We start from the raw sequence: 57671 nt of genomic DNA, 5'->3' as shown, positions 1-57671 counted from the left end.
TCCACTCGCCGGACAGCAGCGGATCGATGATGCCGATCCCCAGGTCCTGCTCGGTCTGATGCCGGACCAGGTCCCGCATGAGCACCGCCGTGACGGCCGAGCGGAGCTGGGACAGCGGCGGGTGGGTCGGCTCGTACGTCGCGGCCGAGGTACGCAGGAACACCGCCATGCCGAGCACGTTCGCCCCGCTGACGACCTGCGTGACGCGCAGCCACACGTCCCGTTCGCCGAGGGCGTCGATCCGGACCGGGCTCTGCGGCACCGCCTGCTCGTGCTCGTCCAGGGCGATGGCCCCGAGGGCGGCCCGGGCGACGTCACCGGCCACGCCGGCCCAGGTGTCGGCGTCGTACCGCTCGGGGGCCGGGCTGGTGCCGCTGTAGACCACCCGCGCGTCGCCGTCGAGGATGGTCATGGATTCGCTGGTCATGGACTGGACGAGGTCGTACACCGCGGCGGAGCTCTCGCCCCGGATCAGGGCCTCCAGCACCGACGCCTGCATGGCCTGGCCGCGGGCCATGGTGTTCACCGCGGCCTGGGCGGCGGCGGCCTGGCGCGCGTTGCGCACGGCCAGGGACGCCAGCTCGGCCACCGTCCGCAGGAACGGCAGCTGGTGCGGGTCCCCGGTCAGGTGGTGGTCGCTCTGGACGCACAGCACCATCGGCCGTCCGTCGACGTCCTGCGCGGCCAGCGGCAGCACCACGCCGCACACGTAGCCCCGGTGCCGGGCGTCAGCCGCGTACGCCGCGTACCGCTGCTGCTGCTGGGCGTCGGCGATGACGACCGGCTCACCGCTGGTGACCGCGTCCAACGCGGGAATGCCGTCCAGGGTCCAGCGGGTCTGCCGGCCGGCGGCGCTGTACTCCAGCTTGTCCCGCCGCGCGACCACCTCGGCCTGGTTGGCGGCGACGTCCACCACGTCGATCCAGCAGATCTGCCACAGCGTCAGGTCGCAGACGGCGTCGACCACGGTCTGCAGCACGCTGTCCAGCTTGAGGTCGGAGTTGACGCTGACCGTCATCCGGCGCAGGCTCTGCAACAGCTCCACCGTGTCGGTGCCGCCATCCGCGCTCCTCGAAGCCACCGCATCCTCCTGAGTCACACAGACCAGACATCCCGGTCGATCGTGATGGCAATCGGACTGCGTCTGGCCTCGATCCACCGGCTGTCCCTGGCGAACTCTAGCCAACTCTGTTCCTGGTGTGCCGCGTCGCGCCAGTGCACCACGTAGCGCAGCTCGCCGCCCTCGGGTCGGATCCGGGTCCACGGCCCGATCACCTCCGCGCCGAGATCCGTCAACACCGGTACGGCGGCGGCGCGCAGCCGTGCCACCAGCCGGTCGAGGTCGGCTGCCGCGCACCGGTAGGTGCGGAACTCCGCGATCACCGGTAGCTCCGGACCACCGTGCCGTTCACCATGACGGTGTCCACCCCGATCGTGGAGATCGCCTCCGGCGCGGTGTCCCGCGGATCCGAGGCGAGCACCACCAGGTCGGCCCGCTTGCCCGGCTCGATCGAGCCCCGGTCGGCCAGACCCATCGCGGCGGCGGCGGAGGAGGTGTGCATCGCCAGCGCCTCCAGCACCGTGATCCGCTGGTCGGGGTTGACCTCCTGCCCCACGCAGGATCGGCGGGTGACCGCGCACTGCACGCCGAACAGCGGGTTGAACTGGAGCAGCTCGGAGCCGGCGCCGTCCGAGCTCGAACAGATCCGCCAGCCCCGGTCGATCAGGTCACGGAAGCGGAACATGGCCGGCCGGGCGTAGCCGCCCATCGACTCGGGGATGAAGCTGCCCATCGTGTAGATGAACCCGGCCTGCGGGACGGGTATGGCACCGGCGCGGTGCCAGTGGTCCAGGGTCGCGTCGTCGGTGAGGACGTTCCCGGCGTGTTCCAGGCGGACCGGCAGCTGCCCGTTCCCGGCGCCGCCGCGCGCCTGGATCGCCGCCTGGCACAGTTCACGCTGGGCGCGTTCGCCGTTGACGTGCGCGGTCAGCTGCAGGCCGAGGTCGTCGGTGGTCCGGACCAGGTCGGCGAGGTCCTCGACCGTGTACGCGATCCGGCCGGACTGGGGCACCCCGTCCCGTAGCTGCGCGTACGGCCGCAGGACGGCGGCTCCGGCGGCGGAGAACCCGCCGTCGACGAAGATCTTGATGCCCCGGTACCGGAAGGCCGGGTTGGCCGGGTCGTCGAGTCGGCCGGCGCGACGCTTAGCGAACAGTTCGTCCAGGGAGAGCGTGCCGGGTGCCCACACGAAGGCGTCCACCGATGCCGGCAGGCGGTCGGTGCCCGCCAGCTCCGACAGTCGCCGTACGCCGGTCATGCTGTTGGTGATCTCGCCGGCCGTGGTCACCCCGTACCGGGTCAGGTGCTGCTCGGCGGTCTCCTCGACGGCCTCGGACAGCTCGGCGTCGGTCATCGCCGGGATCGGCAGGGCGTAGAACAGTTCGTGCAGCTCGCCGGTGGGTCGTCCGGCGGCGTCCCGGCCGATGTACGCGTCACCGGTCTCCGGCAGGCTGTCCACGTCGACCAGCGACAGCGCGTACGTGTTGACCACGGTCACGTGCGCGCCGAAGCGCACCGCCACCGGGAAGGCGGTGCTGACCCGGTCGAGGTCCTCGCGGGTGGGCAGGCGCTGCTCGGCGAAGCGCCGGCCGGCGAACAGGCCGCCCTGGCCGACCAGCCACCCACCCCGCTGCTCACGCAGGTGGGCGTGGGTGCGGAGCTTTTCGACCAACTCCTCGATGCTTCCGCAGGGTGGGGTGTGGCAGTCCACCGCGCCCCACATCGCGGTCGCCGCCATCTCGACGTGCACGTGCGGGTCGACGAAGCCGGGCAGGACCGGCCGGTCGCCGACGTCGGTCACGGCCAGGTCGGCCGGCAGCGGGGCGCCGGCCGGCAGGACCTGGCTGATCCGGCCGTCGCGGACGACGACGGACCCGGCCGCGACGCGGGACGTGGCGTCCATGGTCAGGATCCGCCGGGACGAGATGATCATGCTGCCGGGTGCGATGCTCACCGTGCGGACTCCTGTGCGGGTAGGGGACGCAGGACCGTCCTGGTTTCGAGGAACTCATCGATCCCCTCGACGCCGTTCTCCCGGCCGAAGCCGGAGTGCTTCACGCCGCCGAAGGCGGCCTTGGGGTGTGAGACGCTGCCCCGGTTGACCGCCACCATGCCGACGTCGAGGCCGGCCGCGACCAGCTCGGTCTGGGCGGCGTCGCCGAAGACGTAGGACGCGAGCCCGTACTCGGTGGAGTTCGCCAGGGCCAGGGCCGCGCCGAGATCGTCGTCCGGATAGCTGACCACCGGCAGCACCGGGCCGAAGAGCTCCTCGACGCAGACCCCCGCGCCGGGGTCGGGCGCCAACACGACGGTCGCGGGGACGCTGGCGCCGGGCGTGCCGGGCTCGACGCCGCCGGTGACCACGGTGCCGCCGTGCGGCGCCTCGACCAGCCGCCGCAGCCGGTCGGCGGCTGCCTCGCTGATCACCGGACCGAGTCGGGCCGACTCCGTCCACGGGTCGGCGACGGCGGTGCCGGTGGCGGCGGCGCGGAAGAGTTCGAAGGCGTCGGCCGCGGCGGACTCGGGCACCAGCACCCGGTTGGGTGCGGTGCAGGCCTGCCCGTTGTTGTAGAGCTTGGCCTGCCAGATGGTGGTGACGGCCGCCTCGAGGTCGGCGCCCGGGCAGATGACCGCCGGCGCGTTGCCGCCCAGTTCCAGGCCCACCCGCTGGAAGTGCGTGGTGCTGGCCCGCAGGACCTTGCGGCCCACTGCGGTCGACCCGGTGAACGAGATCTTGCGTAGCCGTGGGTCGCCGGTCAGCCCGGCCAGGATCTCGGCGGACCGGTGCGACGGTACGACCGAACCGACCCCCGTGGGCAGACCCGCCCGGCACAGCGCGTCCACCAGGTACATCGCGGTCAGCGGGGTGCGCTCGGACGGCTTGAGGACGAAGGTGCAGCCGGCCAGCAGCGCGGACACCACCTTGCGGCTGGCCATGCTGAGCGGGAAGTTCCACGGCGTGATGAGCAGCGCCGGCCCGACCGGTGCCCGAAGGGTGGTGACCCGTACGGTCCGGTCGCCGTCCTCGCGTGCCCCGACGGCCGTCGGGGCGCAGGCCAGCAGCTCGTCCACCACGGCACCGGCGACCGCCACCTCGAGCCGGGCGTCGGTGATGGTCTTGCCGCTCTCCAGCACGATCAGCCGGGCCAGCGCCTCGGCCTCGGCGTCGAGGAAGGCCCGGTAGCCGCGCACCACACTCGCCCGGTCGGCCAGGGCGGTCCGCGCCCAGTCGGGCTGCGCGGCGGCTGCCGCGTCCAGGGCGCGCAGGGCGTGCTCCGGGGAGGCGACCGCGACCGGCCAGGTGGCCGCCCCCGCCGGGCCGGTGATCTCGGCGAGGTCGTCCCGGTCGACGTCGACCAGCTCGGAGCCGAGGATCAGCCGGCTGAGCAGGTGCTCGGGCAGGTGCGAATGGAGCCGCATCAGACCGCCGCCCCGGCCTCGGCCAGCGATGCGGCGATCTCCCCGAACAGCTCGATCGACCGCAGGGTCAGGTCCTGCGGGGCACCGAAGGTCAGGTTCAGGTTGAGGATGTCGACCCCGGCGTCGCGGTAGAACCGCAGCTTCTCCCGTACCTGGTCAGGGGTGCCCACCAGCAGGACCCGGCGCAGGTCGTCCAGGCTCGGTTCGTCCGGGCCGGTCACCGGCCGGACCACCCCGCGCGGGTCGGCGTTCTGGGTGAAGTCGTGCAGCTGCCGGTGGATGCGCCAGCCCTCGAGGATCTCCCGGAGCCGGTGCTCGACCTCGGCCTCGTCGTCGACGACGAAGGCGTACCGGGTCAGGCCGAGCTGGGTCTGGCCGGTCAGGCCCGCCTTCGCCTGCCCGCGCTTGAAGGCCTCGACGACCTTCGACGCGTGGGCGTCGTCCCAGATGAACAGTGAGTTGAGAACGTGGTAGCCCCGAGCGGCGGCGTCCTCGACGGCTGCGGGGGCCTGGGCGCCGAGCCAGATCGGCGGGTGGGGGAGCTGGCGGGGGCGCGGCCAGACGTACGCGTCCTCGAAGTCGACGTACTCGCCCTTGAACGTGGTGCCGGTCTCGTCGTTGAGCCAGAGCGCGCGCACCGAGTCCAGCACCTCGATGAAGCGGGGCAGGCTGCTGGCGAAGTCGATGCCGAAGACGTCGAACTCGTACTTGTACGCACCACGCGCCACCCCGAAGTCCAGCCGCCCGTCGACGAGGTGGTCGGTTGCCGCGACCTCGGCGGCGAGCTGGATCGGCGCGTGGTACGGCAGCACCACCACCGCCGTGCCCACCCGGCACTTGACGTGCTGGGCGATGGCGGCGGCCTGGATCAGCGCCGAGGGGGCCGGCATGAACTGGACCAGATGGTGCTCCGGGACCCAGATGCGGGAGAAGCCGGCACGGTCCGCCGCGACGGCGTACGCCAGCATCCGGTCGTAGATTCCCGAATACTGCTCGTCGTTGTTTGCCTGGTACGAAAGGAAGAGTCCGAGGTCCATGCTGGTCCGATCTCTAGTAGCTTTCCTGTGAGCCTAGAAGCGTCAGGAGGGCTTCTCTTCGGGCCAAACTTCGGAAGATGAAGCCATCTGCTCATGCGCTCTCTACGATGCGGAGCGCTCGTACTCCCCGGCGTGGTCGTCGGTCCACGGGGATTCGTGCTCGATCTTGGCGATGCGGCCGGCGCCCAGGTTCAGGAAGATGCCGAAGCGGTCGCTGACCCGTTCGTCGAAGTACCGGCGGAGGATCACCTCCATCGACGAGTGGGACAGGTCGGCCCACGGGATGTCGCCCTCGGCGAACAGGCGCAGGTCCGGCGTCTGCCGGGGCAGGACGCTCGGCCGGGCCCGGTAGACGTGGCAGGTCTCCGACTTGCTGAGGTCGATCGCCGAGTAGAGGAACTCCGGCTCGATGACCTGACCCATCAGGGCGCGGGACGTACCGATCAGGGCCTCGGACATGGTCGGACCGGCCTGCAGCGGCCCCACCGGCAGGCGCCACGTGCTGGTGGCCCTGTCCCGGGACAGCAGGATCCGGGACTCGTACTCGACGAGCCAACCGACGAGGATCTGCCGGCCCGGCCGCGTCGCGCCCAGTGGTGTGTCGACGCCGTCGGGGGCGGTGCCGCCGTTGGTGGTGAAGAAGGAGCCGTCGCAGTAGCCGAGCGGCCCGCTCGGTCCGAGTGTGCACTCCTGCACCGCGCCGACGAGCATGACATGGTCGCCGATGTCGACCCGGGTGTGCACGGAACAGACGAGGGTGGCGGCCGATCCGGACATCAGGATCGCGCCGGGGTGCTCCTCCAGGGTGGCGAGCCCGGTGAACTTGTCGTCGAGCGGCGTGGCGAACCGGACCGCGAGATCCCGTTGGTGCTCGCCGAGGATGCTGACGCCGAACGTCCGGCAGCCCGAGAAAGCGGAGAAACTGCCGGCCCTCCGGTCGATGCAGAGTGAGATTAGCGGCGGGGTCAGCGAAACCGACGTGAACGAGTTCGCGGTCATGCCCCACGGCCGCCCGTCGGCGTCGCGGGTGGTGACGACCGTGACGCCGGTGGGGAAGCGGCCCATGGTGCGCCGGAAGAGTAGGGGGTCGTTCACGAGTCTTCTCCTTCGGCCGGTGGCCAGTGCGGGTGTCCGTCGGCCAGCTCGGTGCCCACTCCGAAGAGCACCGTCAGGTGCGCCATGGGCATGTCCCGGCCGGCGCCGTGGTAGTGCAGGAGGCCGGCAGGTACGACAACGACGTCGCCGACCTCCACCCGGAGGTTCCGGCCCGGCCGGCCGACGTGCCCCTGTCCCTCGGTGACGATCAGGATCTGGTCGCCGGCATGGGTGTGCAGCCGGGTCCGGGCACCGGGATCGAAACGTACGAGGGCCGATCGGACCGGCGTCGTCTGCATCGCCGTGACGGATGCGGCGATCTGGCCGACGTCGCAGGAGACGACCCGGCCACCTTCGAAGATCTCGTTGCCGCTCGGACGCAGATCCGCGGTGACGCGGCGGAAGACCGCCAGATCCCGGCCCACGTCGTCGACCGTCGATCCCACCATCCCCAGCCTCCCCTGCCTGTCGCCGCCGTCAGCGGGCGAGCACCCACGTTAGGAGGTAAAGAAGGTCGAGGCTTCATAGGAACCGTACGGATCCCGCCCCACTCCATCCGCTCTTATAGAGGGCAGGTCAGGGACCCTGTAGGCGATTCCGGACAGAGATGCACATCGGTCCCTGAGTTCCTGCGGATGCTAGGAATGTGGGCTTGATGTGTCCTGTCTTACAGCGGGGTGTAGGCCCCTCTCCCTCACCTAAACTCGCCCCCTATCAACAGCCGCGACACGCCGGGCGACACGCCGGGCGGCACGCCGGGCAAGCGATGAGGCGGGAGCGTATGGAGCAGAGGCAGGCGGTCGTCACCCTCAAGGGGATCCGCAAGTCGTACGGGTCGTTCGTCGCCCTGAAGAACGTATCCCTGTCGGTCGACGCGGGCGAGACCGTGTGCATCATCGGCCCCAGCGGATCCGGCAAGTCCACGCTGCTGCGCTGCTGCAACCTGCTCGAACTGCCCGACGCCGGGACACTCGACGTCGGCGGGACGGGGTACTTCCCACTGGCGCCGAGGGCAAAGGCCCGCTCCGAGTCGCTCCGCAGGCTGCGCACCCGTACGGCGATGGTGTTCCAGAGCTTCGAGCTGTTCCCGCATCTGTCCGCCATCGACAATGTCGCGCTGGCCCCGATCCAGGTCCGGGGGATGAGCCGGGCGACGGCCAACGAGACCGCCCGGTCGCTGCTCGAACGGGTCGGCCTGCGCGACTTCACCTCGGCCCGGCCCTCGACGCTCTCTGGTGGTCAGGCGCAGCGGGTCTCGATCGCCCGTGCGCTGGCCATGGAACCGGAGGTGCTGCTCTTCGACGAACCCACCTCGGCGTTGGATCCAGAGATGGTGGGCGAGGTGCTGGAGATCATGCGCGAGTTGGCGCTGTCCGGGGCGACCATGCTGGTCGTCACGCACGAGATGCGCTTCGCCCGCGAGGTGGCAACCCGGGTGGTGGTCATGGACCACGGACAGATCGTCGAGACCGGCACCCCGGACGACGTCTTCGAACGCCCACGACACGTTCGGACCCAGCGGTTCCTCCAGGCGTTGTCGCGCTCGGGCTATGCGGTCTGACGGATGTCGTTCCAGAAATTTCGACCGGCACCACACCAGGGAGATGACGAATCGATGAGAATCACAAACAGTGTGGCCCGCCGCGCGCGGCGGCTGGGCGCCGTGGTCGCGCTCGCCGGGTTGCTGGCGGTGTCGGCCTGCGGCGGATCCGACGACGAGGCCGGCGCGAGCGACCTGCCGTTCGACGTGATCAAACCCGGCCACCTCACGGTCACCTACTCCGAGAGCTACCTGCCGAAGATCGCCTCCGGCGAGAAGGGCACGCTTGAGGGGTACGAAGGCTTTCTGCTCACCAAGGTCGCCGAGAAGTACGGTCTGAAGCTGGCCCCGATGCCCACCGAGTTCGCCTCGCAGATCCTGTCCGTCCGGCAGAACCGGGCGGACGTCGGCACCGGGATCTACTACACCGAGGAGCGGGCCAAGCAGGTCTTCTACACCCGGCCGAACATCACCGACCGGCTCGGTGCGCTGACCCTCAAGACCACGGCGTACGAGAACGTGGACAGCCTCAAGGGCAAGCCGATCGCCTCGGTGAACGGCTTCTCATACAACGAGTACCTCTTCACCTACTACGGGAAGGACAACGTCAAGCTCTTCCCGTCGTACGCCGAGGCGTCCCAGGCGGTGCTGGGTGGCCAGGTGGTGGCCTTCATGGGCTCGACCGGGACGGCACCCGGGATCATCAAGACGCACCCGGAGCTGAACCTGCACACCTTCGCCGACGGTGACTTCTCGCTGCCCGCGAACGTGTCGAAGTCCGCCACCTACGAGTACGTCAACTGCGACAACCCCGGCCTGGCCGACGCGATCGACCAGGTCTACCAGGAACTGGTCGACTCCGGGGAGTGGCAGAAGCAGCTCGAGCAGTGGGGTGTCGGCGGTGCCGAGTACGTGCCCCCGGCCGAGCGTCCGACCCAGCACTGCTCCTGACGGCTGACTGGCTCCGCTGATGGCTGAATGGCTCGACTTCCTGCTGGAAGGTCTGTGGACAACCCTCCACCTGGTCGCACTGAGCACGGTGCTGACCATTGTCGTCGCCGTACCGCTCGCCGTGGCGCGGATCAGCCCGCGCCGGTGGGTCCGCTGGCTGTCCGGGACCTTCGTCGAGGTGTTCCGCAGCATCCCACTGCCGGTGCTCCTGGCGGCGCTGTACTTCGGGTTCGGCCCCACCCTCTCGGGGCTCGGTCTGGACGCCTTCAAGCTGGCGGTGATCGCCATCGTCCTCAACGAGGCGGCGTACGTCGCCGAGGTCCTCAAGGGCCTGCTGCAGTCCGTACCCATCGGACAGTGGCAGGCGGCGGCGAGCCTCGGGATGCGGCGCTGGCAGGCACTGCGCCTGGTGGTCCTGCCCCGGATCCGGCGGCCGTCCGTGCCGCACGCCGTCAATGGATTCATTTACATCGTCAAGGGCAGCGCATTGGCCTCCATCATCACCGTTCCCGAGCTGACGCTGCACGCGAACCAGCTCATGATCGAAACGTTCCGTCCGCTCGAGGTGTACGCGCTCGTCGGCGTCATCTACCTCGCCATCAACATTCCGGTGTCTTACCTCGCGCGGCTCGCCGAGGGCGGCTCGGGCCAGCGGCGGAGGCGGTCGCGAGCGGACCGGGCACGACCCGCCGCCGGGCCGGTCGCGACAGGGGTGGGTGGCTGATGGACCTGTACGTTCGCCTCGTCACCGAGGCGCTGCCGGTGACGATCGTCGTGAGCGCAGCGGCCTGGCTGCTGGGGACCGTCCTCGGCACCGGGCTCGGGTTGGCCGGCCTCAGCCGGCGTCGCTGGCTGCGGGAGACACAGTTCTTCGTCAGCACCGTTTTGCGTAGCCTGCCGGAGCTGCTGGCGATCTACCTGCTGTTCTACGGCATCACCGCGCACGGGGTCGAGTTGACCCCGTTCACGGCGACCGTCCTCGCGCTGGGCGTCACCCAGGCCGGCTTCTGGGCCGAGTCCGTCCGGGCGGGCGTCCAGGTGGTGGGCCCGCGCCAGTTCGAGGCGGCCTACTCGCTCGGGTTGACAGCCAGCCAGACGTACCGGAAGGTGATCTTCCCTCAGTTGGTGTCGGCGCTGACCTCGCCCAGCCTGAACATGTTCGTCGCGCTGACCAAGCTGACCGCGATCGCCGCCGCGGTGGGCCTGCCCGAACTGCTGCACACCGGCCGCTCGGTGATGGACCGCACGTACGACGTGCTGCCGGTGGTAGTCGCGCTGGCCGTCACTTACTTGATGCTCACCGTCCCGTTGACCTTCTTGGTCAAGGCGGCCGAGGACCGGTGGCGCAGGCGTACGGCCCGGCAGACCATGCCGCTGTTCTCTTAGCGGGTGCCCGGATGCCCCCGCCCCGGGCGAGGGCATCGCAGGGCCTTTGCTTGCGGTCCGGCCTCCGTTAGGCCTCGGCGCTTCGTTAAAGGCTGTCCAAGGAGTGGACCGAAAACGAAGAAGTGCCTTCTGATCTGGGAAAATAGGGCTTGTCGAGAGTCCTGTTAACCCGTCACAGAAGGCACTTGCTGGGTGAAGGTTACCGCAACACGTCCCAAGATCATGGTGGCCGGGGGTGGGCGGGGCGTGGTCGGTCACGCCGGCGCCCGCCTGCTCGCCGACCTCGCTGACGCGACCGGGTTGACCAGCGCATTCAGTCTGGCCCTGGCGGGGCTGCGGCAGCGGCAGCGCGGACACGACCCGGGCCGGGTCGCCGTCGATCTGGCGGCTGGGGCTCCGTTGGTTGCTCCACGCATCGTCCCGTGGCCCCGGCCGCTGGTCAGGCGTCGGACTGCCGGCAGCCACGTTACGAAGAGACCTACCCAACAGAACAGGTGGCCGTGTCCCTATCAGCGGTCCGCCGACGCCACCCGACCCGGCGACAACACCCCCCGGATCATGCGTACGACAGGGGCAGGAAGTCATACCGGGCCGGGCGACCGAGGAGTCCCCGGCTGGGGACGATCAAAAAGGTAACGGGGCACCAGGCGATTACGCAGATCCAGTCTCTGCTCTGCCCATCGATCCGTCTCGGCGCGCCCCCGCACCCGTTTCGGGCCCAGCGCGGTGAACCTCCGCTCGTTGAACGCGTGGATCACGTCCCGGATGATCCGCTGCAACCGCTGCCCTTCGGCCATCACCACCTGCCGGACGTGTGCGTCCGGCAGGTGGTGAGCGGACGAGTCGGGTTCGGCTGGTGCGTGTCGTCGTTTCAGTCGTTCTCGGGGAACCCCATGCTCAGCGGGCCACGTGTCGAGGTGACCCACCGTGAGGTGACCGCCTTCTGACGGGTGAAGAACGCGAACCCTTCCGGACCGTAGGCGGGAGCATCACCGAGAAGTGAGTCCTTCCAACCGCCGAAGGCGAAGTAGGCGACGGGTACGGGAACCGGGACGTTCACCCCGACCATTCCCACCTGAACCTCGCGTTCGAAGCGTCGGGCGGCGCGGCCGTCGTTGGTGAAGATGGCCGTTCCGTTTCCGAACTGGCTGGAGTTGATGAGACGCAGACCTTCGTCGAGGTCCTTCACGCGGACCACCGCGAGCACGGGGCCGAAGATCTCGTCCTCGTACGCCTTCGAGGTCGTCGGAACCCGGTCCAGGAGCGTGGGGCCGAGCCAGAAACCGTTCTCGTGGCCGTCCACCCGGCAGTGGCGACCGTCCAGCAGCACGTCGGCGCCGTCGCGTTCGGCGATGTCGATATAGCTGGCCACCCGGTCCCGGTGTTGGCTGGTGATCAGCGGGCCCATGTCGGGGTCGGTGCGGCCGTCGCCGACGCGTAGCCTCGCGGCCCGCTCCTGGATCCGCGTGTTCAGCTCGTCGGCGATCGACTCCTCGGCAAGGACGACCGAGATGGCCATGCATCTTTCTCCGGCCGATCCGAATCCACCGGACACCGCCTGGTCCGCGGCTGCGTCGAGGTCGGCGTCAGCAAGCACGAGCATGTGGTTCTTTGCGCCACCGAAGGCCTGGACGCGCTTGCCGACCCGGGCCGCGGACTCGTAGATCGAACGCGCTACCGGCGTCGACCCGACGAACGATACCGCCTGTACGTCTGGGTGGTCCAGCAGGGTTTCGACAGCGACGCGGTCGCCCTGGAGTACGTTGAACACCCCGTCGGGGAGCCCGGCGGCTTTCCAGAGCTCGGCCAGCCAGATCGCAGCCGACGGCACCCGCTCACTCGGCTTGAGTACCACCGTGTTGCCGACGGCGATCGCGATGGGGGTGAACCACAGGGGTACCATCGCCGGGAAGTTGAACGGGCTGATCACGGCAACCACACCGAGTGGTTGCCGCACGGAATGCACATCGACGCCGGTGGACACGTTCTGTGCGTAACGTCCGCTGGTCAGGTATGGGAACGCTGTCGCGAGGTCGACGACCTCAAGTCCGCGCTGCACCTCGGCCGCCGCGTCGGACACGGCCTTGCCGTGCTCACCGGTGATGATCCGCGCGAGTTCCTCCTTACGGCTGTTCAGCAGCTCGCGGAACCGGAAGACCACCGTCTGCCGTCTGGCGGCCGAGAGCTGAGACCATTCCTCGAAGGCGCGCCTGGCCGCCTCGACCGCGGCGGCGGTCTCGGTGGCGTCGGCCAGAACCACCTCTTTCGCAGCCTCGCCGAGCGCGGGGTCGAAGACGGCCGCCCGGCGCGCGGTTTCGCTGATCACTCGACTTCCGTTGATCCAATGTCCGATCGTCGGCTTGTTCGGGTCACTCACGATTGATCCTCCAGTTCGGTTGGCAGGTCGAGTTACCGGCCCACGTTCTGGCCGGACGGCCCGCCTCGGGCGAGCGTGGGGCGAATGTTCAGTACGTGCCGGCCAGCCCCTCGACCAACCGGGCGGCGGACAGCGCTCGTTCCTCGTCCAGGGCCACGCACTGCATCCCGACCGGGAGTCCTCGCTCGTCGGTTCCGAAGGGAACCGTGACCGCGGCCAGCGGGGACCAGTTGACGGGCGCGCAGAAGCGGGTCAGTTGGCGGCTGGCACCGGTGAGTTCGGAGCGCGGACGCGAGTCGTCGGCGACGGCGGTACGTAACGGTGCTGTCGTCGGGACGGTCGGCAGCACGAGCGCGTCACACACCGAGAAGGCCGCCATCAGACGCTCGGTCAGGCGCGTGAGGGTCTTCCACGCAGCCAGCAGGTCAGCCGCGGTGTGCTTCGCCGCCGCGTCGAGAACGGCCCTGAGGCCACGGCTGTACAGTCCCCGTCCCGCCGGATACCAGCCGGCTGCGCGGTGAGCCTGGTAGGCATCAGCGAAGAGCGGGACCAGCCGGACGGGATACCACTCGTCGAAGGCCGGGACCTGGACCGTTACCGACGACACCCGGCTGTGCCGCGCCAGGCTCTCGCCGAGTTGCTCGTAGGCGATGCCGACCGCGGACTCCACGTCGCCGAGGTCCGCCGGGGACAGGATGCCGAGGCGGTCCACGTCGACGGCGGTCGCCGGTCGTCCCGACATGGCGGACCAGAGGACTGACAGGTCCCGCACGTTCGCCGCCAGGGGACCGCACGAGTCGGCTATCGGCGACAGCGGGATCTGGCCGGCCATGTCGACCGAGTGGGTAAGCGGCTTCAGGCCGGCGACGCCGCAGAGCGCTGCCGGGATCCGGATCGATCCACCGGTGTCGGTGCCCAGTGCTCCCAGGACTTCCCCGGCGGCGACCGCGGCTGCGGACCCTCCGCTGGAACCGCCCGCGATGCGGGTCAGGTCGTGGGGATTACGCGTCGTCGGCGTGACCGTTCCCATGGCCATCTCGTGGGTGTGCGTCTTGCCGATCAGGACCGCTCCGGCGGCACGCAGCGTACGTACCACCGCCGCGTCGTGATCCGCTTCCGGTGCGCCGCTGAACAGACGCGACCCTGCTCGGGTCGGCATCCCCGCCACATCGATGACGTCCTTGACGGCGAGGGGGATACCGAACAGCGGTGAGCGGGGCTGGTGCCCGGCGTCCAGCATGGCGTCGAGTTCGGCTGCTCGCGACCTGGCCTGCGCCGCGTCGATGTGGGCGAACGCCTGGACGTGCCGCTCGATTTGCGCGCAACGGTTGAGCGAGGTCTCCACGAGTTCGGTCACTGTCACGGATCCCGCGCGCAGCCTCCGCGCCGACTCGACGATCCCCTGGTGGCTCTCCCCTGAACCGGGTTTGACGCATCCGGCCGCGGCAACAGGCGCCGACCGTCGAGGCCCTGACGCTCCTCGAGGCGCTTTGACAGTAATCGGCTTCAGCCTTTCCGTGTAAGGGTTCCGGTGCTCAGACCTTGAGGGACTTCTCGCCGGGGACCCAGTAGAGGATGCGGCGACGCACGAGTCGGACGATCACGTTCAGCGTGATGCCGACTGCGCACAGGATCAGCAGGCAGGCGAAGACGGCCCCGGTGTTCATCCGGTACTGGGCCTGGAGGATGAGCACGCCGAGGCCCGCCTGGGCGCCGACGAACTCCCCGACGATCGCGCCGAGGGTGGAGAAGACCACGGCCATCTCGAAGCCCGTGAAGATGCTGGGCAGGGCGCTGGGAAGCAGCAGCTTGCGCCTGATCTGTCCCCGGGTGGCCCGGTGCACCTTGAACAGCGCGATGTGCTCGGCGCTGACACTTCTGATCCCCGACATCGTGCCGAGGAGCACCGGGAAGAACGCGAGCAGCGCGACCACGACGATCTTCGAGGTCAGTCCGAACCCGAACCAGATGACGAACAGGGGCGCGATGGCGACCTTCGGGATCGACTGGATGGCGACGATGTACGGGTAGATCATGCGGTGCAGGATGTCGACCTCGACCAGTACGACCCCGAGCACCAAGCCGAGCACGGTTCCGATCGCCAGCCCGCTGAACGCCTCGATGAGCGTCACCTGGGTGTTGTAGAGGAAGCTCCTCGTCGCGGCGGGATCGAGCAACGCCTGGAGGACTTCACTGAGCGGCGGAAAGACGAACGACGGGATGCCGAATGCCCTGGGCACGTACTCCCAGGCCACCAGGAGCACCACCAGGAAGGCGAGCGGCGGAAGGGGCCGCCAAGACGCGACCCCACGCTTCTTGGCGGGTCGATGGGCGCGGGACGGTGTCACCACGCGTGTCGTAGCGGTGCTAGCCATTCTTTCGCTCCCCGTTGAAGTGCTGCCTGATCTTGTCTGCGACCTCGCCGAACTTCGGGTCGGTGAGGATCTCCGCTCCTCGCTTGCGGCCGAATGGCACCTCGATGACGTCCACGATGCGTCCGGGGCGTGGGCTCATGACCACCACCCGCTGTGACAGGTACACCGCCTCCGAGATGCTGTGGGTGATCAGCAGGGCGGTCTTCCCGCTCTGCTCCCACACCGAGTTGAGCTGGACGTTCAACTGCTCCCTGGTGAGAGCGTCCAGAGCTCCGAACGGCTCGTCCAGCAACAGCAGGGACGGGTCGTGCACCAGGGCCCGGCAGATCGCGGCGCGCTGCTGCATTCCCCCGGAGAGTTCGTTGGGGTAGGAGTCCGCGAATTCGCCCAGCCCCACGAGCGCGAGCAACGCGTGGGCCCGCTCCCGGTGTGCCGGCGTCGGCTTCTCGTTGAGCTCGACGGGAAGCAGCACGTTCTCGATGATCCTGCGCCAGGGCAGCATCACCGATCCCTGGAACGCGATGCCGATGTCGTTGCGCGGGCCGGCGATGGATGCTCCCCCCAACAGGGCATCACCAGCGGTGCGCTCCTCCAGGCCGGCAAGAATCTTCAGCAGCGTGGTCTTGCCGCATCCGCTCGGTCCGACGACCGACACGAACTCGCCCTCGGCGATGTCCAGGTCAATCCCGTCGAGCGCCACCGTGGCGCCCTTCTTCGTCTCGTACCGTTTGCTCAGGTCGCGGATGGAGATGAGCGGCCGGGTGTGCGCGCCTTCCCCGTTCGTCGGCAACTGCTGTGCCGTCGTGCTCATGCTGCCACCCCCAGTTCGGAATAGATCTCGAGTGCGTTGTCCTTGAGCACCCGTTCGGCCAGCCACATGGCCCGATCGCCCGCCCACAGGTTGTTCGACCGGCCGTGCTCGAGCGCCCGAGCAACGGCCCACCGTCCGTTGCGGACAGCGGCCACGTGCATCTCGGGCAGCCCGGTGTCGGTACCGAAGATGACCTTGTTCGCGGGCAGGAACTCGAGCCACTCGTTGAGTCGACTCACGAGGTGCGTGCGGTGCAGGTACGGCATCCAGGAGAAGTCCAGGTAGACGTTGCCGTAGGTGTGCGCCATGATCGCGGTCTCGCTGCAGTAGGGGTAGCCGCCGTGGATCAGCACGAACGGGATCCCGAAGAACTCGGGTTGATCGAACACGGACTGGAGCAGCCGGGGACGGGCCCCCGAGTAGGCCATGCCGGGTTCGCCGTGTCCCGACCCGACGTGGATCTGTACGGGGAGCCGCCACGTCGCGATCTGACGCAACACATGGAAGGCGATGTAGTCCTCGTAGATTGCCCGGTCCTCGAACGAACCCGCGACAGCGCGGTTCCACGCGGACTCAGCCTCCCGGTAGCCGCGCGGCACGAACGCGAGGCTCCGCGTGTACGCAGAGGCGATCTTGAAGCCGACGGCGCCGTTGGCGACGACGTAGCTGATCGACGAGGTCAGGAAATCCAGGTAGGCCGCGAAGGACGTGGGAGCATGGTCCAACCCGAGCTCGTTCAGTCGCGCCTGGAGATCGGCCCGGAACCGTGCGGTGAAGGACTCGACCTCCTCGCCGCGTCGCCCGGTTCGCCCGAGGGGAAACGGGTAGAGGTATCCGTCGATTCGCATCACCCACCGGTAGCGCGGCGAGTCGGTGAGTTCCCCGGGCATGGCTCGTACGTCGGTCAGGACGACGGGACAGTTGACCAGATCGAGCGTCCGGTCGAAGAGCGCGCGGACGTCGCTCCGAGCGCGGGGGGAGCGGTAGTCGAAGCCGACCTGGGCGTCCAGGAACCTGTGTCCATCGGCGAGGCTCGCCGCGAAGACCGTGGTCTCCCGATACCGGAGGGCGCGCTGGAGCAGGTCGCTAATCCCATACGTCCCTTCGAGGTCCGCCAGCTCGGCCGCGTCCCGGCGGCGCTCGGCGTCGAGCCAGCGTGTGTACGCATCGGGACCGATCCGGCTCTCGACGTAACCGCGGGCGTACGCCTTCTCGTGACTGTCGGCGTTACGGAGGCGGCCCCGGGAATCCTGATAGGTGTCCATGCCGATATGGCAGTGGTGGTCGACGACGGGGATTGCCTGCAGGTCATCGAGGAGGGTCATGGCTTGGTCCCTTCGTGGGTCCGGCTCACGGCTTCCACGTCTGTGCCTCTTTCACCACAGCCTGCGCGTCGAAGTCGTTGTACTCCGGCACGAGATCGTTCGCGTGGAGCGGCGTGGGATCGAGTTTCTTCTTCACGATGCCGGCAGTCAGGGCAAAGTCCAGCCATGCCTGAACCGCCCCGTCGGGGTACTTCCCCCAGCTCGAGTTGGCCGCCGGATCACCGGCGGTCAGCCGCTCGAGTCGTGCGCGGAATGCCGTCAGATCGGTGTCGAGCTGGTCCTCGAGTGACTTGCCCGCCACCCGTGTCTCGGGATACTCCGAGTACATCACCTGAAGGGCGGCGGCCGGATTCTCCGACGCGAAGACCGTCGCCTTGGCCATGGCCCGGCCGAAGCTCGCCAGGGTCTTGGACTCGTTCTTCAGGAAGTCCGGTGTCACGAAGAAGGTCGTGGAGAACAGCGGGTCGATCTTGTCGTGGCTGAAGAACCGCAGTTTCATGCCGGATTTCTCCATCGCGGCGTACTCGGTGTCCCACAGCGAGAGGGCGTCGACCTTCCCCGACTTCAGAGCCTGTAGTGCCGGCGCGCCGGTTCCGGTGGCCACGAAGCCGACGTCGTCGGCGTCGACCCCGCCGAGCTGGAGGATTCCCTCGGCGAGCAGCACGTTGCCACTGCCCAGACTGTCGGCGCCGATCGTGGTGCCGGCGAAGTCACCGAGGTCCCGGATCGGTGAGTCGGCGGGAACGGCGATGCTTCCGGTGGGAGCCCGGAGATAGTTGTAGACCATCACCAGTTCCTCGCCGGACTTGCCGCGCTCGGCCAACTGGTAGATCGGCTCCGACGTGGAACTGCCGATGTCGATTTGGCCGGTCAGGGTGCTCTGCACGCTCTCCGCACTACCGCCGGTCGTGACGAACTTGACGTCGAGGCCCTCGTCGGCGAAGTAACCCAGGCCCTGCGCGACAGCGATCGGGCTGTTGTTCGGCCCCATGATCGTGGGCACACCGACCGAGATCTGTTTGAGTCCCTTCGCTCCGTCGGCCCCGCGGGAGCCATTGGGAGGAGCGATGCAGCCAGCAATCGACACGGTCAGCAGAGGGCTGAGAAAAGCAACGAACAAGGCTCGTCTTCTGTGCGTGAATGGCATCCTGGCCACCTTCGCTCGGCTCGGAGAGTTCTGACCCGTGTCACGATGTGGACACCTTGTCTACATCGTGGCGACGACAGCGACCCTAAGGCCGTGCCGGACGGGTGTCAACAACTCGATCAAGGGCTTGACCAGGCCGGGTGGTCGCCAAGGGGCACCTCATCCGCCCGGCTCCGGGGCCCTCCAGTCGCCCCGCACAACGGGAGGCTCCGTCGCGGCCCGGGATGCCATCGGTGCGTACCGATCCGAGCCGGGTCGGGAAGGTGGTTGACGTCCCGGCACCTTCAGTGAATCGGAGGTGCGTGCTACGATGTGGGCACCCTGTCTACATCGCGCCAACAGTACTCGGGCCCTGGAGACGAATGCCAATGACTTCCATCAAAGTGCTCGACAAGGCGGTGGCGGTCCTGGATCATCTCGCCGAGACAGGGCAGGCCACGCCGGCGGAGATCTCTGCGGCGATCGACGAACCACGCGGAACGGTCTACCGCCTGATCCGCAACCTCGCGCAATACGGCTATCTCGAGCCGACCGCAGATGGAAGCTCGTTCCATCTCGGTGGACGCCTCTTCGAGCTCGGCACAATCGTCGCGGCTCGCTTCGCGGACCTGCAGTCCACTGCCGGGCCCGCGATGGAACGCCTGAATCGCGAGACCGGACAGACGGTCTTTCTCACGGTGCGACGGGGGCTGCGAGCCGTGTGCCTCGAGCGACTCGACGGACAACAGATCCAGGTGATGATCCTGCCCCGAGGGGGATCGGTTCCGCTTCACGGTGGCTCAGGCGCGCGCGTCCTCCTCGCCTACGCGGACCCGCAGGTTCAGCAGGAATTCCTCGGGCAGCCGTCGCTCGACGTCTTCACGCCGTCGACTCCTGCCGCCGACGCTCTGCGAGACGAGCTCGCGAAGATCCGGGGTAACGGGTACTGCGTCTCAGTCGATGACGTCGTGCCGGGGATCGCCGCCGTCGGAGCGCCCATTTTCGATCAGAAACACGAGTTCAGAGCCGCGATCTCGGTCGCTGGCCCCGTCCCGTCGGTCGTCGACGAGATGTCCGAGCGTACGCGGACACTCGTGATCCAGGCGGCTACAGACGTATCCACGGCTCTCGGTTGTCGCTCGTACGCGGAGGCGGTCCGGAAGGCCGCTTCAACAACACCGTCCACGTGAGCTGTGAGGGTCAACCACCGGCCATACCGATCATCCGGCACCTTCCAGGAGTGCCCAACCTGCTGAAGGTGTACGCGTACAGCGCCGCTGTCCTGAGCCACCGCTCCACGGCCTGCGGGCCCGGGTCGAGGGGTCGTCGGTTCGAATCCGGCCGTCCCGACGCAGGTCAGAGGACTGATCCGGATATCGGGTCGGCCCTTTTCGGCGTTCTGGGGACCACGCCGGTCAAGTGCGCCGCCCGGTGTTGCTCTGGCGTTGGTCACGTGTAGAACGTATGTGCCGTCGGCCCTGGAAGCGAGACCGCCCTCGCATCATTGCCGTCCTGAACGGGAGAAGCGCCCGCAGGATGCCTCCGTCCTGATCGATCCCCTCGGGCGTCGTGGCGGACGATGGCCCGAGCGCTGCTGCTCGTGGCGATCGCCCTCGCGACCCTGCCGATCACCGGAAACCGGCCGGCCTACGCCACCGTGCCACTCCTCACGACGGCGCAGCGACAGGCGTACCTGAACTACTACGCCCCGGTGATCTTCAAGCGGGCCAACGAGGACAACGGCCAGGACGGCCGCGACTGGCTGACGAACTACAACCAGCAGCGGGTCCGCCTCTGCGTGGCGTCGGTCGGTTTGGCCTTCCTGGGGCTGTTCGTGCTCTCCACCGGAGAGTGGGCTCCCAACTACCGTTCCGGGGACCGGCCCGAGACCATCATGGACGTGAGCTGCGGCGGTGCCGGTGGCAGCCCGAGCTGCATCGAGTACGTCGCCGGTTACCAGTGGCCAGTCGGCCCTGGTGAGCGGGTCGACACCACCTTCAGGTTCCCGAACCGGCAACGGGTGATCCAGTTCCAGGGTATGGGCGGTGAGTTCACGCTCCTGCCGTCGAACGACTGCGCCAACGCCGTCCTGAGGTGGCAGATGAGCATTGACGGGCAGTTGTGGCGGTCGGGTGAGGTCCACGCCACCACAGGTCGACTCGACACGCCGCGGGTGGCCCCGCAGCAGGCAAAAACCGTTGTGGTGTCGGCGCGTCGCGTCGACACCGAGCCATGCACGGCTGTCCTGCACTGGGACCGCCCGACCGGGCAGTACCGGGGCGTCACCAGCGGATTCGGCCCGTGGGACTGACACGTGCCGTCGACGGCCTGGCGGCGGGCGTCACCGGACCAGGGTGGCCCGGGGACGTCTCCGCAACCCGCCGCTGGGTGGACACCGCAACGATCCGGGCGATCGCCACCCGCTGCTGCTGACCGCCGCCGGAGCGGTCTCGACCAGTTGCAGCCTCCGGCAGTGTCCGCACGTCCTAGATGTACTGCGGCGGCCCCGTCAGGCCTTCTGGTGCACGGGCTGGTAGACGGTGCCCGGCGCGTCGCCGGCATCGAGGTGCCACGGTGGTTGGCCGGTGGCCGTGCCGTTCGGGTCGTCGGTCTGGTCGCCGACGACGTAGCGCACCTTCCAGCCGGTCGGCTCGGCGGTGCACTCCATGTATCCGTACCTGCCGTTGTAGGCGCCGCGGATCTCGTCGTCGGGGAGGAAGTGGTTGCTGGTCTGGCTGGTCATCGGGGCGTTGATGAACTCGGTGGCGACGAACGGGCTCGAGTGGTCGCGGAAGCGGCGCACGTGGGTCACGATGCCGCAGTGGATGTCGCCCGACAGCACGACCGGGTTGAACGTGGCCGGTGTGGCGGCCTTGCGCTCCTCGAGGACGGCCGTGACGCGGTCGCGCACGCCGGTGAACCCGTTCCAGCCGTTGTTGCCGCCGTTCCACCAGATCGGCGTCGGCGTCGCCAGCGCGGTCCATGTCGCAGTCGTGGTGCGCAGCCAGTCGAGCAGGTCGTCGGTCTGGGCGTTGCCCAGCAGCGACGTCCCGCGGTACTGACGGACGTCGGTCAGGTACAGGTCGAGGTTCGTGCCCCAGGCGATCCGCCGGTAGAGCGCGAGGTGGTTCTTCGTGTCGCCGAGCGGGCCGGGGTGCCCGTTGCGCAGCGGCATGTTCTCCCACAGTGCCTGCAGGGCGCGGTTGAACCGGCGGATCTGACCGACCCCGGTAAGGTCGCCGCCGCGGTAGTCGTTGAAGAACTCGTGGTCGTCGGGCATGACGTACACCGGGAACCGCCGGTGTACCTCACGCAGGCTGTCGCGCAGCCTGTACTGGCCGTAGCGGGTGCGGTAGTCGTCGAGTGAGCTGATCTCCCGCGGCGGGACGTGCGCGGCCCGCCCGAACTCGTAGAAGTAGTCGCCGAGGAACACGACGAAGTCGATGTCCTCGCGGCCGGCAAGGTGATCGTGGCCGTGGAAGTAGAACTCGCCGCCGTCGGCGCGGGCGACGTTCTGGCACGTGACCACGGCGAACCGGGCGGTACGGTCGTCGTCGGCCGCGAACGCCGTGTGCGTGCGGCCGACGGGGCTGCGGAGGACCGTGCCGTCCGGTCCGTCGACCTCGAACTCGTAGAAGTAGTGCCGACCGGCATCGAGCCCGGCGACGTCGACATGCACGGAAAACCCGTTGTCGGCGACCGCCACGGCCGCACCCGAGGCGATCCACCTGGACGGCGCGCCCAGGTGCGACTCGGTCTTGGCGAGGCGCCAGCGAACCGGGACCTCGGTCAGGTCGCCCATCCCGAACCGGGACGACGGATCGAGCGGCTCCGGGGCGAGCCGGGTCCAGATCACGACGCGGTCGGTCAGCGCGTCGCCGGACGCGACACCGAGCGTGAACGGATCGCGGCCGACCGGCGACACGGCGAGCGCGCGCCCACTCGTGGCAGCCACGGTGCCCGCCGCGAGCAGCCCCGCACCCGCCAGCGTCAGAAACCGCCGTCGACCGAGACCGGCTTCGTTCACGTCGCTCTGCCCCATTGAGTTCTCCAAATCGTTGCGTTTCCGGCGGGAACGTAACAACGCCGGCCTGCGCGTCGTGGTCGGCGCCGCGAACGGCAGGCGGCGCGTAGGCGAACTCGTCGGGAGCGTGCGGCTCGCGCATCCGGGGAGCATGGAGAGGCGCGAGCAGACGGTCAGTTGGTCGAGGCGGCGGGCCCGCCGGGGCGCTGGAGCGTCGGACGTCTCTCGTATCGTGGTGGGGTGGCTGAGCGATCCCTGACGTTGATGGCGGTACACGCGCACCCGGACGACGAGGCGTCCAGCACCGGCGGCGTCCTCGCGCGGTATGCGGCGGAGGGGATCACGACCGTGCTCGTGACCTGCACGGACGGGCGGTGCGGCGACGGTCCCGGCGGAGTGAAGCCGGGCGACCCGGGGCACGACCCGGAGGCCGTGGTGGCGATGCGCCGGGCCGAGTTGGCGGCCAGTTGCGAGGCGTTGAAGGTCACGCACCTGGAGACGCTCGGCTATGCCGACTCCGGGATGACGGGGTGGGCGGCCAACGACGCGCCCGGCGCGTTCTGGAACACGCCGGTGGCGGAGGCGGCCGACCGGCTGAGTGAGTTGTTCCGGCGCTATCGACCTGACGTCGTCGTCACCTACGACGAGAACGGCTTCTACGGCCACCCGGACCACATCCAGGCGCACCGCATCACGATGGCCGCCGTCGAGCGGACGGACATCCCCGCGAAGGTGTACTGGACCACCGTGCCGCGTAGCGCGTTTCAGGAGTTCGGCCGCGTGATGAAGGAGATCGGCGTCGAGTTTCCCGAGCCGGACGGGCCGTCGGACGCAATGCCGCAGCTCGGCCTGCCCGACGACGAAATCACCACCTGGGTGGACACGCGCGGCTACAGCGCGCAGAAGTTCGCGTCGTTGGCTGCGCATGCCAGTCAGGCCGAGAACATCTTCTTCCTGCAACTCGGCCAGGAACAGTTCACCGAGCTGATGGGCGTGGAGACCTTCGTCCGGGTCCGCGACACCACCGATGCGCCGACGCCCGAGGACGACCTGTTCGCCGGACTGCGCTGACAGGAGCACGCATGGCGGCTGGGCCGCCACCGCCGCCATGCTCGTGCGCCCGGCGGCGCAAACACGTGGTTGGCGTCTCAGGTGCTCGCGCGCTGGAAGCCGACTCGTGCGTCCGGGAACGCATCGCGCAGTGCGGTGAGCATGGGCTCGGTGTTGCGTCCCCATATCCGGCGCACCACCCAGGTCGTGCCGTTCTCCACCAGGGCGTGGTCGGTGAACCAGCGGCGGACGTCCACGTCCGGGTACTGCTCGGCGAGCGCGGCTTGGACCTCCTCGTCGGTGTGGTGCTCTCCCCTGAGCGGTCGGAAACGGCCGGGTGTGAGGACCTTCCCGATGGCTGCCGCCGGCACCTCTCGCGCCACCAGACTCTCGATCATCAGTCGTACCGCCTGGCGTTTGTTCTGGTCGGGCAGCGGCTGGCCGTCGATGACGATGTGGTAGCGGGTCCAGTCCCGGTTGTCGCTGCCGCGCCGCTCCTGTTCCGTGGCCTTGCGTCCGACCCGGATCTGGTAGTCCGCCGCCTCGGGCAGCGGGATGACCTGCTGGATGTCGAGGAGGATCCGCCCGTCGATCTGGTACGGGATGAGGCGTACGCAGCGGACGTCCATGCCCTCGAACCGGTTGAGCCACAGCACGGCGGTGGTCAGCTCCCGCCCGAAGTCGGCCGAGACCAGGATGATGCGTACGTCCGACGAGACGATCGGGGTGTCGTCGTTGTCGCCGACGTCCAGCCAGCCGAGCAGCTCGGCGCGCGCGTCGACCTCGTCGTCCGGCCGTGTCCTGACCAGGTGCGCCTCGTAGGCGGCGACCACCTCGTCGAAGCTCATGGCCGACACCATCGCCGCGTACCGCAGCGCCTGGAGTTCCATGTGCCCGCCGTCGTCCGTGCGCTTGAGCTCGATGACCACGAGATGCCCGGCCTTGTCGATGGCGAGCAGGTCGATCCGTCGCCGGGAGTCCTCCCAGTTGCCGAACTCCTCGGCCACGACCAGAAGATCGGGGCTGAGCACGGCGATGTCGTCCCGGAGGAGTCGTTGCAGGTCCTTGCGCTCGTAGAGCCCGAGGGCGGCGAACCGGGCCGCGTCGTGCCGCCGCAGGTGGTCGCCGTCGATCTCGTACAGTGGCACGCCGCCTCCCGCCGATCGCCTCTCAGGACATGATGCCTCGTCAGTGCGCGACCCTGTTCGCTGCCGCCGCTGCCGCCGGGTGCCGAGCACTAACGATCGCCGGGTTGGCGACACGCCGGACGGGGCCCACCTCCGGCGGCGAGCACCTCGGCGAAGAAGCGCAACCGGACCTCGTCCTGCACCGACTCGCCGCCCTCGTGTCCGTTGAACGGGTACACCTCGATCCGGGACGGGCCCGCATAGTGGTGGTAGGCGCCGAACACCGTCGACGCCGGGCAGCTGGCGTCCATCAGCGCCACGCTGAACAGTGCCGGGCAGCGCCCCCGGGTGGCGAAGTTGACCCCGTCGACATAGCTCAACGTGTCGAAGACCCGCTCCACGTTGCCCCGGTGGACCTTCAGGTAGTTGACGATCTCCTGGTAGGGGCCGGCGGTGGCCAGCTCGGCACCGCGCCGGAAGTCACAGAGGAACGGCACGTCGGGCGCGACCGCGCGCAGCCGGGGGTCGAGGGCCGCGACCGCCAGCGACAGCCCGCCACCCTGGCTGATCCCGGTGGCGACCACCTGGTCCGGGTCGACCAGCGGATGCGCCCGGGCCGCCTGGACCGCGCGTACCGCGTCGGTGACCACCCGACGGTAGTAGAGGGTCCGGGGATCGAGCACGCCCCGGGTGACGAAGCCGGGATGCTGCGGGTTCCCGCCGTCCGGCTCGCGGTCGGGGGTCGCTCCGGCGCTCCACCCGCTGCCCTGGCCGCGTACGTCCATGAACAGGTGGGCATAGCCCGAGGCGGCGTAGAGCAGGTTCTCGTGCGGCAGACCCCGCCCACCGCCGTAACCGGGAAACTCCACCACGCAGGGCAGCGGTTCCTCGGTACCGGCCGGCACGGCGAGCCACGCCTTGACCCGGTCGCCGCCGAAGCCACTGAAGGTCACGTCGTGGACGGTGATCACCCGCAGCGGCGAGTCGACCGGCTCGAAGGTGGCGTCCAGCTCGTGTCGGGCCGCCGCGGCCAGCGTGTCGGCCCAGAACTCGTCGAAATCGGCGGGCTCGCGGCGCACCGGCCGGTATCCGGTGAGTTCGGCCAAGGACAGGTCGGTCAGCGGCATGACGTACCCCCATTCTGTCTGGTCGCGTCGGCCGAACCGCACCAGCGACGGTCACGCTGAGTGTCGACTGATGTCCCGCAGGAGACGGACGGGTTACGGCCGGATGTCATCCTTGGCCGCGGTGAGCATCCGGGTCAAGGGCCCCGAGCGTTGTCCCGACCGTCGAGAAGTGCGACGCTAATCCGTATTGGCGTCTTGACTCCACGGATCACCCGGGATCAAACTCAGCACTCGGGCAGGCCAGTCTCCTGCCGCTCCCTCCGCCACTGATGACTACGGGTGGTCGTGCCCCGACGCCGCCCTCGCCGCGACCGCCGGTCGGTCCCGTGCCTCGTCCGAGTCGCCGATTCCGCTCCGACCCGCCGGCCCGTTCCGACAGGAGGACCACCATGGCCAACGATCCGACCCCGACCATGTTCAGCCGCCGAGCGTTGCTGGCTGCCGCGGCGGGCGGAGCGGCGTTGCTCGCCGTACCGCCCCGGGCGGTCGCCGGGACGCTGGAGACCACCGCGTCGAGCCTGCCGCTGCTGGCCCCACTGCCGCCGGGAGCGCCGGACCGGACCCTGTTCGTTCCGCTGGAACAGCGGTACGCCGGCTACCTGGCGATCCTGCCGGCGATGACCAACGACATCGAGGACGGCGCCCGCCGCGGGTTCATGGGCGGTGGCTGGTGGCGCTCCCCGAACGCGCCGTACAACGCCCGGGTGCAGGAGCACGTCTACACGTTGAGCTGGTTCCACGCCAACCAGCGGCCCTGGAACCCGTACGCCGGGGACGCGGCGCTGGCCGGACGGCTCGACGCGGCGCTCGGGCACTACCTCGGGCTCCAGCACGACGACGGTTCCTGGCCGGAGTACAACCCCGACGAACACGCGTTGGCGGCCACCGGCTTCGGCCTCGGTTACCTGGCCAAGACCCTGGCCAACCTGCGCCAGTCGGCCGCGCTGCCGCAGCGGCGGGCGGAGATCGAACGGGCCCTGCACGCCGGGATCGGCTGGCTGCTGGATCCGGCCAACCGCATCTGGAACACGCCGGTCGAGTGGACCAACCAGGTGGCGGGTGGCCTGGCCGGCTCGGCCCTGGCGCTGCGGCTCCACCCGGACGCGGCGCTGGCCGCCCGGCTCACCGAGCGGATCGACTTCCTGGCGGAGCACGGGCAGAGCCCAGCCGGCTTCTTCTACGACCCGACCGGCATGGACATCAACTACAACTTCGAGGTGATGCTGCCGGAGATCGCGGAGATCTACCTGCTCACCGGCAACCGGGCCGTGCTGGAGATGGCCCGCCGGTTCACCGAGTGGTTCGGCTACAACCTGCTCCGCGAGCCGGACGGATCGGGCTGGCTCACCTACTATGCGGTGTCCGCCCGGACCAGCGTCGCCTACTACGACAACGTGATCCCCGACCCGGACCGCAGCAACCTCGCCTCGTTCTTCGTCCCCGACCTGCCGGAACTCGGCGCGTTCTTCACCTCCACCGAGGACCGGGCCGCCGCCCGCGCCGCCTGGGCCGCGGAGCCGGGGCCCGCCCCGGGACTGGCCAAGCAGGACACCTCGCCCCGGATCATCGCGCACGCGCCGTACGGGGAGACGCTGCCGAGCAACGCCGAGAAGGAGCGGGCCATCGCGGCGCTGCCCTACCTGCGGAGGCCGGAGTTCGCCGAGGTGCGCAGGGACACCAACTTCAACCAGGACTACCTCTACGTCAAGCGGCCGCAGCTCTATTTCGGGGCGTTCTTCGGTACCCGGCCGACGAGTACGGTCCGCAGCGGACCGGGTTTCCTCTGGCACCCGGCGGCTGGCACGATCGTGCACGCCCAGCAGACCGACACCGGCTGCTGGTCGACCCTGCTGCCCAACGGCAACCCGGACGGCCGGAGCAACCTCGTCGCCGAATACCAGGTGGGGGACCGGGAGTGGGACGGGAAGTCGCTGTCCCCCGGCAGCGCGCCGGTGCGGGTGCGCTACCGCCTGCCGGACTCGCGGATCACCACCGAGCTGACCGTCACCCGGGACAGCGTGGTTCGCTCGGTGCGGGTCACCTCGACGGCGACCGAGCAGATCCCCCTGGTGCTGCAACCGGAGGACGTCGTGACGTTCGCCGACGGCACCCCGGTCGCGTACGGCACCAACGCGACCGCCCGCACCGACGGCTTGACCATCCGTCGCGGCGGAACTGTCATCACGGTCAGTTGGGACAGCGTACGGCCGGCCACCGTGACCAGCACGTCCCGGACCTATCTGCGCGACGCCCGGCGACGGGCGCACATGCTGCGGGTGCCGCACGAGGGTCGGATCGAGGTGACCATCGCCGTGTCCTGACCGTGCGAAATGGTGTCGACGAGCTGCCGGACCGGTCGTCCACCGGTCCGGCAGTCCGCTCCCGGCGTGCTGGCGCGACGCCGCCGGCCGGCCCCCGTCCCGGGCATCGTCGGGGTGTCCCGCCTCTTCGTGCGGCCGGGCGCGTGCCGCGTCGAGCCGGTGACGGTCGCCGAGCGGTGGATCGGTGGTGCCCGGTCGGGTGAGGCTCCCGCACGGCAACCTCACCCGGGTTGCGTATCAGCGGAAGGACAGCCTCGCCTGGTCGATCGTGGTGGTGCTGGGGCAGAGGAAGCCCGAGACGCGGCTGGCGGTGTAGGGGCCGCCGACGTAGTCGCGGGTGGTGCCCTGGCGGGTGAACACCGCGTTGCTCACCCGGTAGCGGCAGGTGATCCCGATGAGGGAGACGCTCACGTCCACGGCGTCCGCGGTACCGGTGGCGTTCGAGTCGTTGAACGTCACCGTCGGACTGTTGTTGAGCGTGACGGCCGTGCCGTCACCGCACCGGAGGTTGCCGCCGGGCGGGTTGATGCTCGCGCGGTCGATGGTCAGCGTGCGGGGCGGGTTGGCGCTGGTCCGGCCGTTGGTCCAGGAGCAGACCGCGCCCGCGGCGGTGATGCTCCCGTCGACCAGGTTGCTGGCGGCGTGGGCCGGTTGCGCTCCGGCGAAGATGACGGCCAGCGCGGCAAGTGCTGTCAGCTTGCGGTGTCGCATGACTCGCTCTCCTTGTGAGTGAAGTAGCCGGGACATGTCGCAGCTGTTAACACGTTACGTTAAATGACGTGTATCAATGCGTCAAGATGTCGGGCCGTCGCTGACCAGGGGATTCGTTCGTTCGGTCGGGTGTGGGTCCTCCTGATCCGGGCCGGCCGCGCGAGGTGTCGGTGGTGGCCGGTGTCCGGGGAGTCCCGGCCGGCGGGCCCGGCTCAGGGCGGTGTCGGGCGTCAGTCGTCGGCCGGGGCCGGGCGCTCCGGGAAGGCCAGGGCCAGGGTCAGCTCCAGCACCGTGGCCGGGTCGGTGAGCCGGTCCCCGTACAGCTCCCGGAGCCGGCCCATCCGGTAGCGGACGGTCTGCGGGTGGACGAAGAGGTCGGTCGCCACGTCGTCGCGCCGGCCGTGGTGCAGCAACCACGACCGCAGCGTGTCGGCGAGGCGGTGCGCGGTGGCCGGCGGCAGTGACGCCAGCGGCTCCAGCGCCCGGCTCCGCAGGTCGGCCAGCCCTTCCGGATCCATGCCGAGCACCAGTTCGGCCAGGTGTCGCTCGGTGTCCAGCGGCTCGCCGTCCGCCGGTGGGTCGATGTCCAGGGCCAGCAGCCGGCAGGCCCGGCGGAACGACGCTTCGACCCGGTGCCAGGGGCGGGCCGGCCCGAGCACCGCGCGGCGTCCGCGCAGCACCCGGGCCAGCTGCCGTCGCTGGGCTCCGTGCATGTCCGGTACGAGCAGCACGGCGGTCTCCGCACCCGGTTCCGGCCCGGGCAGGTCCTCGCCGGCCTCCAGGGTGCGCGGGCTGAGCAGGGCGAGCGGACCCCGCAGGCTCGTCCGGGGAACCAGGACGGCGGTGAGGGTCTGCGGCGGTGGCCAGTCCGCCCGTTCGGCGCTGGACAGCAGCACCTTCTCCGGCTCGCCGGCCAGCAGGTGCTGGGCCAGCCGTTCCAGGTTGCGCCGTCGGGCGCGTCCGGCGCTGGCCAGCTCGTCGGCGTGCCCGGCCACGCTGGCGGCGGAGAGTTCGTCGATGTAGGCGAAGAGCAGCTCGGCGAACTCCGCCACCGTCGCGGCGGGGAGCCCGCTGCGGACCGTCGTGGTGGACATCTCCCGCCAGGCGACCCGGGCCCCGATCCGGTAGGCCGCCAGCAGGGCGTCCATGCTGCGGCCGGAGCGTGCCTCGCCGCTGCCGAGGGCGTACGCGGCCTCCAGCGCGGGGGCCAGGGGGGTGCTCGGGTCGCTGCCCTGGGCGTGTTCGAGCAGGTTGAGGAAGGTGCCCAGGGCGATCTGCACGGCGTTGGAGATCTTGTCGCGCATCTGGCCGGTGAGCGTGCCGGAGTAGCTGGGCACCTCGGCGGTGATTGCGCTGACCGTCCGCTCGGCCAGCAGCGGGAGCTGGTCCTGTAGTTCCCGGGCGACCCGCTCGTCCAGGGCCAGCCGGGCCGCCTCGCGGGTGGCGCGGGAGGTTTCCGCCATTTTTTGTTCCCTCCGCACAAGAAGGTGAGGCTGTTTTACCTCGCCGAGCCAAGCTTTTGTACTTACGGTGCGCCCACCATGGTTATATGACCACCACCGTTCCGCACCGGTCCAGCCGGGTTCCCCTCCGGGACCGGCTCCTGCGGCTCGCCGGCGCGGTCACCACCCCGCTGCTGCCCGAGGACTACCTCGACCTCGTCGCGCCGTTGCGCGCCGGGGCCGACCTGCGCGGCCGGATCCTCGACGTCCGACCCGAGACCCGCGACGCGGCGACCGTCGTGATCCGCCCCGGCCGTGGCTGGCGCGGCCACCGGCCCGGCCAGTACGTCCGACTCGGCGTGGACGTCGACGGCGTGCGCCAGTGGCGCGCGTACTCGCTCACCTCGCCGCCGGGTCGGCGGACCGACCCGGTCACCGTCACCGTCAAGGCCCTTCCCGACGGCGTGGTCAGCAACCACCTGGTCCGCCGCATCCGGCCGGGGACGATCATCCAGCTCGACCAGGCCCAGGGCGACTTCGTCCTGCCCCGACCGGCGCCGGACCGGGTCCTGTTCGTCACCGCCGGCAGCGGTGTCACCCCGGTCATGGGCATGCTCCGGTCCGGAGTCCTCGCCGGGGCCGACGTCGTCGTGCTGCACTCCGCGCCCACCCCGGCCGACGTGATCTTCGGCGCCGAACTGCGTGGTCTCGCCGCGCGTGGCGCGCTGCGCCTGGTCGAGCGGCACACCGACACCGACGGGGTGCTCGACGTGGCGGACCTCGCCGACCTCGTGCCGGACCACCTCGACCGGCAGACCTGGGCCTGCGGCCCGGTCGGCCTGCTCGACGCGGTGGAGCGGCACTGGGCCGACGCCGGTGCCGCCGACCGGCTGCACACCGAGCGGTTCCGCCCGACCGTGATCACCGCGGGCGAGGGCGGGCCGGTGACCTTCACCGGCGCCGGGGTCACCGTCCAGGCCGACGGGGCCCGTGCGCTGCTCGACGCGGGCGAGGAGGCCGGGGTGTTGATGCCCTCCGGTTGCCGGATGGGCATCTGCTTCGGCTGCGTCCTGCCGCTGCGCCAGGGCGCGGTTCGCGACCTGCGTACCGGGGAACTCACCACCGCGTTACCCGGCGACGGCGTGCTCATCCAGACCTGCGTGTCGGCCGCGGCCGGCCCCTGCGACATCGACCTCTGACGACGGGAGTTGCGGACATGACCGTGATCCAGAAGAAGCCGCACAACCCGATCGCGCACCTCACCGAGGCGGACATCGAGGCGCTCGCCGCCGACCTCGACGCGATCCGGGACCGGGTCATCGCCAGCCGGGGGGAGCGGGACGCCGCCTACATCCGCCGGCTCATCGCGACCCAGCGCAAGCTGGAGCTGGGCAGTCGGGTCGTGCTGCTCTTCTCGCTCTTCCCACCCGCCTGGGTGGTGGGCACCGCCGGCCTGGCGGTGGCGAAGATCCTGGACAACATGGAGATCGGCCACAACGTCCTGCACGGCCAGTGGGACTGGATGCGGGATCCGAAGATCCACTCGACCACCTGGGAGTGGGACCACGTCTCCCCGGCCGAGCAGTGGAAGCAGTCACACAACGAGCTGCACCACAAGTACACGAACGTCGTCGGTCGGGACAACGACCTCGGCTACGGCATCATGCGCGTCGACGAGGACCAGCCCTGGCTGCCGATGCACCTCGGCCAGCCGCTGTGGAACCTGGTCAACGCCTGCTTCTTCGAGTACGGCATCGCCGCGTACGACATGGAACTGGGCCGCCACCTCCAGGAGAAGACCACCCGGGACCCGGTGTTCCGCCGGCGCGGGAAGGCGGTGCTGCGCAAGATCCGCCGCCAGGTGCTCAAGGACTACGTGTTGCACCCGCTGCTGTCCGGGCCGTCCTTCCTCAGCACCCTGGCCGCCACCTTCACCGCGAACCTGGTCCGCAACCTGTGGAGCCACTCGGTGATCATGTGTGGGCACTTCCCGAGCGGGGTCGAGACCTTCGAGAAGACCTCGATCGAGGGGGAGACGAAGGGGGAGTGGTACCTGCGGCAGATGCTCGGGTCGGGCAACATCAGGGGTGGTCGGCTGCTGCACCTGATGGCCGGCAACCTCTCCCACCAGATCGAGCACCACCTCTTCCCCGACCTGCCCAGCAACCGCTACGGGGAAATCGCCCCGGAGGTGCGCGAGGTATTCCGGCGGTACGGGCTGTCGTACACCACCGGCTCGCTGCCCCGGCAGGTCGCCTCGGCGTGGTGGAAGGTCATCCGGCTCTCCCTGCCGAACCGGTCCGCCACCGGCCCCCGCGCGGTGGACGACCAGCCGGCGGTGACCCGCGAGCCCTCGCTGGTGGGCTGACCCCGCCGCCCGCCGCCCGCCGCCCGCCGCCCGCCGCCCGCCGCCCGCCGCCCGCCGCCCGCCGCCCGCCGCCCGACGGTTAGCGGTCGTGTCCGGCCGGCGGTCAGCCCCGGCGGACGAGTTCCAGGTCGATCCGGTCGGTGTCGTACCAGTGGCGGCTGAACAGCGCCACCCGGTCCCCCGGGTCCACCGCGAAGTGCCGCTGCTCCAGCAGGAGCAGCGGGGCGTCCGAGGCGAGGTGGAGCCGGTCCCGCAGGTCGGCGTCCGGCGTCACCGGCACCAGCCGCGCCACCGCCTGCCGCAGCGGCAGCCCCAACGCGGCGAGCCGGTCGTGCAGCGAGTCCTCCGCGCCGAACGCGTCGAGCGCGGTGGGCTCCGGCAGCAGGCCCGCCGGGATCCACTCGGCGCAGTGCGCCACCGGAACGCCGTCGGCGGTGCGGGTGCGGGTCAGGTGCACGACCGGGGAACCCGGATCGACGTGCAGGTGGGCGGCGAGCGCCGGATCCGCGACGACGTGCCGGACGCGTAGTCCGGTCGTCCCGGGCCTGCGTCCGACCAGCGTGATGCCGCGTCCGGTGCCGGTGAGCCGCTCCAGGCCGTGCGCCGGGCGGGGGGCCGCCGAGACGAACGTGCCGACACCCCGACGACGGACCAGGAGCAGGTCCCCGATCAGCTCGGTGACGGCCGCACGCAGGGTCGGGCGACTCACCCCGAGCCGGCGGGCCAGTTCCGGCTCTGCCGGCAGCCGCGTGCCGGGGGCGAGGACCCCGTCCCGGATCAGCTCCCGCAGGCGGGCCGCGGTCCGGGCGCCGAGCGTCCGGGTCTCGGTGTCCAGTCGTACCGACCAGTTCGTGTCCATCACGCCTCCCGGCTCTCCTGCTCGGTGCGATCGGTGGTACGCGCCTGTGGCGTCGTGGGCGGGCGACCGGAGGCAAACATGTCGATCCGTATTCTCGCCCCTACCTTCCGTGCGTGCAGCCCCGGGGGTGGATGTGCCACCTCCGGCGGCGGGAGGTACACAATGCGGCATGCATCCCGACGTGCGGATCTATCTCCGGGACCTGGTCGACGCCGCGCGCGACGTGCTCGGCGACAACCTGGTGGGCGCGTACGCCGCCGGGTCGGTCGCGCTCGACGCGTACCAGCCGGGGCGCAGTGACGTCGACGTGGCCCTGCTCTGTGCGTACGCCCCGGGGGCGGAACGTGGCCGCCGTCTGGTGGCGCGGCTGCGGCACGAGGCGCTGCCCTGCCCGGCCCGTGGCCTGGAACTGGTCCTCTACCGGGAGGCGGTCGCCCGGTCCGGCACCCCCGAACCGGGCTACGAGGTCGAGTTGAACACCGGACGGGGGATGCCCTTCCGGGCCAGCGTCGACGGACCGGACCGACCCGCCACCGACGGCCTGTTCTGGTACGGGCTCGACCGCAGCATCCTGCACCAGCACGGACTGACGCTGTTCGGCCCGCCGGCCGCCGAGGTGTTCGCCGATCCGGCCCCGGCCGACCTGCGCCGGCTGCTGGTCGACGCGCTGCGCTGGTGGCTGGCCCTGCCCACGCCGGACGACGACCGGCCGGCGCCCGGCGCCGAGGACGCGGTGCTGGGCGCCTGCCGCTCCCTGGTGCGCTTCCGACACGGGGTGTGGCTGTCGAAGGTCCAGGCTGGGCGCCGGCTCGCGGAGGCGGGCTGGTGCACCGACGTGATCGAGCGGTCGATCGCGGCCCGTGGTGGTGGCGTACCGCCGAGCGGTCCGCAGGCGCGGGCCGTGCAGGAGCGGGTGCTCGCCGAGATCAGCACAACGGATGCCCCGTCTGCGGAGGGGTGACGTCCCGGCCGGCCGGCGGTGCCGCCGGGCGGCCGGCTGCCGTGCCCGTACGTGGTGTGATCGTGCGCCCCTTATCCTGTGACCCGACCGACCACGGGGAAGGGAACGCATGCCGTCGCGGCAGGACCAGCTCCACTCGTACCAGTTCACCGTCCAACGGGCGGTCGCCGCCCTGGTGACGCGGGAGACGGACCCGGTGGTCCCCCCGTTCCGCCGGTTGGCCGGCGCGGCCCTGGCCAGTGTGCTGGTGGCGGTGATCGCGCTCGGCGGTGCCGCGCTCTACGGTCTCTTCGCCGGCGGGGGCTCCGGCTGGCGCGACGAGGGGGCCGTGGTGGTGGAGAAGGAGTCGGGTGCCCGCTTCGTCTACCGGGACGGGAAACTCCATCCGGTGTCGAACTACGCCTCGGCCCTGCTGATCATCGGTGCCGAGCGGGCGAAGACCGTGCTGGTCTCCCGCCGCTCGATCCAGGGGGTGCCGCGCGGCCTGCCGTTGGGCATCCCCGACGCGCCCGACTCGCTGCCGGACGCCGGCCGGCTCACCACCGCGCCCTGGACGGTCTGCTCGGTGACCGGTGCGGACGCGACATCGCCCCACTCGGTGCTGCTGGTCGGTGCCCCCGCCCGGGACGGCCGGCCGCTCGGCGACGACGCGGTGCTGCTCCGTCACCCGGACGGCAGCCTCCACCTGGTCTGGCACCGGCACCGGCACCGGCTGCGCGACGTGAACCGGGTGCTGGCCGCGCTGGCCACCACCCGGCAGCGGGCGGTGCCGGTGGCCCCGGCGCTGCTCGACAGCCTGCCGGCCGGCCCGGACCTGGCCCCGTTGGACCTGCCCGACCTGGGGGAGGCGTCCGACGCGGTCTCCGGTGCCGACATCGGCGACGTCCATCTGGTCACCAACTCCGGTGGCGGTCGCCAGTACGTGGTCGTCGACCGGGACGGGGTCGCCGGCATCACGGAGTTGCAGGCGAGCCTCCTGCTGGCCCGGACCGGGCAGGGTGACCCACAGCCGTTGACCCTCGGCCGGTTCGCCCGGTTGCCGAAACTGCCCGACCTTGTGCCGACCGGCCCCACCGCCCCGCCGACCAGCCCACCCCGGCTGGCGCGCCCCGAGGCGGGCGCGATCTGCGGGCAGGCCGGTGACGACGGTGGCGTCCGGGAGGTGCGTGTCGGCGCGACCGTGCCGGAGCGGGAGGCGGTGCCTCGCGACGGCGGACCCGCCGGGACGGGCGGAGTGGTCGCCGACCACGTGGTGGTCGAGCCGGGCTGGGGCGCGGTCGTCGAGTCGGTCGCCGCGCCCGGGGCGACCGGTGGTGCCGTCTCCGTGGTCACCGACCTCGGTCGCCGGCACGTGGTGGCCTCGACGGAGGTGCTGGGCATGCTCGGGTATCCCGACGTCCGGCCGGTCCGCCTGCCCGCGGGCCTGGTCAGCCTGGTGCCCGCCGGCCCTCCGCTGGACCCGGAGGCGGCCCGGGAGGTTGTCGTACCCGCCTGAGGGCGACCCGTCGAAGGCGGCAACGGCGATCGCGAGGCCGGCGGGGTCTCAGTCGGCGGGACGCCGCAGCACGGTGACCGCGAAGTCGGCGTCGGCCCGCCAGGGCCGCAGGTCCCAGGTGGCGAACCGGTGCTCCCGGTGCAGCCCGGCGGCGGACGCGTCGGCGTCGAAGTCGGCGAGCGGGTATCCCCGGTCGGTGCCGAACCCGACCACCAGCACCCCGTCCGGGCGCAGGTGGGTGGCGAGCCGGCGGAGCACCTCCCGCTCCGTGCCGGGGGCCACGAACGCCATCACGTTGCCCGCGACCACGGCCGCGTCGAACGGTTCGCCAGGCAGTTCCAGTTCGGCCAGGTCGGCGACCAGCCAGGTCGGCCCCGGATGGTCGGCGCGGGCCGCCTCGACCAGCGCCGGGTCGGCGTCGACCCCGACCACGGTGTGCCCCCGGTCGGCCAGCGCGGCGCCGACCCGGCCGGTGCCGCAGCCGGCGTCGAGGATCCGCGCGCCGGGCCGGACCATGGAGTCCAGCAGCCGTGCCTCGCCGGTCAGGTCCGCCCCCTCGACGGCCAGCCGGCGGAACCGGTCGATGTACCAGCGGGAGTGGTCGGGTCCGGTCTCGGTCACCCAGCGGGTCGGCTTGCCCATGACGTCCACCGTAGCGGTCGGTGGTCACCGGCGGGCGGGTGACCACCGGGATGCCGGACGACGTCGACGGGGCGGCGTCGATCCACAACGGACCGTATGATGGGCTCGGCGCCCGTCGCCGGTGTGTCCCCCCACGCGCCGGCACCGGTCGTGCCTCCGGGTCTGGAGGGCCCCGGTCCCGCCCCGGGATCGGAAGGGCCCCGGTCCATCAGCCGGAAGTTCTCCCGGGCCGGCTCTGTTTCCGCGGAGGATGACCGGTCGGTGGCCCCCTAGGCCATAGCGCCTCCCAAGGTGGAGGGCTGATCGGACGGCTGTTCATGTCCGACGTCCGACCGGGGGTCGGACCTTCGGGTCAACTCCCGATCGATGATCTTCCCGCCAGCCCGGCCCGGCCTATGCTGCTTCCACTGTGGAAATCCTGGGGGGACCAATGAATGCAGGCGTCGGACGCTGCGTGCGGGCAGGCCTACGGGCGGTAGTCACACACTGACATGCCGCAGTCCACGATCGTCCACCGGTTCACCGACGTCGCGGCGCGGCACTCCGACCGACCGGCCGTCCTCGGCGACCGGCCGGTGCGCTACGCCGCGCTCCACGGGCTGGCCGGCGGATACGCCGCCGTGCTCGCCGCCGCCACGGTCCCCACCGGGCAGCGGGTCGCCCTGCTCACCGCGCACGGTGTGCCCACCATCGCCGCCATGCTCGGCACGCTCGCCGCCGGCTGCGCGTACGTGCCACTGGACCCGGGCTTCCCCGAGGACCGGCTGCGGCACATGCTCGCCGCCGCCGACGTGCGGACCATCGTCACCGGGGCCGCTGGAGAACCACTCGCGCGCCGGTTGAGCCAGGCCCGCCCCGGGACGCGGGTGCTGGTCGCCGACGATCCCGCCCCCGCGCCGCTGACGCCGGTGCCGGTCGACCCGGATTCGGTGGCGTACGTGCTGTTCACCTCCGGCTCGACCGGGTTGCCCAAGGCCGTCGGGCAGACCCACCGCAACCTGCGGCACGTGGTGGACAACCAGATCGCCACCCTGGCCATCGGCCCCGACGACCGGCTCAGCCTGCTCGCCTCGTTCAGCTTCGACGCCGCCATCCCGGACCTCTGGCCGGCGCTGCTCACCGGTGCGGCGGTCGTCCCGGTCGAGCTGCGCCGGCACGGGCTGGCCCACGCCGTCGACGAACTGATCCGGCACCGGGTGACCGTCTACCACTCCACCCCCACCGTCTACCGCTTCCTCCTGGACACCCTCGGCGACCGCCGGCTCGACCAGGTACGCGTGGTGCTCCTCGGCGGCGAGCAGGCCACCTGGACGGACGCGGCCCGGGGCCGGGACCGGTTCGCCGCCGACTGCGTGCTGGTCAACGGCTACGGCGCCACCGAGATGACCTTCGCCGCCCGGTACGCGCTCCCGCTGGCCGGGGTGGACGCCACCCGCAGCGGCCCGTTGCCGGTCGGCCGCGCCCTGCCCGGGTACGCCGTCGACCTGACCGCCGACGGCGAGATCGAGGTCCGCAGCGCGCACCTGGCACCCGGCTACCTCAACCTCGACAGCGACCGCTTCGGCGTCGACCCGGCGGGGGTGCCCACGTACCGCACCGGCGACCTGGGCGAGCGGCTGCCCGGTGGGGAGCTGGTCTGCCTCGGCCGGCTGGACCGGCAGGTCAAGGTGCGCGGGCACCGGGTCGAGCTGACCGAGGTCGAGGCGCACCTCGCCGACTGTCCAGGTGTGGCCGCCGTCCGCGCCATCGCCCGGGACGGTGAGCTGCTCGCGTACGCCACCCCGGCCGGCGGGTCGCTGGACCCGCCGGCCCTGCGCGCGGCGCTGGCCCGACGGCTGCCGGAGTACGCGCTGCCCCGGGCGGTCGTCGTGGTCGACGCGTTCCCGCTCACCGTGACCGGCAAGGTCGACGAGCGCGCGCTGCCCGACCCGCCGGTCGCCGTGCCGGTGGGGGAGGAGCCGACCACCCCGACCGAGCGGGTGGTGCACGACATCTGGTGCGCCGTGCTCGGCTGGGCGGCGGTCGGCCGTACCGACAGCTTCTTCGACCTGGGTGGGCAGTCCCTCCTGCTCGGCCTGGTGCAGGAACGGCTGGCCGAGCGCTTCGGCGTATGGCTGCCCATGCCCAAGCTGTTCGCCCACCCCACGGTGGCCGCGCAGGCCCGGCTACTGGAGGCCCCGGCCGCGCCGGTGCGGCCCCCCGCCCTGCCCACCCCGCCCGCGCCCGCGACCACCGTCCGGGAACACACCGGTGACGAGATCGCCGTGGTCGGCCTGGCCGGCCGGTTCCCCGGCGCGCCCGACGTCGCCACCTTCTGGTGGAACCTCTGCGCCGGGGTGGACGCCGTCCACGACCACACCGACGACGAGCTGGCGGCCCTCGGCATCGGTCCCCGGCTGCGCGCCGACCCCCGGCACGTGCGGGCCACCGGACGGCTGGCCGGGGTGGACGAGTTCGACGCGGACTTCTTCTCCTTCGGCCCGGACGAGGCGGCCCGCACCGACCCGCAGCACCGGATCTTCCTGGAGACCGCCTGGGAGGCGCTGGAGGACGCCGGTTGCGACCCGACCCGCTTCCCCGGCCTGGTCGGCGTGTACGCGGCCACCTCCGCCAACCGCTACTTCCTGTTCCACCTGATGGACAACCCGGCCGTGGTCGGTGACGTCGACCCGGACGACTGGGAGGCCCGGCTGATCGGCCGGCAGTTCACCGACCACCTCCCCGGGCAGGTCGCCTACCGGCTGGGGCTGACCGGGCCGGCGGTGGCCACGCAGAGCGCCTGCTCCAGCTCGCTGGTGGCGGTCTGCCTCGCCGCGCAGAGCCTCGCCGACTACCAGTGCGACGTCGCCCTGGCCGGCGGGGTCAACGTCACCTGGCCGCGTTACCGGGCCGGCGGACTGGCCTCCCCGGACGGGCGGTGCCGGGCCTTCGACGAGGCCGCCGCCGGCTCCGGGTTCGGCTCCGGAGCCGGGGTGGTCGTGCTGCGCCGGCTCGCCGACGCCCAGGCCGACGGGGACCGGATCTACGCGATCCTGCCCGGCTGGGCGGTGACCAACGACGGCGCGGACCGGGCCGGGTTCGCCGTGCCGGGACCGGCCGGGCAGGCCGCCGCCGTGGCAGGCGCCCTGGCCGCCGCCGAGGTCGACCCCGGTGAGGTCCGCTTCGTCGAGGCGCACGGCAGCGGGACCCCGTTGGGCGACGCGATCGAGGTGGCCGCGCTGCACGAGGTCTACTCCGGTGCGGCTCCCGCCGAGACCTGCGCGCTCGGCTCGGTCAAGACCAACATCGGCCACCTGGACGCCGGGGCCGGCATCGCCTCGCTGATCAAGGCGGTGCTCGCCGTGCAGCACGGGGTCATCCCGCCGAACCTGCACTTCACCCGCCCGCATCCGGAGATCGACCTGGCCGGCGGCCCGTTCTACGTGCCGACCAAGGCCCGGGACTGGCCGCAGGCCCCGCGTCGGGTGGCCGGGGTCAGCTCGTTCGGCCTCGGCGGCACCAACGCGCACGTCGTGGTGGAACAGCCGCCGCCGGACGAGCCGGCCGACGAGCCGGCCGACGAGCCGTCCGGTGCGGCGTACCTGCTGCCGCTGTCGGCACGTACCCCCGAGGCGCTGCGGGCGGTGGTCACCCGGCTCCGGACCCACCTGGCCGGCACCGCCGCGCCGCTGGCGGACGTGGCCTGGACCCTGGCCACCGGCCGGCGGGCCTTCGGCTGCCGGGCCGTGGTCGCGGCGACCGACGCGGCCGGCGCGGTGGCCGCGCTGGACGACCTGCTCGCCACCGGTGACCGGGTGGCCGGGGCCCCGGCCGACCTGCTGGACCGGGCCGCCGGGTGGCTGGCCGGCGGGGACGTCGACTGGACGGCGCTGCACCCCGACGGGGGCGGCCACCGTACCGGCCTGCCCACCTATCCGTTCCAGCGGCACCGGTACTGGATCGATCCTCCTCAGAAAGGCCAGCGGTGACCTGGTTCGCCTCCACCGGACGTCGTCCCCACGCGTCGGTGCAACTGTTCTGCCTGCCCTACGCCGGGGCCGGGGCAAGCGCGTTCCGTCGCTGGCGGGACGCCATCGGCTCCGACGTCGAGGTGCAGCCGGTGCAACTGCCCGGCCGGGAGGTGCGCATCGCCGAGGACCCGGACTTTGCCGTCGCGGAGGTCGCCGCGGCCATCGCCGCGCGGGCCGACCGCCCGTACGCGATCTACGGCCACTCGATGGGCGGACGGCTCGGCTTCGACGTGGTGCGGGAACTGCGCCGCACCGGCCGGACGCTGCCGATCCGGCTCTACGTCGGCGGCGCCCGCGCCCCGCACGTCACCGACACCAGCCACTTCCACGGGCTCTCCCGGGCCGACGACGAGGAGCTGCTGGCCCGGCTCCGGACCGGCGGCGGTCTCCCCGAGGAGATCCTCGAGCATCCGGAGCTGGTCGAGCTGCTGCTGCCCCTGCTGCGGGCCGACTTCCGCCGGGTGGACGGTTTCCGGTACACGCCCCAGGAGCCGTTGCCGGTGCCGATCGTGGCGTTCAGCGGCCGTACCGACCTGGCGGTGACCCGGGAGCAGAGCGCCGCGTGGGAGCGGCACACCACCGCCGGCTTCACCCTGCACGACATCGACGGAGGGCACTTCTTCCTGCGCGACCGCCTCGCCGACGTGCTGGCCGTGATCCGCGCCGACCTGCTCGCGGCGACCACCGCGCCGGCGGCCCCGGCGTCCGTCGCGCCGGTCGGATCCGTCGCAGTGGCCGCCGGGCCGACCGCCGGCCACCCGACGGAGGGCGGCCCGGCCGCCGGGCCGGGTGGGCACCGGGTGCCGCTGGGCGACACCCACTGGTCGGTCTGGCGGGACGCGCTGCTGCGCACCACCGGGTTCCCAGCCGACGGACTGACCGCGCTCGCCGCCCCGAAGGCCGCCGCCGCGGCCGACGACCTGCTCGACGGCGGCCCCACCGACCTCTTCGACACCGCCTTCGCCGAGGCGCTGGCCGACGGGGGCGAGACGCTGCGCCGTATCGCCGCCGACCCGCTGGTGCGCGAGGCCGTGACCTGGCAGAACCCGAACGTCCTCACCGCCCTGGACGGCCTGGTGGCGGCCGGGCCGGACGCCCCCCGCAACGTCCGACGCCGGGACCGGGAGAAGGCCCTGCTGCGCTACTGGCAGCGCTACTGCGGCAAGAACGAGACGGTCGGCTTCTTCGGGCCGAGCTGCTGGGTGACCGTCGACCCGGCCGCCGCGACGCCGCTGACCGCGCGACCGGGTGAGCAGCTGACCCGCCGCCGCTGGGTGGTCTTCGAGTCCTGGGCGGTGGCCGCGTACGCCGACGCGCTCGGCCGGGACCCAGCGGTGCGACGCTGGTGGCCGCCGATGCTCGCCGCCCACCTCGGCCTGGACGGCCGGACGGTGCGCCGGCCGGGCCGCCGGCCGCTGGAACTCTCCACCGTCGAGGCGGCGCTGCTGGCCGCCTGCGACGGCCGGCGTCCCGCCGCGCACGTGGTCGCCGACCCCGGGCTCGGGCTGCGGCGGCCCGACGACGGTTACGCCCTGCTGGAACGCTTCGTCGAACGGGAACTGATCACCTGGGACGCGCTGCTGCCGGTCAGCCCCGCCGCCGAACAGGTGCTCGGTGAGCGGATCGACGCCATCGGCGACGAGGCGGTACGGGGCCGGGCCCGCGCCGGCCTGGACCGGCTGCGCGCCGGCCGGGAGGCGGTGGCCGCCGCGGCCGGCGACCCGGACCGGCTCCGGGGCGCCCTGGCCGAGCTGGACGCCCTCTTCACCGAGCTGACCGGTCAGTCGCCCCGCCGCCGGGACGGGCAGATGTACGCCGGCCGCACCCTCTGCTACGAGGACACCAGCCGCGACCTCGACGCGGTGGTCGGCGGACCACTGCTGCGGGAGATCGCCGCGCCGATGGCCGTGCTGCTCCAGGCGGCCCGGTGGCTGGTCGAGGCGCTGCGGCGCGCGTACGCCGACGCGTTCCGGCAGCTCTACGACGAGCTGCGGGCCGACGCGCGCGGTGGCGGGGTGTCCCTGGCCGACCTGTGGTTCCTGGCCCAGGGCCTGTTCTGGGGCACCGGCGACCGGCCGGTCGACGCGGTGGCCGCCGAGTTCGCCCGCCGCTGGGCCGGGCTGTTCGGGCTGGAGAACCTGCCGGCCGGCACCCGCCGGGTCGACGTCGACCTGGCCGGGCTCGCCGAGCGGGTCGCCGAGGTCTTCCCGGCCGCCCCGCCGACCTGGGGCAACGCCCGGTTGCACAGCCCCGACCTGCAGGTTTGCGCCCGGGACACCGAGGCGCTGGCCCGGGGCGAGTACACCGTGGTCCTCGGTGAGCTGCACGCCGCCTGGGCGTCCTTCGACTGCGAGGTGTTCACCCCGTCCCACCCGGACGTGGCGCGGCTGCGCGCCGCCCTCGACGAGGACCTGGGCGGCCGTCGGGTCCGGCTGCTGGTGCCGGACGAGTGGCCGCGCCGGACCAGCCGGGTCGCGGAGAGCCTGGTCGGCCCCGCTGACCGGCAGTTGGCGTTCGCTCCCGCCGCCGGGGCCGACCCGGACCGGGTGCTGCCCACCGTGGACCTGACCGTCGTCGACCGCGACGGCGAACTGGTCGCGGTCGCCTCCGACGGGCGCACCTGGACCCTGGACGAGATCTTCGCCGGCCCGCTCACCATGCACGCCGTCGACGGCTTCAAACTGGTCGCCGCCGCCGCACACACTCCCCGGATCACCCTGGACCGGCTGGTGGTGGCCCGGGAGACCTGGCGGACCACGCTCGGCGGGACCGGTCTGGCGGACGTCACCGGCGAACGCGAGCGGTTCCTCGCCGTCCGGCGGTGGCGGCGCGAGCTGGGCCTCCCCGAGCAGGTGTACGTCAAGCTCGCCACCGAGACCAAGCCCTGCTTCCTCGACCTGAGCAGCCCGTTCTACGCCTCGGCGTTCTGCTCGATGCTGCGGACCGCCCGGGGCGTGGGCGGTGACCCGGTGGCGGTGACCCTCACCGAGATGCTGCCCACCCCCGAACAGGCCTGGGTGCCGGACCGTGCCGGCCGGCGCTACTTCAGCGAGCTGCGGCTGCACATCGTCGACGGCGAAGCCCCCCCCACCGGATCCGGAGCGCACCGATGACCCTCCCCCCGCACCCGGCCGCCGCCCACGGTCCCGAGCTGCCCTGGCCCGACGCGACCGTCGCCGACCTGGTCCGGGAACAGGCCGCGCGCACCCCCGACGCCACCGCGGTACGCCAGTGGGACCACCGGCTCAGCTACCGCGACCTGGTGGAACGGGCCGCCGGGGTGGCCACCGCGCTGCGGGAGCGGGGCGCGGGTCCGGGAAGCCGCGTCGGGGTGTGCGCCACCCGTCGTCCCGACCTGGTGGTCACCGTGCTCGGTGTGCTGCTCGCCGGTGCGGCGTACGTGCCGCTGGACCCGGGTGGCCCGCGCGCGCGGCTGCGGGAGATCGCCCGGGACGCGGGCGTGCGGATCGTGGTGGGCGACGCCGCCGAGGCGGAGTTCGGCGACGTCGCCGGCATGGAGACCCTCGGGTTGCCCGGTGCCGCGCCGCTCACGCCCTGCCCGGCGCGCCCCGGCGACACCGCGTACGTGCTGTTCACCTCCGGGTCGACCGGCCGTCCCAAGGGTGTCCGGGTCACCCACCGGGGCCTCGCCGAGTTCGTCACCGGCTGGGCGGCGCGCACCGGGGTCGACGCCGGCACCCGGAGCCTGGCCAGCGCCGCGCTCAGCTTCGACGCCGCCGTCATCGACCTGTTCGTGCCGCTGGCGCACGGCGGCGCGGTGCAGCTGGTCGGCGCCGACGACCGGACCGACCCGCTCCGGTTGCAGCGCTTCGCCGCCGCGCACGACGTGAACTGGGGGCTGCTCACCCCGACCGTGCTCGCCCTGCTCGACCCGGCCGCCCTCCCCGCCTGGCGGACGGTGCTCTGCGGTGCCGAGGCGGTCCCGGCCGAGCTGGCCGCCCGCTGGTCGCCGGGGCGGCGGTTCGTCAACGCCTACGGCCCGACCGAGGCGACCGTCGCGGTGGTGGCCGGCGACCTCACCGGTGACGAGGCCGACCCGGTGCCGATCGGGCTGCCGCTGCCCAACCACCGGGTGTACGTGGTCGACGCCGACCTGCGTCCGGTGGTCGCGGGCGAGAGCGGGGAACTGCTCGTCGGCGGACCCGGCCTGGCCGACGGCTACCTCGACCGGCCCGCGCTGACCGCCGCGGCCTTCGTCCCCGACCCGTTCTCCGGCCTGCCCGGAGAGCGGCTCTACCGCACCGGCGACCTGGTCCGGCAGGGCCCGGACGGCCGGCTGGTCTACCTGGGACGCATCGACCGCCAGGTGAAGGTCCGGGGCCAGCGCGTCGAGCTGGGCGAGGTCGAGGCGGTGCTCGCGGACCACCCGGGAATCGACCGGGTGGTGGTGGAGGCCGTCGACGGCCCGACCGGCACCGAGCTGGTCGCGTTCCTGACCCCTGCCGACGCCCTCGGCGACGAGGAGATCCGGGACTGGGCCGCCGACCGGCTCACCCCGGCCATGCAGCCGGCCCGGCTGCTGCGGCTGCCCGTGCTGCCGGTCAGCCTGACCACCGGCAAACTCGACCGGGCCGCCCTGCGCGAGCGGGCCGCCGCCGGTCGGGACCCGGCCGACGGGGTGGTCGCCTCCACGGATCCGGTCACCACGACGGTGGCCCGGCTCTGGGCCCGACTGCTCGGCGCGGCCCCCGGCCCGGACACCGACTTCCTCGCCGCCGGTGGCAACTCGGTCGCCGCGATGCGTCTGGTCGCCGCGCTCCGCGCCGAGCTGGGACGGCAGGTCGACGCCCGGGACGTGGTCGCCGCCCGCACCTTCGCCGCGCTGGTCGACGCGGTCCGCGCCGCCGCCCCGGCCGAGTCCGACGGGCTCACCACCGGCAACCCGCCGACCCTGTCCGCGCCGCAGCGCCGGCTCTGGTTCGTCGACCAGATCGCCTCGTCCAGCGCGCCGTACAACATCGCGCTGGCGCAACGGCTGCACGGCGCGCTGGACACCGCGGCCCTGGGCGCGGCGCTGCGGGCGGTCGCCGAACGGCACGACGTGCTGCGCTGGCGGATCCTGCAGACCGGCGGGGTGCCGTACGCGGTGTGCGCCGAACCGACCGACGTGGCGGTGCCGGTGGTCGACCTGACCGGGGCCGCCGACGTCGAGGCGGAGCTGCGCACCATGCTCGCCGCCGGTGCGGCGCACTCCTTCGACCTGGCCACCGGACCGTCCTGGCAGGTCACCGTGTACCGGCTCGGCGAGCGGGAGCACGTGGTGGCGATCACCCTGCACCACGCGGTCTTCGACGGCTGGTCCGAGGCGGTGCTCTACGACGACCTCGCCGCCGGGTACGCCCAGGCGGTCGCCGGGACGGTCCCCGCCCTGCCGCCACTGGCCGTCTCGTACGCCGACTACGCGGTCTGGCGGGCCGAGCGGGACCGGCGGCAGGGCCCGGCCGACGTGGCCTGGTGGACCACGCACCTGCACGGCGCGCCGACCCTGCTGGAGCTGCCCCGGGACCGGCCCCGCCCGGCGGTGCAGACCTACGTCGGCGCGGAGGCCGGGGTGACCCTCTCCGCCGAGGCGGACCGGGCGGTCCGGGCACTCGCCGCGGCGCGCGGCACCACCAGCGCGGCGGTGCTGCTGGCCGGCTTCGGCGTCCTGCTCGGCCGGCTCACCGGCGGTGACGACCACGTCCTGGGCGCGGTGGTCGCCGACCGGCGGCTGGCCGCCTTCGACGACGTGATCGGCTTCCTCATCGACACCGTCCCGGTCCGGGTCCGTACCGGCGGGTCGGTGGGCTTCGCCGACCTGGTCGACCGGTGCGCGACCGAACTGCACGAGGCCACCGCCCACTCCGGCGCACCACTGGACAAGATCGTCGAGGCGCTCGGCCTCACCCGGGACACCTCCCACGCCCCACTGGTGCAGGTGCTGTTCAACGTGCTCAACTTCGCCCCGCCCCGGCTGGCGCTGGCCGGGCTGACCGGCGAACCGGTCCGGGTGGACAAGCCGGGCTCCCCGTTCGACGTCACCGTCTACGTCGTCGAGCACGACGGGCGGTTCGGTGTCGAGGTGGTGTACAACCCGGACCTGTTCGACGCCGGGCGGATCGACGCGCTCCTGGCCGACCTGGCCACCCTGGTCGGCGCGCTGGCCGATGCCCCGCACGAGCCGGTCGACACGGTCGCCGTCGACCTGCCCCGGGCGGTCGTCCGGGTGGCGCGGCTCGGCGCGATGACCGTCGCCGGCGGCGAGGCGCCGCGCGGGCCGCTGCCCGCCGGGCCGGACGCGCCGACCGACACCGAGGAGCTGATCGCCGGGATCTGGCGGGAGGTGCTGGAACGCGACCGGGTCGGGGTGACCGACAACTTCTTCGACATCGGCGGGCACTCGCTCGCCCTGGCCGCCGTGCACGCCCGGCTGACCGCCGCCACCGGGCGGTCCCTGGCGATGCTCGACCTCTTCCGTCACCCCACCATCCGGGCGCTCGCCGCCCACCTCGACGGCGTCGTGGACCGGCCGGAGCTCGCCCGGGCCGCGCTCCGCGCGGCCGCCCGACGCAGTCGTACCCGCCGAATCCCACCCCGTCGCCCCGACGGCGCAGCGGAATGAAGGAAACCATGGACAACCCGCTCACATCCGCCCTTCCCGGCGAGGACGACGGCGTCGAGCCGATCGCGATCGTCGGCCTGGCCGCCCGCCTGCCCGGTGCGGCCGACGTGCACGAGTTCTGGCGCAACCTGGTCGACGGCGTGGAGTCGGTGACGACCTTCACCCGCGAGGAACAGCTCGCCCGGGGCGCCACGGTCGACGAGGTCGACGACCCGAGCTGGGTGCACAAGGCCCCGGTGCTGAAGGCGTTCGACGAGTTCGACGCCGGGCTGTTCGGCATGACCGCCCGCGAGACCGAGATCACCGACCCGCAGCACCGGATCTTCCTGGAGTCCTGCTACACCGCGTTGCAGGACGCCGGCTACGACCCGGGCCGCTACGACGGCGCGGTCGGCGTGTACGCCGGCACCGGCGGCAACCTCTACCTGCAACTGCACGTGTCGAAGAACAAGCGGGTCGGCGGGGCGCTGCACTCCGCGGTGTCGGTGGCCACCGGCAACTCGCCGAACTACGTGGCGACGAACGTGTCGTACCGGCTGGACCTGCGCGGGCCGAGCCTGACCGTGCACACCGCCTGCTCCACCTCGCTGGTCGCGTTCCACCTGGCCTGTGAGTCGCTGCGCAACGGCGAATGCGACATGGCCCTGGCCGGCGGGGTCAACGTCGAGATGCCGCACGGCGTCGGCTTCATGGGCATGGAGGGCTTCACCTCGCCGGACGGGCGGTGCCGGCCGTTCGACGCGGCCGCCAACGGCACGGTCTGGGGCAGCGGCGTCGGGGTCACCGTCCTCAAGCGTCTCTCCGACGCCGTCGCCGACGGCGACACCATCCGCGCGGTGGTCCGGGGCAACGCGATCAACAACGACGGGGCCGGCAAGGTCGGCTTCACCGCGCCCAGCGTCGACGGGCAGATGGAGGCCGTCGCCCAGGCCGTCGAGCTGGCCGGCGTCGACCCGCGCACCATCACCTACGTCGAGGCGCACGGCACCGGCACCGCGATGGGCGACCCGATCGAGGTCGCCGCCCTCTCGGCCGTCTACGGCCGGGACACCGACGAGCGGGGCTGGTGCGGCATCGGCTCGGTCAAGTCCAACATCGGCCACCTCAGCCAGCCCTCCGGCATCGTCAGCGTGATCAAGGCGGTGCTGGCCATGGAGCACGGGCTGATCCCGCCCACCATCAACTACGAGACCCCGAACCCGGCGATCGACTTCGCCGACACCCCGTTCTACGTGACGAACACGCTCACCAAGTGGGACAACGACGCCGGCCCGCGCCGGGCCGGGGTCAGCTCGTTCGGCATCGGCGGCACCAACGCGCACGTGGTGCTGGAGGAGGCCCCGGCGGCGGCCCGGGTCGACCGGCGGATCCGCCCGGCCCACCTGCTGCACGTGTCGGCGAAGACCCCGACCGCGCTGGACACCGCACTCACCCGGCTCGCCGACCACCTGGCGACCACCACCGACGGCGGTCCGGAACTGCTCGCCGACGTCGCGCACACCCTGCGCGTCGGCCGGAAGGAGTACCCGCACCGGGCCACCGTGGTCGCCACCGACCTGCCCGACGCGGTGACCGCCCTGCGCACCCCGCGCCGACGGCAGGGCGGCGTGGCCGACGGTGCCGCGCCCCGGGTGGCGTTCCTCTTCTCCGGCCAGGGCTCCCAGTACGCCGGCATGGGCGCGCAGCTCTACGCCGAGGAGCCGGCCTTCGCCGCCGTGGTGGACGAGTGCGCCGAACTGCTCCGCCCCGAGCTGGGCCTGGACCTGCGGGACCTGATCCTCGGCCGGGACCCGGCGGCGGGGGAGAAGCTCACCGAGACCCGCTACACCCAGCCGGCCCTGTTCGTCGTCGAGTACGCCCTGGCCCTGCTCTGGCAGAGCACCGGGGTCCGGCCGGCGGCGATGGTCGGCCACTCCATCGGCGAGTACGCCGCCGCCACCGTGGCCGGGGTGTTCACCCTCCCCGACGCGCTGCGCGTGGTCGCCGCCCGGGGACGACTGATGCAGTCGCTGCCCGCCGGCGCGATGCTCGCCGTCAACCTGGCCGAGTCGGTGGTCGCCGAGACCCTCCCCGACGGGCTGTCCGTGGCCACCGTCAACGGTCCGGGCACCTGCGTGGTCGCCGGTCCGGCCGACGCGGTCGCCGCGTACGCCGAGACCCGCCGTGGCAAGTGCAAGCCGCTGCGCACCTCGCACGCCTTCCACTCGCCGATGATGGAACCCATCCTCGCCGAGTTCACCGCGCTGATGGCCACGGTGGAGCTGCGCCGGCCGACCGTGCCGTTCCTGAGCAACGTCACCGGCACCTGGATCACCGACGCGCAGGCCACCGACCCGGCGTACTGGGCGGCGCACCTGCGCCAGCCGGTCCGCTTCGGCGCGTGCGTGGCCACCCTGCTCGCCGAGGGTGTCTGGTCACTGGTGGAGTGCGGGCCCGGCAAGCAGCTGGCGAACCTGGCCCGGATGCAGGTCGCCAAGGCGTCGCCGGAGCAGCGGGCGCTCACCCCGCTGGGCAGCCTTCCCGGGCCCACCGAGGACACCGGCGACCTGGCCACCTTCCTCGCCACCGCCGGCGCGCTCTGGTGCACCGGCGTCGGGGTGCGCCTCGACGGTGACCCGGCCGCCCGGCGGGTGCCGCTGCCGACGTACCCGTTCGAGCGGAAGCGCTACTGGATCGACGCGGACCCGGTGCAGCCGGCCGCCGTGGCGGAGATCCCGTCCGGGCCCCGTCCGCTGGCGGAGTGGTTCGCCGTCCCGGTGTGGCGGCAGGCCACCCCGGAGCCGCGCCGCGCCCCGCTCGGCCGCTGCCTGGTCCTGGTCGACGGCCCCCGCGGGGAGGCGCTGCTCGCGGCGCTGGGGGTCGGCGGGGCCGACCCGGTCGTGGTCCGCGCCGGGGACGACTTCGCCGCCACCGCCGACGGGTACCGGCTGCGTCCCGGCGTCCGTGCCGACCACGACGCGCTGGTCGCCGCGCTCGGCGCGGACCTGCCCGAGCGGCTGGTGCACGCGTTCGCGCTGGACGGCGAACCGACCGGCACCGACCTCGCCGCCACCTCCGTCGCCCTGGACCGGGGCTTCTTCGACGCCCTGCACCTGGTGCAGGCGCTCGCCGGAGCCGGGACGACCACCGGGGAGCACCCCCGCACCCTCGACCTGGTCACCGCCGGCATCGGGGACGTGAGCGGTGCCGACCTGACCCGACCCGAGCACGCCACGCTGGTCGGCCTGGCCCGGGTGCTCCCGGTCGAGCTGCCCGGCCTGACCGTCCGGCTGGTCGACGCGGACCCGGCGACCACCGACGCCACCGCGCTCGCCGCCGAGCTGAACCGCCCGGTCGGCGCGGTCACCGAGGTGGCGCTGCGCGGCAACCGGCGCTGGGTCACCGACTACGAGCAGGTCACCCTCGACGCCGAACCGGCGTCCGCCGGGGAGGACGCCGGTGTGCTCCGCGAGGGCGGCCGGTACGTGATCACCGGCGGTCTCGGCGGCATCGGCATCACCCTGGCCGAGGACTTCGCCCGCCGCGCCCGCGCGCGACTGGTGCTGCTGGCCCGCTCCGGCCTGCCGCCGCGCGAGGCGTGGGACGACCACCTCGCCGTGCACGGCGACGACCGGGCCGGTCGGGCCATCGCGGCGATCCGCCGCATGGAGGCGGCCGGTGCGCAGGTCCTCGTCCTCGCCGCCGACGTCACCGACCCGGCCGACCTGCGCCGGGTCCGCGCCGCCGCCGAGGAGGCGTACGGCGGGATCGACGGCATCGTGCACGCCGCCGGCCTGCCCGGCGGGGGCATGGCCGAGATCAAGGAGCGGGCTGAGGCGGAGCGGGTGCTCGCCCCGAAGGTCGCCGGCACCCTGGCGCTGGCCCAGGTCTTCGGTGACCTGCCGATGGACTTCGTGGTGCTCTGCTCGTCGATCACCGCCGTGGTCGGTGGCTTCGGCCAGGTCGACTACTGCGCGGCCAACAACGCGCTGGACGCGTACGCCCGCTCCGGGCTGGGCTGGCGGGCCCCGGTGCTGTCGCAGAACTGGGGTGGCTGGGCCGAGGTCGGCATGGCCGTCGAGACGAACGTGCCGGCCGGGTTCCGGGCGGTGGCCCGCGAGACGGTCAGCACCGGAGTCGACCACCCGGTGCTCACCACCCGGGTCACCGGCGCGACGGAGACCGTGCTGCACGGCCTGGTCTCGGCCGGCACCCACTGGGTGCTCGACGAGCACCGCATCGGCGGGGTGCCGGTGGTGCCCGGCACCGCCCACCTGGAGTCGGTCCGCGCCGCCGTGGCCGCCGCCGTACCCGCCCCCGGGCCGGACGCGCTGGTCGAGTTGCGGGACGTGGTCTTCCTCGAGCCGTTCTCGGTGCCCGACGGCACGGTCGCCCAGTACCGGGTCGAGCTGACCGGCACCGACGAGGGGGTGGACTTCGCCGTCCGCAGCCTCGCCGCCGGTGAGTCGCGCACCCACGTGCGGGGTTCGGCCGGATGGACCACCGAGCCCGCCCCGCCGGCCCGGGACCTGGCCGAGGTGACCGCCGGCTGCCGGCGGATCGACGACGACTCGTCCTTCGGGCGGGGTCGCACCAGCATGCTCACCTTCGGACCCCGGTGGAACTCGCTGCGCGAGCACCACCTCGGCACCGGCGAGGAGGTGGCCCGGATCGAGGCCCCCGCGGCGGCCCGGGACGACCTGGCCGTCTGGGGTCTGCACCCGGCGCTGCTGGATGTGGCGACCGCCTTCGGCCGGGGCCGGGGCTCCGGCACCTACCTGCCGATGTCGTACGGGCGGATCGTGGTGCGCGGTCCGCTGCCGGCGACCTTCGCGAGCCACCTGCGCTACCGCGACGGTGCCACCGACGAGGTGGTGGCCGCGGACCTGTCCCTGCTGGACCCGGAGGGCCGGGAGCTGGTGTCCATCAGCGACTTCGTGCTGCGCCGGGTCGACCAGGACGCGGTCACCGGCGGGCTCGCCGGGCCGGTCGCGACCGGGACGGAACCGGTGTCGGACGGGTCGACCGAGGACATCCGCCCGGTCGACGGGGCGGAGGCGTTCCGCCGCAGCCTCGCCGCCGGCCTCGGCCCGCAGGTCGTCATCGCCACCCGGACGGTCGCCGACATCCGGCAGCGCGCCGGCCGGGTCACCACGGAGAGCCTGGAGACCGAGGCGGAGCCGACCACGGCCACCACCGCCGTCGCCGGCACCTCCGCCCCGCCCCGCACCGAGTTGGAGGCGGCCATCGCCGCCGTCTGGCGGGACAACCTCGGCGTGGACGTCGTCGGCGTGGACGACGACTTCTTCGCCCTCGGCGGCAACTCGCTGGTCGCGGTGCAGCTCATCGCGGCGATGCGCAAGGCCACCGGGGTGCGCCTGCCGATGCGCAGCCTCTTCGAGACGCCCACCGTGGCGGGCCTGGCGGCCCGGATCGAGGAACTGCGCGCCAGCGCCCCGGCGGAGGAACCCACGGCCCCGTCGGCGACCCCGACCATCCCCCGACTGCCCCGCGCCTGACGGGGAAAGGAGACCTGAGCAGATGAGCGACACGATCGCCACGTTGCCGGTGGTCGTCGAGAACGACGGCACCGCGCTCACCGACCTGATCGACCGACGCCGGGCGGAACTGCGGGCGACCCTGGTCGAGCACGGCGGGCTGCTGTTCCGCGGCTTCGACGTCGGCGGGGTGGACGGCTTCGACCGGGTGGTCCGGGCCCTGGCCGGTGAACCGCTGACCTACGCCGAACGCTCCTCGCCCCGGCACGCCATCAAGGGGAAGGTCTACACGTCCACCGATTACCCGGCCGACGAGGAGATCTTCCTGCACAACGAGAACTCGTACCAGGCGCGCTGGCCGTTGACGCTGTTCTTCTACTGCATCACCGCGCCGGAGACCCTCGGCGCGACGCCCCTGGCCGACGTGCGCCGGGTCTACGAGAACATCGACCCGGCGGTGCGCGAGGAGTTCGTCCGGCGGCGCTGGATGCTCGTCCGGAACTTCCACGCCGACTTCGGCACCCCGTGGCAGCACGTGTTCAACACCGACGACCGGGCCGAGGTCGAGGCGTACGCGTCGGCGAACCGGATCGAACTGGAGTGGATCGGCGCCGACGGGCTGCGGACCCGGTCGGTGCGGGACGTGGTGCACCACCGGCCCGGTTCGGACACCCCGCGCTGGTTCAACCACGCCACGTTCTTCCACGTCAGCACGCTGGCCAAGGACCTCCAGGAGGGGCTGCTGGAACTCTTCGGCCCGGAGGGGCTGCCGTCGAACACGTACTACGGCGACGGGGCGGAGATCCCCACCGATGTCATGGACCACCTGCGGGACGCGTATCGTGCCGCCAGCGTCCGTTTCGACTACCAGCGCGACGACGTGCTGGTGGTGGACAACATGACCGCCGCGCACGGCCGTGAGCCGTTCACCGGCCCCCGCAAGATCGCTGTCGCCATGGCCGAACCGCACACCCCTGGAGAGAAGTGATGTCCGACCCCCGATTCCTGGTCGTGCGCAACGACGAGGAGCAGTACTCGATCTGGGCAGCCGACCGGGAGTTCCCCGCCGGCTGGCAGGACGCCGGCTTCGCCGGCACCCGGGAGGAGTGCCTGGCCCACATCGGCACCGTGTGGACGGACATGCGGCCCCGTTCCGTCCGGGAGGCCACGGCGTCATGAACGACGTGAAGGAGTGGACCTTCCCGGCGTCGTACGCGCAGGAGCGGATCTGGATCGCCAACCAGCTCGACGCCGGCTCTCCGGTCTACAACGTCTCCAACCTGTGGTCGTTCCCGGAGGGTGTGACCGTCGCGCAGGCGAACCGGATCGTGGGTGAGATCATCGCCCGGCACGAGTCGCTGCGGACCCGCCTGCATGCCGACGACGGCACGCTGAGCCAGGTGGTCCGGGCGGTCGAACCGGTCGAGCTGGAGGTGGTCGACCTGCGCGACCTGCCCGAGGCGCAGCGGCGGCCCCGCTTCGACGACCTCCTCGCCGAACTGGCCCGGACCCCGATCCCGGTGGACGCCGCGCCGCTGTGGCGGGCCCGTCTGGTCCGCATGACCGACACCCGGGTCGTCCTCCAGTTCGTGGTGCACCACGCGGTCTTCGACGCCCGCTCCGCGGTGGTCCTCGCCGGGGAACTGACCGCGCTGGGCACGGCCGCGCTGACCGGCGTCCCCGCCGCGCTGCCCGAGCTGCCGATCCAGTACGCCGATTTCGCGGTCTGGCAGCGCGAGCAGCTCACCGGCGCGGAGCTGGACCGGCAGCTGGGCTTCTGGCGAAAGCACCTGGCCGGTGCCCCGGCGGCGACCACCCTGCCGCTGGACCGGCCCCGCCCCGCCGAGCTGGGCTACGCCGGGGACGAGGTGCACTTCACCCTTCCCGACGGGCTGCTCGACCGGGTCGGCCGGCTGGCCACCGGGTCGACGGCCACCCCGTTCATGGTGCTGCTGGCCGCCTTCACCGCGCTGCTGCACCGGATCTCCGGCGACGAGGACCTGGTCGTCGGGGTCTCCACGGCGGGTCGGGACAACCCGGAACTGGCCCCGCTGATCGGCATGTTCGTCAACCCGGTGGCGCTGCGCTGCGACCTGGCCGGCGACCCGACCTTCGCCGACCTGGTCACGCGTACCCGGGACGGGCTGGTCGACGCGATGGAACACGGCCGGACGCCGTTCCAGCGGATCGTCGAGGCGGTCGCCCCGCAGCGGGACCCGTCGGTGCAGCCGGTCTTCCAGACCGCGTTCAACTTCATCCCGGACTCCGGTCTGGACCCGGTCGCCCTGGGCACCACAAAGGACGACCTGGCCTTCGACATCACCGCCACGACCAGCCGGCTGCTCTACCGGACCGCGCTGTTCGACCGGGCCACCGCCGAGGCCGTGGTCGCCCGGTACGTCCGGCTGCTCGACGCCGCCGTGGCCGAGCCCGGCACCCGGGTCTCGGCGCTGCCGCTGCTCGACGCCACCGAGCGGGACCTCGTCCTGCACGGGTGGAACGACACCGCCCGTCAGGTGCCGCCGTCCACCCTGGTCGCCGAGGTCGAACGGCAGGTGGCGGCCACCCCGACCGCGACCGCCCTGGTCGCCGACGGGCGGTCGCTGACGTACGCCGAACTGAACGGCCGGGCCAACCGGCTCGCCCGGATGCTGGTGTCCCGGGGCGTCGGGCCGGGCGCGCTGGTCGCGCTGGCGCTGCCCCGCTCGGCGGAGCTGCTGGTGGCGATCCTCGCCGTGCTCAAGTCCGGTGCGGCGTACCTGCCGGTGGACACCGGCTACCCGGCCGGGCGGATCGCCTACCTGCTCGGCGACGCCGAACCGGTCCTGGTGCTGGCCACCCCGGAGACCGCCGCGCTGGTGCCCCCCGGCGCGCTGGTGCTCGACGGTGAGGTCGGGGGCAACGACGCCGACCTCACCGACGCCGAGCGGACCGCCCCGCTGCTGCCCGCCCACCCGGCGTACGTGCTCTACACCTCCGGCTCCACCGGCCGTCCGAAGGGGGTGGTGGTCGAGCACCGGGCGGTGCACGCGTACCTGGCCTGGGCCCGGGACACCTATCCGGGGCTGGCCGGCACCGCGCTGCTGCACTCGCCGGTCTCCTTCGACCTGACCGTCACCGGCCTGCTCGGTCCGCTCACCGCGGGTGGCACGGTGCGGCTGGCCGGGATCGACGAGGCCGCCGCCCGCGCCGGGGGGCCGCCGGCCTTCCTCAAGGTCACCCCGAGCCACCTGCCGCTGCTCGACGCCGACCTGTCGCCCACCGGTGACCTGGTCATCGGCGGCGAGGCGCTCACCGGGGAACAGCTCGCCGCCTGGCGGGCCACGCACGAGGGCGTCGCGGTGATCAACGAGTACGGTCCGACCGAGGCGACCGTGGGCTGCGTGGCGGCCCGGATCGCCCCCGGTGAGGCGGTGCCGGCCGGGCCGGTGCCGATCGGCCGACCCACCTGGAACATGCGCGCCTACCTGCTCGACGCGCACCTCAACCCGGTGCCACCAGGGGTGGCCGGCGAGCTGTACGTCGCCGGGGTCCAGCTCGCCCGGGGCTACCTGTGCCGGCCGGGCCTGACCGCCGAGCGCTTCCTGCCCTGCCCCTTCGGGGCGCCGGGGGAGCGGATGTACCACACCGGGGACCTGGCCCGCTGGCGGGCCGACGGGACGCTGGAGTACCTGGGCCGCCGCGACCACCAGGTCAAGGTGCGGGGTATGCGGATCGAGCTGGGTGAGATCGAGTCGACCCTGCTCGCCCACGCCGGCGTCCGGGAGGCCGTGGTCGCCGTGCGTACCGACTCGGGCGAGCCGACCCTGGTGGCGTACCTGGTCGGCACCGCCGACGAGGCCGAGGTCTCCGCCGAGGCGGCCCGGCAGCTCCCCGCCCACCTGGTGCCGGCCGCGTTCGTCCGTCTCGACGCACTGCCGCTGACCCCGAACGGCAAGGTGGACCGCGCCGCACTGCCCGCTCCGGCCGCCACCGAGGCCGTCGGGTCCTACGTGGCCCCGCGCACCGACGCCGAGGCGCTGGTCGCCGAGGTCTTCGCCGACATCCTCGGGGTGGAGAAGGTCGGCGCGTACGACGACTTCTTCGCCCTCGGCGGCAACTCGCTGCGCGGCATGCGGGCGATGTCCCGGATCCGCGCCGAGGTCGACGTGGACCTGCCCATGCGGGCCCTGTTCGGTGCCCCGGTGGTCGCCGACCTGGCCACCCAGATCGAGGCGCTGATCGCCGCCGAGGTCGACGAACTCTCCGAAGCCGAGGTCGCCGCGCTGCTCGCGGCGGAAAAGGGAACACCCTGATGACAGACCTGAAGGATGCCGCGACCCGGGAAGCCGCCCGCCAGGCGCTGATCGCGTCCCGGCTCCGTCGGCGTCGTGCCACCCCGGCGGCCGGGATCACCCCCCGGCCGCCGGAGGCGACGGTGCCGCTCTCCTACGCCCAGGAGCGGGTCTGGTTCATGGACCAGCTCGCCCCGGGCGAGGCGGCCTACCACATCGCGGTGCCGCTGCGGGTGCGCGGTCCGCTCGATTTGCCCACCCTGCGGACCGCGCTGGCCGCGTTGACCGACCGCCACGAGTCGCTGCGCACCCGCTTCCCGGCCGACGCCGACGGCCGTCCGACCGTGGTCGTCGCCGAGCATGTCGAGGTGCCGTTGACCATCGTGGACGCCCCCGACGAGACCGCCGCGCAGGAACTGGTCGACCGGGCCGCCACCGAGCCGTTCGACCTGGCGGACGGGCCGCTGCTGCGGGCCACGCTGATCCGGCTGGCCGACGACGACCACGTGCTCTTCCTCGGCAAGCACCACATCGTCGGCGACGGTTGGTCGGTCGACGTGCTGCTGCGCGACCTGATCACCCTCTACCGGGGTGGCGAGCTGCCCGCCCTGCCCGTCCAGTACGGCGACTTCGCCGTCTGGGAGGCCGCCCAGCTCGA

At 72.1% G+C, this 57671-nt stretch carries 41 protein-coding genes and 1 pseudogene (2 of these 42 only partly in view); 22 read left to right on the top strand and 20 right to left on the bottom strand.

What is annotated here, in order from left to right; all coding sequences use genetic code 11:
- The 7 genes from GA0074694_RS25845 to GA0074694_RS25815 all read right to left on the bottom strand — a co-directional run.
- Positions 1-1081 carry the 5' portion of a helix-turn-helix domain-containing protein gene (locus tag GA0074694_RS25845; protein WP_141714278.1) on the bottom strand. Its footprint begins 776 nt before the window's first position, so 1081 of the gene's 1857 nt are visible here — the first part of the coding sequence; the start codon lies at positions 1079-1081; its stop codon lies beyond the left edge, outside the window.
- A gap of 14 nt (positions 1082-1095) precedes the next feature.
- The gene (locus GA0074694_RS25840; RefSeq protein ID WP_091462618.1) at positions 1096-1383 is read right to left on the bottom strand and encodes an NIPSNAP family protein; all 288 of its coding nucleotides are present in this window, start codon (positions 1381-1383) and stop codon (positions 1096-1098) included.
- Positions 1380-3014: an amidohydrolase gene (locus GA0074694_RS25835; protein WP_091462617.1), complete on the bottom strand. Its 1635-nt coding sequence runs from the start codon at positions 3012-3014 to the stop codon at positions 1380-1382. Before GA0074694_RS25835 ends, GA0074694_RS25840 begins: the two co-directional genes overlap by 4 nt.
- Complete coding sequence (locus GA0074694_RS25830; RefSeq protein WP_091462616.1) at positions 3011-4480, bottom strand: aldehyde dehydrogenase family protein; 1470 nt, start codon at positions 4478-4480, stop codon at positions 3011-3013. The genes GA0074694_RS25835 and GA0074694_RS25830 overlap by 4 nt, the downstream gene beginning before the upstream one ends.
- Complete coding sequence (locus GA0074694_RS25825) at positions 4480-5517, bottom strand: LLM class flavin-dependent oxidoreductase (protein WP_091462615.1); 1038 nt, start codon at positions 5515-5517, stop codon at positions 4480-4482. The genes GA0074694_RS25830 and GA0074694_RS25825 overlap by 1 nt, the downstream gene beginning before the upstream one ends.
- A gap of 102 nt (positions 5518-5619) precedes the next feature.
- Positions 5620-6612: a flavin reductase gene (locus tag GA0074694_RS25820; protein WP_091462614.1), complete on the bottom strand. Its 993-nt coding sequence runs from the start codon at positions 6610-6612 to the stop codon at positions 5620-5622.
- Entirely contained in the window at positions 6609-7061 is a 453-nt protein-coding gene (locus GA0074694_RS25815; protein ID WP_091462613.1) for a cupin domain-containing protein, read from the bottom strand. The genes GA0074694_RS25820 and GA0074694_RS25815 overlap by 4 nt, the downstream gene beginning before the upstream one ends.
- A gap of 332 nt (positions 7062-7393) precedes the next feature.
- Here GA0074694_RS25815 and GA0074694_RS25810 point away from each other — a divergent pair, with 332 nt between their 5' ends.
- The 5 genes and pseudogenes from GA0074694_RS25810 to GA0074694_RS31160 form a co-directional block, all read left to right on the top strand.
- Entirely contained in the window at positions 7394-8173 is a 780-nt protein-coding gene (locus GA0074694_RS25810) for an amino acid ABC transporter ATP-binding protein (protein ID WP_091462612.1), read from the top strand.
- A 54-nt stretch (positions 8174-8227) separates the two neighbouring features.
- Positions 8228-9103 carry a substrate-binding periplasmic protein gene (locus tag GA0074694_RS25805; protein ID WP_176738126.1) on the top strand — a complete coding sequence of 292 codons (876 nt, stop codon included), beginning with the start codon at positions 8228-8230 and terminating at the stop codon, positions 9101-9103.
- Positions 9104-9122: 19 nt separating this feature from the next.
- Positions 9123-9827: an amino acid ABC transporter permease gene (locus GA0074694_RS25800; protein WP_091462610.1), complete on the top strand. Its 705-nt coding sequence runs from the start codon at positions 9123-9125 to the stop codon at positions 9825-9827.
- Positions 9827-10489, top strand: a complete 663-nt coding sequence (locus GA0074694_RS25795) for an amino acid ABC transporter permease (RefSeq protein ID WP_091462609.1) — start codon at positions 9827-9829, stop codon at positions 10487-10489. Before GA0074694_RS25800 ends, GA0074694_RS25795 begins: the two co-directional genes overlap by 1 nt.
- A gap of 222 nt (positions 10490-10711) precedes the next feature.
- A pseudogene (locus GA0074694_RS31160) lies at positions 10712-10876 on the top strand (IS1380 family transposase); the annotation flags it as partial.
- Between the two features lie 484 nt (positions 10877-11360).
- Here GA0074694_RS31160 and GA0074694_RS25785 read toward each other — a convergent pair.
- The 6 genes from GA0074694_RS25785 to GA0074694_RS25760 form a co-directional block, all read right to left on the bottom strand.
- Positions 11361-12866: a CoA-acylating methylmalonate-semialdehyde dehydrogenase gene (locus tag GA0074694_RS25785; protein WP_091462607.1), complete on the bottom strand. Its 1506-nt coding sequence runs from the start codon at positions 12864-12866 to the stop codon at positions 11361-11363.
- 88 nt (positions 12867-12954) lie between these two features.
- Positions 12955-14223 (bottom strand): amidase, encoded by a 1269-nt coding sequence (locus GA0074694_RS25780; protein ID WP_176738125.1) that lies wholly within the window; start codon positions 14221-14223, stop codon positions 12955-12957.
- Positions 14224-14401: 178 nt separating this feature from the next.
- Complete coding sequence (locus GA0074694_RS25775; protein WP_176738124.1) at positions 14402-15214, bottom strand: ABC transporter permease; 813 nt, start codon at positions 15212-15214, stop codon at positions 14402-14404.
- A gap of 19 nt (positions 15215-15233) precedes the next feature.
- Entirely contained in the window at positions 15234-16052 is an 819-nt protein-coding gene (locus GA0074694_RS25770; RefSeq protein ID WP_091462604.1) for an ABC transporter ATP-binding protein, read from the bottom strand.
- Complete coding sequence (locus GA0074694_RS25765; protein WP_091462603.1) at positions 16049-17377, bottom strand: amidohydrolase family protein; 1329 nt, start codon at positions 17375-17377, stop codon at positions 16049-16051. The genes GA0074694_RS25770 and GA0074694_RS25765 overlap by 4 nt, the downstream gene beginning before the upstream one ends.
- A gap of 25 nt (positions 17378-17402) precedes the next feature.
- On the bottom strand, positions 17403-18524 hold the full coding sequence (locus GA0074694_RS25760) for an ABC transporter substrate-binding protein (protein ID WP_091462602.1): 1122 nt from the start codon (positions 18522-18524) through the stop codon (positions 17403-17405).
- A 368-nt stretch (positions 18525-18892) separates the two neighbouring features.
- Between GA0074694_RS25760 and GA0074694_RS25755 the strand changes: the two genes are divergently transcribed.
- From GA0074694_RS25755 to GA0074694_RS33805, 3 genes are all read left to right on the top strand, one after another.
- Complete coding sequence (locus tag GA0074694_RS25755; RefSeq protein ID WP_176738123.1) at positions 18893-19693, top strand: IclR family transcriptional regulator; 801 nt, start codon at positions 18893-18895, stop codon at positions 19691-19693.
- Between the two features lie 389 nt (positions 19694-20082).
- Complete coding sequence (locus tag GA0074694_RS25750; protein WP_091462600.1) at positions 20083-20814, top strand: hypothetical protein; 732 nt, start codon at positions 20083-20085, stop codon at positions 20812-20814.
- Positions 20805-20936: a hypothetical protein gene (locus tag GA0074694_RS33805; RefSeq protein ID WP_281190332.1), complete on the top strand. Its 132-nt coding sequence runs from the start codon at positions 20805-20807 to the stop codon at positions 20934-20936. The genes GA0074694_RS25750 and GA0074694_RS33805 overlap by 10 nt, the downstream gene beginning before the upstream one ends.
- Before the next feature lie 76 nt (positions 20937-21012).
- Here GA0074694_RS33805 and GA0074694_RS25745 read toward each other — a convergent pair whose 3' ends face one another.
- Positions 21013-22545 (bottom strand): alkaline phosphatase D family protein, encoded by a 1533-nt coding sequence (locus GA0074694_RS25745; protein ID WP_176738122.1) that lies wholly within the window; start codon positions 22543-22545, stop codon positions 21013-21015.
- Between the two features lie 222 nt (positions 22546-22767).
- Here GA0074694_RS25745 and GA0074694_RS25740 point away from each other — a divergent pair, with 222 nt between their 5' ends.
- Positions 22768-23598, top strand: a complete 831-nt coding sequence (locus GA0074694_RS25740) for a PIG-L family deacetylase (RefSeq protein WP_091462598.1) — start codon at positions 22768-22770, stop codon at positions 23596-23598.
- Positions 23599-23675: 77 nt separating this feature from the next.
- Here GA0074694_RS25740 and GA0074694_RS25735 read toward each other — a convergent pair whose 3' ends face one another.
- Entirely contained in the window at positions 23676-24725 is a 1050-nt protein-coding gene (locus GA0074694_RS25735) for a PDDEXK family nuclease (protein WP_091462597.1), read from the bottom strand.
- Between the two features lie 89 nt (positions 24726-24814).
- A complete protein-coding gene (locus tag GA0074694_RS25730) occupies positions 24815-25831 on the bottom strand; it encodes an acetylxylan esterase (RefSeq protein WP_091462596.1) in 1017 nt (338 codons plus the stop codon).
- A gap of 389 nt (positions 25832-26220) precedes the next feature.
- Here GA0074694_RS25730 and GA0074694_RS25725 point away from each other — a divergent pair, with 389 nt between their 5' ends.
- Positions 26221-28152, top strand: a complete 1932-nt coding sequence (locus GA0074694_RS25725) for a hypothetical protein (RefSeq protein ID WP_218105808.1) — start codon at positions 26221-26223, stop codon at positions 28150-28152.
- Positions 28153-28389: 237 nt separating this feature from the next.
- On the opposite strand, the gene GA0074694_RS25720 is transcribed toward GA0074694_RS25725, so the two are convergent.
- Both GA0074694_RS25720 and GA0074694_RS25715 read right to left on the bottom strand, forming a co-directional pair.
- Complete coding sequence (locus GA0074694_RS25720; RefSeq protein WP_091462595.1) at positions 28390-28863, bottom strand: hypothetical protein; 474 nt, start codon at positions 28861-28863, stop codon at positions 28390-28392.
- Positions 28864-29093: 230 nt separating this feature from the next.
- Positions 29094-30326 carry a PucR family transcriptional regulator gene (locus GA0074694_RS25715; protein ID WP_091462594.1) on the bottom strand — a complete coding sequence of 411 codons (1233 nt, stop codon included), beginning with the start codon at positions 30324-30326 and terminating at the stop codon, positions 29094-29096.
- Positions 30327-30412: 86 nt separating this feature from the next.
- Here GA0074694_RS25715 and GA0074694_RS25710 point away from each other — a divergent pair, with 86 nt between their 5' ends.
- On the top strand, positions 30413-31504 hold the full coding sequence (locus GA0074694_RS25710; RefSeq protein WP_091462593.1) for a ferredoxin reductase: 1092 nt from the start codon (positions 30413-30415) through the stop codon (positions 31502-31504).
- Positions 31505-31521: 17 nt separating this feature from the next.
- On the top strand, positions 31522-32673 hold the full coding sequence (locus tag GA0074694_RS25705) for a fatty acid desaturase family protein (RefSeq protein ID WP_091462592.1): 1152 nt from the start codon (positions 31522-31524) through the stop codon (positions 32671-32673).
- 103 nt (positions 32674-32776) lie between these two features.
- On the opposite strand, the gene GA0074694_RS25700 is transcribed toward GA0074694_RS25705, so the two are convergent.
- Positions 32777-33532 carry a GntR family transcriptional regulator gene (locus GA0074694_RS25700; protein ID WP_176738121.1) on the bottom strand — a complete coding sequence of 252 codons (756 nt, stop codon included), beginning with the start codon at positions 33530-33532 and terminating at the stop codon, positions 32777-32779.
- 169 nt (positions 33533-33701) lie between these two features.
- Between GA0074694_RS25700 and GA0074694_RS25695 the strand changes: the two genes are divergently transcribed.
- On the top strand, positions 33702-34493 hold the full coding sequence (locus GA0074694_RS25695) for a nucleotidyltransferase (protein WP_091462590.1): 792 nt from the start codon (positions 33702-33704) through the stop codon (positions 34491-34493).
- A gap of 109 nt (positions 34494-34602) precedes the next feature.
- Positions 34603-35988 (top strand): type VII secretion protein EccB, encoded by a 1386-nt coding sequence (gene eccB / locus GA0074694_RS25690; RefSeq protein ID WP_091462589.1) that lies wholly within the window; start codon positions 34603-34605, stop codon positions 35986-35988.
- A 48-nt stretch (positions 35989-36036) separates the two neighbouring features.
- Here eccB and GA0074694_RS25685 read toward each other — a convergent pair whose 3' ends face one another.
- Positions 36037-36630, bottom strand: coding sequence for a class I SAM-dependent methyltransferase (locus GA0074694_RS25685; RefSeq protein WP_091462588.1), 594 nt, complete (start codon positions 36628-36630; stop codon positions 36037-36039).
- 491 nt (positions 36631-37121) lie between these two features.
- On the opposite strand from GA0074694_RS25685, the gene GA0074694_RS25680 reads away from it, so the two are divergent.
- The 8 genes in view from GA0074694_RS25680 to GA0074694_RS25645 are tightly spaced (at most 22 nt apart) and all read left to right on the top strand, a layout consistent with a single transcriptional unit that may run on beyond the window.
- Positions 37122-40598: a beta-ketoacyl synthase N-terminal-like domain-containing protein gene (locus tag GA0074694_RS25680; protein WP_091462587.1), complete on the top strand. Its 3477-nt coding sequence runs from the start codon at positions 37122-37124 to the stop codon at positions 40596-40598.
- Positions 40595-43753 carry a thioesterase domain-containing protein gene (locus GA0074694_RS25675; protein ID WP_091462586.1) on the top strand — a complete coding sequence of 1053 codons (3159 nt, stop codon included), beginning with the start codon at positions 40595-40597 and terminating at the stop codon, positions 43751-43753. The genes GA0074694_RS25680 and GA0074694_RS25675 overlap by 4 nt, the downstream gene beginning before the upstream one ends.
- Complete coding sequence (locus tag GA0074694_RS33800; protein WP_091462585.1) at positions 43750-47262, top strand: non-ribosomal peptide synthetase; 3513 nt, start codon at positions 43750-43752, stop codon at positions 47260-47262. Before GA0074694_RS25675 ends, GA0074694_RS33800 begins: the two co-directional genes overlap by 4 nt.
- An 8-nt stretch (positions 47263-47270) precedes the next feature.
- On the top strand, positions 47271-52760 hold the full coding sequence (locus tag GA0074694_RS25665; RefSeq protein WP_091462584.1) for a type I polyketide synthase: 5490 nt from the start codon (positions 47271-47273) through the stop codon (positions 52758-52760).
- Between the two features lie 22 nt (positions 52761-52782).
- Positions 52783-53727, top strand: coding sequence for a TauD/TfdA family dioxygenase (locus GA0074694_RS25660; RefSeq protein ID WP_091462583.1), 945 nt, complete (start codon positions 52783-52785; stop codon positions 53725-53727).
- Positions 53727-53918 carry an MbtH family protein gene (locus GA0074694_RS25655; RefSeq protein ID WP_091462582.1) on the top strand — a complete coding sequence of 64 codons (192 nt, stop codon included), beginning with the start codon at positions 53727-53729 and terminating at the stop codon, positions 53916-53918. The genes GA0074694_RS25660 and GA0074694_RS25655 overlap by 1 nt, the downstream gene beginning before the upstream one ends.
- Positions 53915-57034, top strand: a complete 3120-nt coding sequence (locus GA0074694_RS25650) for a non-ribosomal peptide synthetase (RefSeq protein WP_091462581.1) — start codon at positions 53915-53917, stop codon at positions 57032-57034. Before GA0074694_RS25655 ends, GA0074694_RS25650 begins: the two co-directional genes overlap by 4 nt.
- On the top strand, positions 57034-57671 hold the 5' portion of the coding sequence (locus GA0074694_RS25645) for a non-ribosomal peptide synthetase/MFS transporter (protein WP_091462580.1). The gene runs 4879 nt beyond the window's last position; 638 of the gene's 5517 nt are visible here — the first part of the coding sequence; its start codon is at positions 57034-57036; the stop codon falls past the right edge of the window. Before GA0074694_RS25650 ends, GA0074694_RS25645 begins: the two co-directional genes overlap by 1 nt.

Origin of the sequence: Micromonospora inyonensis, assembly GCF_900091415.1 — a bacterium.
GTDB lineage: Bacteria > Actinomycetota > Actinomycetes > Mycobacteriales > Micromonosporaceae > Micromonospora > Micromonospora inyonensis.
This window is presented reverse-complemented; position numbering and strand designations above follow the sequence as displayed.

Coding starts and splice junctions, on each gene's coding strand:
- GA0074694_RS25830 (WP_091462616.1), bottom strand. CDS start 4,480: ATGCGGCTCCATTCGCACCTGCCCGAGCACCTGCTCAGCCGGCTGATC.
- GA0074694_RS25825 (WP_091462615.1), bottom strand. CDS start 5,517: ATGGACCTCGGACTCTTCCTTTCGTACCAGGCAAACAACGACGAGCAG.
- GA0074694_RS25815 (WP_091462613.1), bottom strand. CDS start 7,061: ATGGTGGGATCGACGGTCGACGACGTGGGCCGGGATCTGGCGGTCTTC.
- GA0074694_RS25810 (WP_091462612.1), top strand. CDS start 7,394: ATGGAGCAGAGGCAGGCGGTCGTCACCCTCAAGGGGATCCGCAAGTCG.
- GA0074694_RS25805 (WP_176738126.1), top strand. CDS start 8,228: ATGAGAATCACAAACAGTGTGGCCCGCCGCGCGCGGCGGCTGGGCGCC.
- GA0074694_RS25800 (WP_091462610.1), top strand. CDS start 9,123: ATGGCTGAATGGCTCGACTTCCTGCTGGAAGGTCTGTGGACAACCCTC.
- GA0074694_RS25795 (WP_091462609.1), top strand. CDS start 9,827: ATGGACCTGTACGTTCGCCTCGTCACCGAGGCGCTGCCGGTGACGATC.
- GA0074694_RS25770 (WP_091462604.1), bottom strand. CDS start 16,052: ATGAGCACGACGGCACAGCAGTTGCCGACGAACGGGGAAGGCGCGCAC.
- GA0074694_RS25765 (WP_091462603.1), bottom strand. CDS start 17,377: ATGACCCTCCTCGATGACCTGCAGGCAATCCCCGTCGTCGACCACCAC.
- GA0074694_RS25760 (WP_091462602.1), bottom strand. CDS start 18,524: ATGCCATTCACGCACAGAAGACGAGCCTTGTTCGTTGCTTTTCTCAGC.
- GA0074694_RS25755 (WP_176738123.1), top strand. CDS start 18,893: ATGACTTCCATCAAAGTGCTCGACAAGGCGGTGGCGGTCCTGGATCAT.
- GA0074694_RS25750 (WP_091462600.1), top strand. CDS start 20,083: ATGGCCCGAGCGCTGCTGCTCGTGGCGATCGCCCTCGCGACCCTGCCG.
- GA0074694_RS25745 (WP_176738122.1), bottom strand. CDS start 22,545: ATGGGGCAGAGCGACGTGAACGAAGCCGGTCTCGGTCGACGGCGGTTT.
- GA0074694_RS25730 (WP_091462596.1), bottom strand. CDS start 25,831: ATGCCGCTGACCGACCTGTCCTTGGCCGAACTCACCGGATACCGGCCG.
- GA0074694_RS25725 (WP_218105808.1), top strand. CDS start 26,221: ATGGCCAACGATCCGACCCCGACCATGTTCAGCCGCCGAGCGTTGCTG.
- GA0074694_RS25720 (WP_091462595.1), bottom strand. CDS start 28,863: ATGCGACACCGCAAGCTGACAGCACTTGCCGCGCTGGCCGTCATCTTC.
- GA0074694_RS25715 (WP_091462594.1), bottom strand. CDS start 30,326: ATGGCGGAAACCTCCCGCGCCACCCGCGAGGCGGCCCGGCTGGCCCTG.
- GA0074694_RS25710 (WP_091462593.1), top strand. CDS start 30,413: ATGACCACCACCGTTCCGCACCGGTCCAGCCGGGTTCCCCTCCGGGAC.
- GA0074694_RS25705 (WP_091462592.1), top strand. CDS start 31,522: ATGACCGTGATCCAGAAGAAGCCGCACAACCCGATCGCGCACCTCACC.
- GA0074694_RS25700 (WP_176738121.1), bottom strand. CDS start 33,532: ATGGACACGAACTGGTCGGTACGACTGGACACCGAGACCCGGACGCTC.
- GA0074694_RS25695 (WP_091462590.1), top strand. CDS start 33,702: ATGCATCCCGACGTGCGGATCTATCTCCGGGACCTGGTCGACGCCGCG.
- eccB (WP_091462589.1), top strand. CDS start 34,603: ATGCCGTCGCGGCAGGACCAGCTCCACTCGTACCAGTTCACCGTCCAA.
- GA0074694_RS25685 (WP_091462588.1), bottom strand. CDS start 36,630: ATGGGCAAGCCGACCCGCTGGGTGACCGAGACCGGACCCGACCACTCC.
- GA0074694_RS25680 (WP_091462587.1), top strand. CDS start 37,122: ATGCCGCAGTCCACGATCGTCCACCGGTTCACCGACGTCGCGGCGCGG.
- GA0074694_RS33800 (WP_091462585.1), top strand. CDS start 43,750: ATGACCCTCCCCCCGCACCCGGCCGCCGCCCACGGTCCCGAGCTGCCC.
- GA0074694_RS25665 (WP_091462584.1), top strand. CDS start 47,271: ATGGACAACCCGCTCACATCCGCCCTTCCCGGCGAGGACGACGGCGTC.
- GA0074694_RS25660 (WP_091462583.1), top strand. CDS start 52,783: ATGAGCGACACGATCGCCACGTTGCCGGTGGTCGTCGAGAACGACGGC.
- GA0074694_RS25655 (WP_091462582.1), top strand. CDS start 53,727: ATGTCCGACCCCCGATTCCTGGTCGTGCGCAACGACGAGGAGCAGTAC.
- GA0074694_RS25650 (WP_091462581.1), top strand. CDS start 53,915: ATGAACGACGTGAAGGAGTGGACCTTCCCGGCGTCGTACGCGCAGGAG.